Here is a 47,717-nt window from a genome sequence, read left to right as displayed (position 1 = left end):
CCGCTGGCCGACCGGCATCCGCGCCGGCGCCGAGTTCGTCATGCCGAATATGAGCTGAAGGTCGACCCCCGGCCGCACCACGATGAGCGCGCGCCGTGCGAGGTCTCGCACGGCGCGCGCTCGGGGCGGCAAATCCTGCCGCCTTTTTCTCTCAACGCCCGGGCCGCTTTAAGCCGAGTGCGCCGCGCGATCAAATTACGGTCATCATACCTTTAACAAGCCCGGGATCGTCGCCATATCGCGACGACACCGGTGTCGTCGTTCTGGAGGTTCCTGTGATCAAGATTTCAGCTCTCGCCGTGGCCGTAGCCCTCGCTGTTGCGGGGCCGGTGACGGCATCGGCAACCGACGCCGGGTCTTCGCATCCGCAGTCGGCCCAAGCCGCATCGGCCACGGGCCGGCAGGCGGCTGACGACGCCGTCAAGCGCGCCTGGTTTGCCCATGCCATCGACGACATCCTGTCAGGCCGCAGCGCCGACGACGACTCCAAGCCGCACCGTTAAGTCTGGGCTCGCCTTCGCCGCCCGCGAAAGGAAGGCGCTTTTCGTGTCCGCGCGGCAAGGGGCGTACCCCGCATCCGCCCGGTACTAAAATTTGGGCAGACCGAAAAGCCGGCTGCGATCGCGATATCGGCGAGCCTCTCGCCACGTCTTGCGCGTCGACAACAGCGCGAGTGGCGATACTTCCATCACGCTCGACGTGATCAATCTTGATGCAAATCGTCCAAAGTTCGATCCAAAAACTGAAAAACAGTATTTCGATTTCGCGTCTTTTGATCCGGGCCGGACGTGAATAGATGTTGCATCGGGAGCTGAGAGGCGTCCGCGGGCCTCTCGGCGAGGTTTGGGGACGGTTGCGGTTCTTGCATAGCGGTACCGCGGCCGGAAGCACGATGCAAAGGCCGAGGCTTCATACAGCGACGACAGGTCGATTGTCGGCGCGATCAGCGTTGATTACAAAAGCGTAAACGTGAATTCTCTCACTTTTGGTAGGCATCCATGTTCATAAAGACACTCAGCACAGCGGCCGTTGTCCTTCCCCTTCTGGTCGCCCAGGGCGCTTACGCCCAGACCAAGCCTTGCGTCGGCGCGCAGGCGGCACAGTCCTTCGACCGCGGAACCGATCCGCGCGCTGGCGGCGAGAAGCCTGCCTTCGGCGCGCAGGCGGCGCAGTCCTTCGATCGCGGGACCGATCCGCGCGCTGGCGGCGAGAAGCCTGCCTTCGGCGCGCAGACGGCGCAGTCCTTCGACCGCGGGACCGATCCCCGCGCGGAAGGCTGCAAGTAATCTTTGGCCCAAGTCATCTCTCGCCAATCAGAGCTTGAAGACGACGGGCGGTGGGTGTTTCCTCCGCTCGTGACGTGAAGGGGAGCGCCGGCATGCATGCGATGCGGATGATCGTTGTTATCCTGCTTCTGCAAGTGACCGGCGCTTCGTGCGCCAGCGCCGGATTCCAGCGGGGGGACGCACCGGACCTCCCCGAGATCGTCGCGCCGCTGTTGAATTCGGTGGTCAACATCTCGGTGCTGAAGAAGGCCGGCAGCGACCCCGAGGACGCGCCGGATCAGGTGGTGCCGGACCGGGCGCTGGGGTCGGGATTTGTCATCACGTCCGATGGCTACATCGTCACCAACAACCATGTGGTGGAAGGCGGCTACGACGTCACCGTGGCCTTCGTCGATGGCTCGACCTTCCCCGCCAAGATCGTCGCCACCAACCAGCGGCCGGATCTCGCGCTGCTCAAGATCGACGCCGGCAAGCCGCTCGCCAGCGTCAAATTCGGCGACAGCGACGCGCTGCGCATCGGCGAGACGGTCATGGCGATCGGCAATCCGCTCGGCCTCAGCAGTTCGCTCAGCGTCGGCGTCGTCAGCGCGCTCAATCGCGACATCAACTCGACGATGATCGACGACTTCGTCCAGACCGATGCCGCGATCAACCACGGCAACTCCGGCGGGCCGCTGTTCAACCTCAAGGGTGAAGTCATCGGCGTCAACTGGGCGCTATACGCGCCTGGCCAGCAGAGCGGCTCGGCCGGCCTCGGCCTCGCGATCCCCGCGAACGACGCCACCTGGGTGGTCGACGAGATGCGGAAATACGGCCGCATGCGCGCCGGCTTCATCGGCTTGCGGCTGCAGCAGGTCACGCCGGAGATCCAGCTCGCGCTGGGCCTGCCGTCGCGGTCCGGCGGCATCGTCACCGGCGTCATCAACGACGGTCCGGCGCTCACCAAGGGAATCCAGGAAGGCGACGTCGTTCTCGCCCTCAACGGCAAGGAGCCGCGCGACGTCCGGGCGCTGCTGCGCAGTCTCGGTGCCAGCGCGCCGGGCAGCGTCGTGGCGCTGAAAATCTGGCGCAACGGCGCCGCGCAAAGCATCGACGTTCCCGTCGCGAACTGGCCCAACAACATCTACGACCCCGCCGGACCGCAGCCGCCGCAGACACAGGCGGTGCGCAAGATCACGCCGGATCTCGGCCTCAAGCTGGCGGTCGCGGATGCGCAGTCTGCCGGCACGCCGCAGTTCCAGGACGGCAAGCCCGCCGTCGCGATCATCGGGGTTTCGGCCAACAGTCCGGCCGCGGACCTGCGCCTCGCCCGCGGCAACATCATTCTCCGCGTCGCCCAGGATCGGGTGACCTCGCCCGACGAGGTGACGAAGCGTCTCGAGCAGACCCGCGCGGCCGGCCGTCACGAGGTGATGATGCTGGTCCAGGCGCCGAGCGGTCCGCACTGGGTGGTGATGCCCTTGGACGGCAAGTAGCTATTGCAGCCGTGCACCGACGCCGGCGCCTGGATCAGGCCTCCAGGACACGGCTCGCTAAGACGCCCCGCGCCGCCACGAGAGTGACCGCCAGTGCGATCGCGGCGACGCCGGCGCCAAGCCAGGGCAGCGATCCGTAGCCGACGCCGGCGCTGAGCGCGACGCCTCCGGCCCAGGCGCCCGTCGCATTGCCGAAGTTGAAGGCGCCCTGGTTCAGTGTCGCGGCCAAGTTCGGCGCATCGCTCGCCGCTTCGACGACCCAGCTCTGCAGCGGCGACACCAGCGCGAAGGCGAGCGCCCCCCAGAGCGTCAGCGTCACCACGGCCGGCACCGCCGCATGGCTCGTCACCGTGAAGATCAGCAGCACGACGATGATCGCGGCGAAGCTGCCGATGACGGTCGTCAGCAGGCGCCAGTCCGCGAGGCGGCCGCCGATGAGGTTGCCGACCGTCAGGCCGACGCCGAACAGGAGCAGCGCGATGGTGACCCCGTGCGGAGTCAGGCCGCTGACGTGTTCCAGCAGCGGGGTAATATACGTCACCACGCTGAACAGGCTGACGGAGGACAGCGTGCTGATCGCCATCGGCAGCAGGACGCGGGGATGCCGTAGCGTCAGGAACTCCGCGGCAAGGCCCGTGGTCGATCCCGGCATCGCCGGGATGGTGCGGGCGATCGCGGCGCAGGCGACGATGCCGATGCCGGTCACGACCCAGAACGGCATGCGCCAGCCAAAAGCCTGGCCGAGCGCCGTGCCGAAGGGGACGCCCAGGATGTTGGAGAGGGTGAGCCCGGCGAACATCATCGCCACCGCCTGGGTCCGCCGGTTGGCCGGCACGAGATCGCGGGCGACCACGCTGCCGATCCCGAAAAAGGCGCCGTGGGCGAACGAGGTCACCACCCGCGCCAGCATGAGCAGGGCATAGGTCGGCGCCAGCGCGCAGCCGATGTTGCCGAGGATGAAGACCCCCATCAAGGCGACCAGCGCGGTCCGGCGCGGCCATCGCGCCGTGGCGATCGCGACGAAGGGGGAGCCGAAGGCCACGCCGAACGCGTAGCCGGAGACCAGCAGGCCGGCCTGCGGAACGCTGACGCCGAGGCTGCTCGACACGTCCGGCAGCAGGCCCATGATGATGAATTCGGTCGTGCCGATGCCGAAGGAGGCGATGGTCAGCGCGAGCAGGGGTAGCGACAGCATGGAAACTCCGACGGCGTGTGCGATGCAACATAAGCCGATTTGACGAGGAGCGGTAAAACCTGGCCGGGATGCAGCTCCGCCCTCCGGTCCGCGATTTTGTTGTGCCCCGCTAAGAGTCGCTTAAGCTTGCGGGCGTGGAATACCCGCCGAAGGTCGGATGATGCCCTGCGGCGTGGTCCGAAGAGACCATCATGAGCCAGTTGAAGAGGATCTCGATCGGAGCGGCGGCGGCCGCTATCGTCGTTGAGACGGGCGCCAAAAACCTGGTGCTGTGGACCCTTGTCACGATCGGCACGCCCGCCACGACCGCTGGCTTCGTCTACGAAGTCGTCCAGATGCGGCAAAGCCGCCTGCAGCAGGAGGCGACCGATCGCGCCCATGTGCAATCGAAACGCGACGGGTCGAGCTCCGACGTTGCCGATCAGGACGGCCGGGCACCGCGCACGACGGCGGCCGACACCGATGCCGGGCCCGACACGGACCTCCGCCATCGCCTGACCTCGATGCTGATCGCCCGAGCACATTTCGTCGACATCTACGGCAACAATCCAGAGAGCGTCACGCCGCTCTATAGGAAGATCGCGCTGGACATGATGGCCGACGACGAGCGCATGTTCGCCAAGCTCGAAGCGGAGAAGCTGAAGGACCTTGACGGCTATCTCTTCGATCTGCAGCAGGATGAGGCGCATCTGCGCGTCCTGCATGCCCAGGTCACGACGCTCGTCCAGCCGCCCGGAACGCCGCTTCCGGCTACACCCTCTGTCAGAAAATAGGGGCGGATCAGCCGCTCAGTTCAAGTTGCGCGTTCGGCCTGCGACTTCGGCGGTGGTGCGCGGCGCGCTCGACGGGCCGATGGAGACCCAGACGTTGGGGTCGCTCTGCGACTGTCGCTTGACAAACCGGTAGCCGGTCGCGTCCCAGGCGCGGATCTCCTCGACCATGTTGTCGAGGATGAAATCGCCCTTGTCGGTCTTGACGGTGAGAATGGTGTGGCCGTTGCCGTCGAGATCGCGGACGATGGTCATCAGCAGCGCCTGGCGGGGAAAGCCCTGATCGAGGAGCAGCTTGCGCTTCTCCAGCGCGTAGATCTTGCAATCGCCCTTGCCGTCTGTGGGGTAGTCCCAATGGTCGAGCATCGTGCCCCAGTGGTCCATGTTGCTGACCGGCTCGATCGCCGCGTTGACCGCGCTGTTGATGTGACGCATCACCCGCATCACCTTGGCGGTGAGCGCGACGTCGGCCGGCATCAGCGCTTCGACGCGGCATTCTTCCGGGCGGCGTCCGCAGAAATCGGCCCAGCCGTAGGGCATCGCGGTGACGTCGCCGACGGTCGCGAAGCTCGCGTGCATCTCGGCGGCCTGCGCCGCTCCCGCGCCGCCGACATATGTCAGCAAAGCCAGCAAAGCGAACGTCCGGGCAACAGCGACCAACATAGACCCGCCTCCAACCTGATGGCGGTATTTGGGCGCAGCGATGGTGCCGCGTCAATCGATTGGTTAATTATTAGTTAACCGCCAGACGGCCGGCTCACGCGGCCAGCTGTTCGATCATCTCTTCCGGCACACGCCCGATCGCGCGGATCAGTTTTGGCTCGGCGAAGATGTCCTGCTCGGGGTCGCACTGTTCCTCGAGGACGACGATGCCGGCATATTGGCCGGCCATCCGCTCCGCCGCGGCGATCGCCTTGCCGCAATCCTTCGCCTTTTGTGCCGTGCCTGGCTTCAGCTTGCCCCGCTTGTCGAGGAGAAACGGCAGGATGATGTAGTTGGTGATGGCAGCCATGGTCTTGGTCCCGCGCTTAAGCTAAGGAACATAGACGGAACATCATCGCGAGGCAACTGGGCTGCGTCAGTGATCATCCCTCGCTCCGAGATCTCGGCAGGATCACCATCCTCTCGATCCTCGAAACGCCCTCGCATCATCTGCACTTCGCGCGCGAATTGAGATTGCCATCAAGATTATGTCGTCGCTCCCACCTCGGAAAATGTCCACGACAGGCGGTTGGATGCGCCGTTACCGAAATGGTGACTGTCGTGTCGACACAAAAACCTTCTTCGACGAAATCGCAATTTGGGTTCCGCTGTTAAAAACCATGGTGCGCCGACCGGAAAACACGGGTGGGAATATCAACCCATTACCCTGATAAAACTCACCTTTCACAACCATGATTATTAACATTTGTGGTATCGTATGCATAGTTGGATCGCGTTAACGCGGCTCGTCGAGGCCGCAAAATGCCGATTAGCAATGCTCCGATTATTGTAAAATTCTTCATTGTACTTCTGATGTTCGGCGTCGTTGCTTTTGCTTCGGCGGCTTTCTCTACGTCACAGATGCGGGATTTGAGCGCGGCCTATAGCGCCGTCATCGATCAGCAAGGGACGGCCGCCGTACTGTTGGCCCGAGCCGATCTTGCCCTCAATGAAGCGCGCGTTGCGATTAGTTATCTCGACGTTGTCACGACCGATCAGGGCAACAAACAGGCCCTGACCGACCTGTTGGCGGCGCGCGCTTCCTTTATCGACTTGATGAGCCGGGCGAAGACGGCCGACCCAGAGCAAGCGGCGGCCTTCGAAGCCGCGCTTCGTCAGGGATTGGCGATCATCGACGCCACTTGCGCAGCGGCGGTCGCCGAAGGATCGCATGGCAACGATTCCGCGTCGGCGCTCGCCGCGCAGGCCGAGTTTCTCGAGACCTGCCGCCCGGCGTTCGTCGCCTTCGTGAAGATGCTGGCTGCGGAAACCAATCGTGTGCTGGCGTCCGCCGACGCCGGCAAGCTTCGTTTGATCGCCGCCAGCGATCGAACCGTCGCCATCACCTACGTCATGAATCTCGGACTTCTGGGGCTCGCCCTCGTCGGCGGCTACGCGACGATCAGTCTCTGGGTGCTTCGCCCGTTGAAGGCGCTGTCGCACAGCATGATGCGGCTTGGCCGCGACGATTATTCGACGATGATCGGCGATACCGGTCGCCGCGACGAGATCGGGCAGATGGCGGCGGCCGTCCAGATCTTCAAGGAGAACGGCTTGCGGCTGAAACAGTCCGAGGTGGTCCGCGCGGCGGTGCTGAATCAGCAGAAGATCGTGGTGGCAGCCCTCGCGGTGGGCCTGGATCGCCTGTCGCAAGGCGATCTGACCGGACGTCTGGATCGCGCCTTCAGCGACGACTACGAGAAGCTCCGCGGGGATTTCAATGTGACTGCCTCCAGCCTGGAGGAGGCGCTGGCGACGATCATCAGGGCGATCGGCATCATCGGGTCCGGCTCCGACGACATCGCCGAAGCGTCGGACGACCTGTCCAAACGCGCGGTGCAGCAGGCGGCAAGCCTGGAGCAGACGGCGGCAGCGTTGAACCTGATCACCGCGACGGTGACGCGGATGGCCGTCGGCGCCGGCGAAGTTGCTGCCGTGGTCGCCGCCACGCGTGGCGCCGCCGAGACGTCCGGTGTCGTCGTCCAGAACGCCGTCGAAGCCATGGGGCAGATCAAGGCGTCGTCGCGGCAGATCCGCCGGATCGCCGGCGTCATCAACGACATCGCGTATCAGACCAATCTGTTGTCTCTCAATGCCGAGATCGAGGCCGCTCGCGCCGGAGACGCCGGCCGCGGCTTTTCCGTGGTGGCGGCGGAGGTGCGCAATCTGGCGCAGCGTTCCGGCGAAGCCGCGAAGGAGATCGAGAACCTGATGGCCGTGTCGAACGCCCAGGTCGAGAACGGCGTCGCGCTGGTCGGCGCGACGGGCGTCGCCTTGCGCGGCATCATCGACAAGGTGGCCGACATGGCCGAGCTGCTGCGCGCGATCTCCGCGTCGTCGCACGAGCAGGCGACGGGTCTCGCCGAGATCAATATCGCGGTCACCGAAATGGACCACGGGATTCAGCGCAGCGCCGCCATGGTCGAGGAGGCCTCGACCGCCGCGCATGCCCTGCAGCATGAGACGCAGGCCTTGACCAGCATCGTCGGGCGCTTCCGCATCAATCGGGCCGCGGCGCTGGTGGCGGTCGGGACTTAGAGCGCTTTCCGCTTTGGTGGAATCACTAAAGCGATCAGAAATCGCTCTCTCCTCGAAAAGTTAGAGCATTTTATCGATCACAAAAGTCTGCGACCTTTGTGGAAAATGCTCTGGAGGTCGGAGACGCCCGACTCGTTTGGCCCCGGCCACAATCTCGTGTCGGGTCGGATCGGGTAGGTCGCATCCCAATCCGCGAGCTTTTCGGCGTACAGCGCGCGATAGGCCTCGTCGCTCAGAAGCTCGACGCTCTCGATATCGAGGCTCGTGCCGATGGCGTGATACGTGTCGAGATTGGCGAGCTCGGGCGACGGCAGGGCGCCTCGTTCGAAAGCGCTCCACATCTGCCGATACAGATCCTCCAGATGCGCCACCAGGCGCGGCGTGTCGAACAGCAGGCAGGAATCGCGCTGGGCGGCGAGCCGTGCCTTCAAAGTCTGAATTGCGTCGGGCGTGCGCCCGAGCGCGATGGCGCGGGCCATGTAAATGTCGGGGTTGGGGCAGATCAGATCGCCGAGACCGGCCGCGCTGACGAGGCTCGAACAGACGCGCGAGGCAAAGCTGCGGCCGGCGACCGTGAGGACCGGTAGTCCCATCCACAGCGCGTCCGCGGCCGTGGTGTGGGCACCGTAGGGCAGGTTGTCGAGAAACAGGTCGGCCAGCGCGTAGCGCGCGAGATGGTCGGGATTGGCGATCTTCCCGGCGAAGACGAGGCGCTCCGGCGCGATCCCGGCGCCAGCCGCCAACCCGCGCAGACGCTCCTGGGTGTCCGGCGTGCCGCCGAGCAGCCACAGCACGCTGTCGGGCACCGCGGCAAGGATGATCATCCAGCGGCCGAACGTGATTTCGGTGAGTTTCTGCAGGCCGTTCAGGCAGCAGAAGACGAACCCGGTTTCCGGCAGCCCCTCTTCCGCGCGGGTTGGCTTGCGGGACGACACCACTCTGTTGCGGTCGTTGGGCTGGTAGCACGGCAGGCGCACAACCGTTTCCGAGTAGAAGCGCTCCGCATCGGGCGGCACGACCTGGGCATCCGCGATGATGTAATGGTGATAGGGGCTTCCCATCGTGCAGGGGTAGCCAAACCAATTCACTGCGATCGGCGCCGGCCGCAAGGCGAATACCCGCGTTCGCGCGCCCTTGGTGTAGCCGTTGAGATCGATCAGAATATCGATCGCGTCAGCCTCGATCTGCAGGCAGACCTGTTCGTCGCTGAGAGCGTCGATATCAAACCATTGATCGACAGAGGCCTTAATCCGCAGCTTGGTCGAGTCGTCGTTCTCGATGCCGCAGTAATAGGCGTAGATCTCGAACCTGTCGCGATCGTGCAGCGCGAGAACGTCGGCCATGGAGAAGCCGACGGCATGTTCCCGCAGGTCGGACGAGACATAGCCGATCCGCAACTTTCGATCCGGTGACGACATGCCCGGCACAGCCCAGCGTCGCGCGCCCTTTTGCGCGCCGATCAGCGCCTTGTTGTAGCGATAGGCCGTGGCGAGCTGAAACATCGGATCGTCGGCGAAGGCGGCAAGCGACAGCGGCGATATGCCGGACAGCAGGCTGCGCCGCTTCATCCGATCGGTTTCCGTCAACACCGGCCATTTGCACTGGCGCATCCGGAGCGCGATCCAATGCTGAATGACCTTGTCGTCCGTGCCGAGCTCGAGACGCTGCCGTAGGGCATCTTCCGCCGGGCCGTCGCGATCGAGGGACTCGAGAACGCGGCCGATCTGCTCAAGCGCATAAATCCGGTGCGCCACCGTCTCGCCGTTGACGAGGGCGAGCGCGCTCGCCACCCCCAGCCATTCCGTAATGGCTTCGCCCTTGCGGCCGATCTGCTCCAACGTCAGCCCAAGGCTGAGATGGGCCTGGTAGAAGTCCGGTTTCAGCCGCGCCGAATCGCGGAACGCGTTGATCGCGCCGAAACGATCCTTCAGATCGTTGAGGGTCGTCCCGTAATTGAAATAGGCGGCATAGAGGAACGGGTCGTCCGGATGGTATGCGATCCAGCTTTTGTAGAGTTCGACCGATGCCGCTTTGTGGCCGGCCGCCTTGTACTGCTCCGCGAGGGCGAAGAGCTGGCCGATTGCAATGTGTTCCACGGGAATGCCGGCCATTATCGGTCCACTTAACATTGATCACTTTGCAGGGCGCGCGGGCCGGAGCTATGACCCAGATCCTCCGCGGATGGAACGTGGAAGGCGCGCTCCGCGATTCCGCAACGTAAAAAACCTGTGAGTTCGAGGCATTCCCGACCCGAACCTGTTAGCCTCATGTTAACGAATCGGTATCGACGCCTTGCGACTCGATGAATGATTGAGCCTGTCTGGGCGACTGATTGGTTGCCCGGGGGCGGCACCGGATCGATATCGGCGGGACTGCTTCATGACTTCGATTTCGTCCTACTCGGCTGCGCAGATCTCGCGCCTGTCGGCGACCACGCTTCAGCAGCTGACGCCGACCGACATGGAGAGCTTCGACACGACGCAGATCGCCGCGTTGACGTCGACGGAACTCAATATCCTCAGCACGACGGATCTGCAGGCGCTGTCGACGACGCAGATCGCGGCTCTGGCGCCCCTTGCCCTGAGCGGTATGACGCTGCCAAACTTCGAAGCGATCGCCAACGACGGCGCTGACTCTTTCACGACCAACCAGATCGCAGCACTCACCCCGGCCCAGATCAACGATCTCACTGCGACGGGGATCCAGGGGTTCAGCACCAGCCAGCTCAATGCGATGACCGCCACCCAGATCAGTGGCCTGACCAGCACGATGCTGCAGAACCTCTCGACGACCCAGCTCGGCAGCCTGACGACCATCCAGGTGCGCGCCCTGTCGCCCAACCAGCTCAACGCGCTGTCGTTCGACCAGTTGATCGCCGTGACCGTCCGCGATCTCTCCACCAGCCAGGTGGCATCGCTCAACACAACCGAGATCGGGGAGCTCTCCTCGACGCAGGTGCAGTCCCTGGCGCCAAGCCAGATCGCGGCCCTGTCCGTCTCGGCGTTGAACGCCCTGCCGGCGACGGAACTCCAGGCGCTGTCTGCGACCCAGGCCCTCGCCCTTACGCCGACGCAGCTCGCCGGCCTGACCCCGACGACGGTGGACAATCTGACGACATCGCAGCTTGCGGCCCTGACCACGCTTCAGGTTCGCGGCCTGAGCGCGGCGCAGCTGACCGCGATGTCGGCGACCGAAATCCAGGCGCTGACGGTCACGGCTCTGTCGACCACGCAGGTCGCCGGCCTCAGCAGCACGGCGCTCGGCAACCTGTCCTCCGACCAGCTTCTGGCCATGACCCCGGTGCAGGTCGCGGCGCTGTCCATCACGGCGCTCAACAGCCTCCCGGCGACCGAGCTTCAGGCCCTGATGCCGGCGCAGGCCCTTGCCTTGACGACGACGCAGATCGCCGGTCTCACCGCGACGACGGTGGACAACCTGACGACCGACCAGCTCGCAGCCCTGACGACGGTCCAGGTTCGCAGCCTGCGCGCGGCGCAGCTGACCGCGATGTCGGTCACCGAGATCCAGGCGCTGAACGTCGCCGCCCTGTCGACGACGCAGATCGCCGGCCTCAGTACGACGGCCTTCGGCAACCTGTCGGCGGACCAGATCGCGGCGATGGTGTCGACGCAGATCGCGGCGCTGTCCACGGTGGCGCTGAACAGCCTCCCGGCGACCGAACTTCAGGCGCTCGCGCCGACCCAGGCGCTTGCTTTGACGTCGACGCAGATCGCCGGCCTCACCGCGACGACGGTGGACAACCTGACGACCGACCAGCTCACGGCGCTGTCGTCGAACCAGGTGCGCGGCCTCCGTGCGGCGCAGCTGACCGCGATGTCGGCGACCGAAATCCAGGCGCTGACCGTCTCCGCCTTCTCGACGACGCAGGTCGCCGGTCTCAGCACGACGGCGCTCGGCAACCTGACCCCGGATCAGCTCGCAACCCTGGCGACGAGCCAGATCGCCGCGCTCTCCGTGGCGTCGCTCAACGCCCTTCCGGCGAGCGAGCTCCAGGCGCTGACAACGAGCCAGGCGCTCGCTTTGACGCCGACGCAGCTTGCCGGCCTCAGCACGACGACGCTCGGCAACCTCACGACGACCCAGCTTTCGGCCTTGAGCACGACCCAGATGCGCGGCCTGACTTCGGCGCAGCTGACGGCGATGACGGCGACCGAGATCCAGGCGCTGAACGCCGCGTCCTTCTCCGCCGCCCAGGTCGCGACCCTCAGCACGACGGCGTTCAACAATCTGTCGTCCGACCAGATTGCAGCGCTCACCGCGACCGAGAGCGCGGCGCTGTCGACGACGTCGCTGAACCTCCTGTCCGCGACGGAGCTTCAGGCCCTGACGCCGACGCAGGCGCTGGGCCTGACCGCGGCGCAGGTCGCCGGGCTCAACACGACGACGCTCGGTAATCTCACGACCACTCAGCTGTCGGCGTTGACCGCCACGCAGATGCGCGGTCTGACCGCGACGCAGCTGACCGCGATGACGGCGACCGAGATCCAGGCGCTGAACGCGGCGTCCTTCTCGGCGCTGCAGATTTCCACGCTCAGCACGACGGCGCTCGGCAATCTATCCGCCGATCAACTCGCGGCCTTCACCGCGACGCAGAGCGCATCGTTCTCCAGCACGTCGCTGAACCTTCTGTCCGCGACGGAGCTTCAAGCCCTGACACCGACGCAGGCGCTGGGCTTGAGCGCAGCACAGGTCGCCGGGCTCAGCACGACGACGCTGGGCAACCTGACGACAACCCAGCTGTCGGCGCTGACCAGCACGCAGGTGCGCGGCCTGACTTCGACGCAGCTGACCGCGATGACGGCGACCGAGATCCAGGCGCTGAACGCGTCGTCCCTCACGGCGCTGCAGATTTCCACGCTCAGCACGACGGCGCTCGGCAATCTATCCTCCGATCAGCTCGCGGCCCTGACCGCGACGCAGAGCGCGTCGTTCTCGAGCACGTCGCTGAACAACCTCCCCGCGACCGAGCTTCAGGCCCTGACGCCGACCCAGGCACTCGGCCTGACCGCCATCCAGGTGGCCGGCCTCACCACGACGACGCTGGGCAATCTGACGACCACCCAGCTTTCGGCGCTGACCAGCACGCAGGTGCGCGGCCTGACGTCGACGCAGCTGACGACGATGACGGCGACCGAGATCCAGGCGCTGAACGCCGCCGCCTTCTCGGCGGGACAGGTGACCAGTTTCAGCACGACGGCGTTCGGCAATCTTTCCTCCGATCAGCTTGCCGTGCTCACCGCCACGGAGAGTGCGGCGCTCTCCACCACCTCGCTGAACAGCCTCTCCGCGACGCAGATCCAGGCCCTCAACACGACGCAGAACCTGGCTTTGACGTCGGTGCAGCTCGCTGGCCTGTCGATGACGACGTTGAACAATCTGACGACCACCCAGCTTTCGGCGCTGACCACCACGCAGATCCGCGGCCTGACTTCGACGCAGCTGACCGCGATGACGGCGACCCAGATTCAGCTTCTGGACGCGTCCGCCTTCTCGGGGACGCAGGTGGCGAACTTCAGCACGACGACGTTCGCCAACCTGTCTTCGGACCAGCTGGCCGCCCTGACCGCCACCGAGGCTGCGGCGCTCTCCACCACCTCGCTCAACAGTCTTTCCGCAACGCAGATTCAAGCGCTGACGACAACGCAAGCCCTGGCTCTGACCGCGTTGCAGATCGCGGGCCTCACGCAATCGGCGATCGATGGCCTGTCGCCGGCTCAACTCGCCGCCCTCACGACGACGCAGACCCGCGGCTTCACCTCGACCCAGCTCACAGCGATGTCTGCGACCGAGATTCAGACGCTGTCGGCCCCCTCATTCTCGGCCGCGCAGATCGCCAGCCTCAGCACCACCGCGTTCGCCAATCTTTCCGCCGATCAGCTCGCGTCGCTGGCTTCCACCGAGATTGCGGCGCTCTCCACCACCTCGCTCAATAGCCTGACGCCAACGCAGCTCCAGAGCCTGGCCGGGACGCAAGCGGCAGCTTTGACCGCGGCGCAGGTCGCCGGGCTGACGCAGACCACGGTCGATGGCTTGACGACGACGCAGATCGCATCGCTGACATCGACGCAGGTGCGCGGCCTGACCTCCACGCAGCTTACCAATATGACGGCCACCGAAATTCAGGCGTTGACGGCCGCCTCGCTCTCGGCCGCGCAGATCACCAACCTCAGCACCACCGCGTTCGGAAATCTGACGCAGACCCAGATCGCATCATTGGCCGCGACCCAGATCGCGGCGCTGTCCACGACGTCGCTGAACACGCTGTCGCCGACGGAGCTTCAGGCCCTGGCGGTCTCCCAGGCGTCGAGTTTGACGGCGACGCAGATCGGCGGTCTGTCGCAGACGACGATCGACGGCCTGTCGACGACGCAGATCACGTCCCTGACGACAACGCAGACGCGGGGCCTGACCGCGACGCAGCTGACCGCGATGTCGGCGACCGAGATCCAGGCCTTGACCGCCACCGAGTTCTCGACGACGCAGGTCGCCAATCTCAGCGCGACGGCGTTCGGCAATCTATCCGCTACCCAGCTCTCGCAGTTCACGTCGACCGAAATCGGCGCGATGAGTACGACGCAGATTGTGGCCCTCAGCCCGGCCCAGGTCGCCGCTCTCAACACGACGCAGATCGGCGGCATGACCGCAGTCGAAGTCGCCGCCCTGACCACCACGCAGATCGCCGCCCTGGCAATGACTCAGCTGGCGGCCCTTACCGTCGCGGGCACCGCCGGCGTCCGTGATACGCAGGCCGCCGCCTTGACGACCACGCAGCTCGAGGCTCTGGCCGCGACCCAGATCGCGGCGCTGACGTCTCTCGCCCTGTCCGGCCTGACGGCCAGCGAAATGGCGGCCTTGACCACGAACCAGATCGCGGCGCTGACCGCTTCGCAGGTCGGCACCTTGACGGGAACGCAGCTCGCAGGATTGAGCACGACGCAGATCGCCGCCCTTTCCGTGACGGCGATGACCGGCCTCGTCGCAAGCCAGATCGCCACCCTGAGCGCGCCGCAGCTCAACAGTCTGTCGCGAAACCAGATCCAGGCGCTGTCCAAGACCAGTATCGGCGGCTTGACCACATCTGAGATCGCGGCCTTGAACACCACCCAGGTCTCGCTTCTGACCGCGACGCAGATCGGCGGGTTGAGCGACACGCAGATGGTCAGCATGACGGCCACGCAGCTCGGCGTGCTGTCGACGCAGCAGATTTCCGGCCTGTCGACGACCGGGATCAGCGGCCTGTCGGCCGCTCAGATCGCCGTCCTCAGCACGACGCAGATCGCGGCCCTGACCGGCACCGAAGTCGCCGGGTTGGCGGCGACGCAGATTGCCGCGCTGTCGACGACACAGATCGGGGCGATCACGAGCACGGGCATCGGCGGCCTGACCGGCACGCAGGTCGCCGGGCTGAGCGCGACCCAGCTCGCGACGCTGGCCGGCACGCAGATCGTGCCGCTCTCCGCGACCGGCATCCGCGGTTTGACGACAACCGAACTGACGGCCTTGAGCGCGACGCAGGTCGCGGCGTTGACGACGAGCCAGATGGCGGTGCTGACGGACACGCAGATGACTGCTCTGAGCACGGCGCAGATCGGGCTCCTCGCAGCGACCCAGATCGCCAGCTTGTCCACGACCGCGATCAGCGGCCTCGCAACCGGCCAGGTCGCCGTCCTGTCGGCGACGCAGGTCGCCGCGCTGACCAGCGTCGAACTCGGCGCCTTCGCCCAGACGCAGATCGCATCCTTGGCGCCGACGCAGATCGCGTCGCTGACGACTACCAGCATCGCCGGCCTCATCACGACGCAGATCGGCACGCTCAGCAGCGACCAGCTCGCCGCGCTCGCCGCGACGCAGATCGCGGCCTTGTCTTCATCGGGGGTGGCCGGCTTCACCACCGGCGAGATCGCGGCGCTGACCGCGGTGCAACTGGCGGCGCTGAAAACGACGCAGATGACCGCGCTGGTCGATACCCAGGTCGCGGCTCTGAGCACGGCACAGATCGGCGGCCTCACACCCCAGCAGATCGCGGCGCTTTCGACGACCGGCATCAGCGGCCTGACTACGGCCGAAATCACGGCCCTGAGTACCACGCAGGCCGCCGCGTTGACGATGACCCAGATCGCCGGCCTCGCGAACACCCAGGTGGCCGCGCTCACCGCGGACCAGATCGCCAACCTCTCGTCGAGCCAGGTTGCGGGCCTCGATCCGGACTCCATCGGCGGCCTCACCACGACGGACCTCTCGTCGCTGACCACGACGCAGATCCGGGGCCTGACGTCGACGCTGCTCGGCGCCCTCAGCACGACGGCTATTTCGTCGCTGACGCCAGCGCAGATCGCGGCGATGAACACGGGCGAGTTGTCTGGGCTGACCGACACCCAGGCGGCCGTGCTCTCGACGACGCAGCTCCAGGCTCTGGTCGGAACGCAGATCGCTGCGCTGTCCACGACCGGCATCAGCGGCCTGACGACCGGGTCGATCGCCGCGATGAATGCTACCCAGATCCAGGCCCTGACCGCCACGCAGATGTCCGCGCTCGCGGATACGCAGATGCAGGCCCTCAGCGCCGATCAGCTCGGCGACCTTTCCTCGACCCAACTCTCTGGCCTTTCGGCGAGCGCCATCACCGCCCTGACGACCACCGAGGTCGGCGCCCTGAGCGCGCTGCAATTGCGCGGCTTCACCCCGACCCAGGTCGCGTTGCTGACAACCGCCGAGATCGGCGCCCTCGGCACGACCCAGGTGGCGGCGCTGACGACGACGGAAATCGTCGGTTTGACGCCGACCCAGTTGGCGGTGCTGACGTCCACACAGTTCAACGCGCTTGCCGCCACGCAGATCGCGGCTTTGTCGGCGACGAGCATCGGCGGCCTGACCGAAACGCAGATCGCGACGCTCAGCACGACGCAGTTCGGCGCCTTGACGGCGGCTCAGATCGGCGGCCTGTCAGACTTTCAGATCGACGCTCTGACGACCGCGCAGATCGGGATGATCAACACCACGCAGGTGGCGGGCCTGACTATGACCGCCGTCGCCGAGTTGAGCGCGGTGCAGATCGGGGCGCTGACCACGACGGCGCTGCGATCGCTGCCTACCACGGCCATCGGCGGCCTGACGGCGACGCAGATCGCCACTCTGACGTCGACCCAGCTCGCCAGCATCAGGCCGACGCAGATCGCGGCCCTGTCCACCACAGCCATTTCCGGTTTGGGACCAGACGAAATCGCCGCCCTGACCACGACCCAGTTCAGCAGCTTCTCGGCGACGGGCATCGCCGCCTTGTCGGCAACCCAGTTCGCCAGCCTGACGACCACGCAGGTCGGCTTGCTGTCGACGCCGGAACTCGCCGCGATGACGGCGACGCAGGTCGCCGGTCTTTCCGACACTCAAATCGCCACGCTGAGTTCGACGCAGTTCCAGGCTCTCTCGACGACGGGTATCGGCGGCCTGACAGCGACGCAGCTCGGCGACATGACCACGCTGCAGTTCGGCACGTTGACCGCCACGCAGATCGGCGGCCTTTCCACGACGGCGATCGCCGGGATGACGACCACGCAACTCGCCTCGATCAGCGCGACGCAGCTGACGAGCTTCACGTCCACGGCCATCGGCGCGCTGACGGCGACGCAGTTCGGCACGCTGAACACCACCCAGTTCGGCCAGCTGACGCCCGCGGAGATCGGCGGGCTGACCGTCACCGACGTCGCCTCCTTGAGCACGCTGCAGCTGGGTGTCCTGAGTGCGGCGCAGATCGCCGCCTTGTCGACGACCGGCGTCGGCGGCTTGAGCCCGACGCAGATCGCCGCGATGACGTCGACGCAGATCGGCGCCTTGGCGGCGACGCAGATCGCCGCCCTGTCGACCACCGCGATCGCGAGCCTCACCACGACGGAGATCGCCGGCCTGACCGCGACGCAGTTCGGCAGCCTGTCCGCCAGCGGCATCGCCGCCCTAACGCCCGCGCAGTTCTCGAGCCTCAACACCACGCAGATCGGCTTGCTGTCGAGCACGGAAATCGGCGGTCTCACTGCGACCCAGGTCGCCGGCCTGACCTCGACGCAGTTCTCGGCGTTTACGGCGACGCAGATCGGCGCCATCTCCAGCCTTGGCGTCGTCGGTCTGACTGCGACGCAGATCGGCGCTCTGACCGGAACGCAGTTTGCCGGCTTGGCTTCGACGCAGATCGCCGTGTTGAGCGCGACCGAAATCGGCGCGATGAGCACGACGCAGATCGCGGCTCTCACGGCCGACCAGGTCGCCGGCCTGCTGCGTGTTCAGATCCGCGCGCTCGCGACGACGCAATTGAACGCGCTGACGACGACGCAGATCGGCGCCTTGGCGGCAACCCAGGTCGTCAACCTGACGACGACCGAGTTCGGGGCGTTCACGAGCACGCAATTCAGCGCCTTGACCGCCACGCAGATCGCCGGCGTCGGCATCCCGACGCTCAACGATCTCGATGCCGGCGTCTTCAACGCTTTCAACGCCAATCAGTTGAGCGGCCTGACCACCACGCAGATCGCGGGCCTGTCGGCGACCGCGATCAGCGGCCTGGCGACGACGACATTGGAAGAGCTGAACGGGGTCCAGATCAGCGCCTTCACCTCGACACAGATCGCCGGCATGACGGCGGCGCAAATGGCGGCTTTGAACGACGCAGCGTCCTGAGGCGAGCCGGCATCATTTTGAGGATCGCATCATGCTCGGAACGGGCAAGGCGAAATCGCAGCAGAGCCTCGAGCGCGCGATCGCCAAGTATCAGACGAAGCTCGCCAAGGCCGTCAGCCCTTCGCAACGCCAATATGCCGCGAGCATGTTGCGCATGGCGGAGCAGGCGCTCGCCAAAAGCCGGGACGGCCAGCCGGTGCGCGAGCGCGACGGCGACGACACCGTCAACCTGAGCAAGGACGAATACGAGATTTTGTAGGGCTTCGATATCGCGTCTTGCCTCCTGCGGCTCGGCGGCTATCGCGTGTCAGCGTCCGATCATCCGACCTTGCTTTCGGTTTCACGGATCTCGACAAGCGCGTTGTCGCTGTTGACGCAGAACCGCCGAAAAAAATGATGCAGCAGGTCGAGCTCGCTGCGGGTCACCTCGGCGAAGAGTTGATCGTTCACCGCACGGACGAAAGGCGCCACCGTCTTGACCGTCTGCTCGCCGAGCGAGGTCATCTTGACGAGAACGCTGCGGCGATCGTCGGGCGAGGGATGCTTTTCGAGATAGCCGAGCTGATGAAGCCGTCCGACCTCGGTCGTGACGTGGGTCGCCGCCAATTGCACATAGGCCGCAAGGTCCCGGATGCTGATTCCGGCCGAGCCCTGTTTGTAAGCTGTTCCCATAAGCACGGCGAATTGCGGGCTTGAGAGACGGATCGCGCGGGCAAAGGCTTCACGGCAGTCTTGCAGGCGCCCGAGCGACGAAACCATCAGATACAGCACTTCCCGGAACGCATCGTCACGCCCGCCGTCCAGCAATTGACGGTCCGAAATGGTGATCGGCGGGACGAACGGCGCTCGGCCGCCTTCGGCCTGCATGCTAGGCGCCTGCACGGCTTGAACACGCTTCTTGCTGGGCTTTGTCACGGCACCCTCGGGCAGACTTCGCATACGGTGCCGGAGGCATAGACCGGTCCCGCCCAACGACCAACCCCCATAGCCGATGTCGACATCCCGAGACACGGTCATGCCGCACCATAAGAACGGCCGCCTCCTGACGGCGTAGCAAACCCTTGGGGGCGGCTATCCCCGTAGCATCGCCCCCCATTTGGCTTCGGTTGCCTTCGCCTCTTCCAACGACAGCGAAGTCGTGCGCGGGTAGGTCGCAAGCTGATCGAAGGGCTTGCACGCATCGATGATCATTTTGGAATGCGACGTCAGGCCTCGCTGCTTGGCTTCGGGCGAAATACGCGGGTCGAGTCCCGAGCTCCAGGCGTTGCGGACGATATCGACGGATTCGGAAGGCTCGCAGCGCGTTGTGACGGCCCACATGACGTCGGCCAGGTTCGACGGATCGATGTCTTCGTCCACGACCACCACGATACGGCCCATGTAGCTGTTCGCCGCGGCGATCAAGGCCGCGCGTTTGGCATGCCCGGCATAGCGCTGCTTCAGGGCGACGACCGTCATCAGCTGCGACACGTGCTGCCAGACGCCGGTGACATCCGTGACGCCGAGTTGCTCAAGCCCGCTCCAGAGCGTTGCCGCCCGGAAAGGCAGACCGAAATGGAAGCGCGGCGGCTTCATCGGCGGCGACCCGAAGAGGATCGGATCGTTCCGGTGATAGGTGGCCTGCACCGCCATGACCGGCGCGGGCTTCGTATCGGCGGCGTAATAGCCGGTGAACTCGCCGAAGGGACCCTCGGCAAGACTCGTTTCCTGCAACGGCAGAAGCTCGCCCTCGAAGACGATTTCGGCGCCAGCCGGGATCGGAAGTCCGGTCAATGGCCCGCGCAGGACGTCGATGGGAAAGCCTTTGATGGCGCCGGCGAAGTCATATTCGGAATAGCCGGACGGAAGATATTCGAAGCCCGCGATGAACAGAGCGGGATCTTGTCCATGCACGATGGCGATCGGGCAAGGGATGCCGCGATCCCAATACTTGCGCGCGATCATCGAGCCGTGGCGACCGGTATGATCGAACTGCACCGTCACGCGGTTATTGCCATGGACCTGGACACGATAGATCGACGCGTTCACCCAGCCTTCGTCGGGATCGCGTGTGATCACCAGACTGCCCGAACCGATGTACGGGCCGCCGTCGAGCTTGTGCCAGTGCGGCGCCGGGTAGATGCCGATATCCACGTCGTCGCCCGTCGCCGTATTCTCGAGGAAGGGCGCCTCGTCGACGAACGTCGGTGGTGTTGGCTTCAGCGTATCGCGGCGTGTCTTCCATGCTTGCAACGCTTCGAGGGGACTGACTTGGGCGTCGAAGCCAAGCGCGAGGGCGGCCCGTTGCACGCTTGTCGTGGCATTGCTGAAGACGCGAAAGCCCTTGGCATAACCGGGGATATCGTCGAACAGAAGCGCGGGACCCTCCGCCATGCCCGCGGCAACTTCGGTGATCGCGCCGATCTCATGAACCGCCTGTGCCCCCGCGATCCGCCTGAGAGCTCCGGCTTCGTCAACGAGGTCAATGAAACCGCGTAGATCCTGGTAGGCGACCTTATGCATCGACACTCTCTATTTCAATTTCACTCGAAACGACGAACCGGTGATCCGGCTATGTTGCGGCGCTCGAACGCCGAAGCGCTGGGCGGCCTCTGATCAAGTCCGATGCCTTCTCGGCGATCATCAAGACCGGGGCGTTGATGTTACCGCCGATCATGTCTGGCATAACGGACGCGTCGATGACTCGCAGAGCCTTCGTGCCGAAGACCCGCAGGTCCTGATCGACAACCGCCATGGGATCGCCCGTGAGCCCCATACGGCATGTGCCGAGCGGATGGTGAACCGTGACAGCCGTTTCGCGAATATAGGCCTCGATGGCGGCATCACTTTGGACGGCCGAGCCTGGCAGGATTTCTTCACGCAAGTAAGGCGAAAGAGCCGGCTGGCTCGCCACGGCGCGGGCGATTTTTATCGCGTCGACCAGCGTCCTCACGTCGCGCTCATGCGCAAAGAAGTTCTGGCGGATGCGCGGTGCTTGTGTCGGGTCCATGGACGCGAGTGCGACGCGGCCGCGACTGTCCGGACGCAGGGCGACGACGCGCGCCGCAAACCCGTCGGCATAAGGCTTTATGAAAGGGGCGAAGTATGGACGCGCAGCAAGCGGAGCCGCGTTGAAGAGAATCTGCGCATCTGGCATCGCCTGGTCCGCATGGGTTCGCACGAAGGCCATGGCCCCACCGGGCAAGTCGCTGGCGATACCTGTCCCGCGCCAATAGGCTTTCGCGAGAGCAAAGGCGATGCGATCGAGCCGCATCGCTTTCGAAAGGGGTCCAGGCGTCCTGCGGCGATAGAACAGGCCGACGGACATCTGATCCTGCAGGTTTTGCCCAACGCCGGGGAGATCGACGATCGGCTTGATGCCGATCGTGCGAAGCTCGTCGGCGGCGCCGATTCCGGACAACATCAGCAGCTTCGGCGAATTGATGACGCCACCGGCGAGGATGACCTCGCGCCGCGCAGACGCAGTTCTCGCTCGACGCCCCTGCGTATACGCCACCCCGACGGCTCGGACGCCGTCCATGACGACCCTTTCGGCCAGGGCACCCACCACGACACGCAAGTTCGGACGTTTGAGCGCCGGCCGCAGATAGGCGACCGCGGCACTGCATCGACGGCCGTTGCGAATTGTCATCTGCCAGCGTGCGAACCCGTCCTGTTGTGCACCGTTATAATCGTCGTTGCTCGGATACCCCGCCTCTGCGCCGGCGCTGAGATAGGCGTCGACGAGAGGATCGGCGTAGCGGCTGTTCTGGGTGGTCATCGGGCCTTGATCGCCACGAAATGAGTCCGGTCCACCCTCCCAGGATTCCGACTTCTGGAAATAAGGCAGGACATCGTCGTAAGACCACTCGGAGAGGCCATTCGCGGCCCACCGCCGATAGTCTTCGGCATGGCCGCGCACGTAGGCCATGGCGTTGACGGAGGACGAGCCGCCGATGACGCGACCGCGCGCGCATTCCACCGCACGGCCGTTCACGCCTTCCTCCGGCTCCGCGAAATAATTCCAGTCATGGAGACGGTTGAGCAGGATGCGACCCCAGCCGAGCGGAATATGGATCCAGGGATCGCGATCCCACCCGCCGGCTTCGAGGAGCAGCACGGTCGTTGTTCCATCTTCAGTGAGCCGGTTCGCCAGGACGCATCCTGCCGAACCGCCGCCGACGATGACGTAGTCGTACTGGCTTGGGGTTTTACTCTGCCGCGAACCCGCCTGGTCGGGGCGTGCGTTCAATGCCGCCTCAGAAGTGGGATCATCGTCAAGGAAAGGGCCACGCAGGCGATGACGATGACCATCAGACCGCCGGCGTAATTGCCGGCGCTCCCTATGACGATGCCGATGACCAACGGCGCCGCGGCGCCGACGATGTTGGCGGCGCCGGCATAGAGGCCGAAGCCCATCGCGGTGACTTCCTTCGGGACGATCTCGGTCCCCATGGCGAACAACGTAGGGACCGTCATGCCCCAGGCCCCCGCGCTGAGCGCGAGCAAGAGCGCCGCCTGCGTCGCATCCTCGACCATCGTGGCGGCAAGGATCAGGAAACCCGCCGCCATAAGACCGCACAGGCAAATCAGTGCCTTGGCGCGAAATCGATCGCCAAGCCAACCACCGAGGAAGTAGCCGCCGATCATGATCAGGAACGGCAAGGATGAGAACAAACCGGAATGTTTAATGTCGAAATGTCTGGCGACCTGGAGGTAGGTCGGAAGCCAGCTGTTGAAGCCCCACAGATAGATCATCGCGCCGCAGTCGTAGACCGCGAGAAGCCAAAACCGGGCATTGCCGAGAAGCAGAGGAATTGCCTCTTTGATAGGCATGGTTTTAGCTGCTGGCGCGGATTGCGGCGCGGCGTTGTGGTTGCGAAGCATGAACCACACGATCGGCAGAACGATCAGGCCGTTCAGACCTGCCAGCAGGTAGAAGGAGGCGCGCCAGCCGAAGGATGCGACAAGAGCGATGATCAAGGGAAAGCCGATCATCGAGCCGAGCGGTGCGCCGATACCCCACAGAGCCGTCGCAAGTCCGCGCTGGTTGGGCGGAAACCACTGCTTGACGGCGACGTTCGCGGCGCCGAACTGCGGGCCTTCGATGAGGCCGAGAAGGACGCGCCCGCCGAACATCGTCGCATAGGACATCGCCCCGCCCATGAACGCCATGACGACGGCAAGGGCGAGTGCGATAAACGACAACGTGCGGCGCGGACCGAACAGATCCGAAATGATGCTGAGAGCGAAAGCTGAAAGACCGTAGGCGAAGACGAACCCTGTCATGAGCAGCCCAAGGAGGGCCGGATTGTTACCGACGCCGATCGCCTGTTTGAAATCAGCGTTGGCAAAGAGGACGGCGACATTGATGCGGTCGAAGAAAGCGGTCGTCACCGCGATCAGCAGGATGGTGACGACGAGCCAGCGATAGGGGGCGTAACGAACCTCACGCATCTCGATCGCCTCCCTTTCCGTCGCGGTCGTGATCGTTGCGTCAACCATTTGAAACCCCTTTTGCAGGCCTGGAAGCCCGGCAGCCTTAGCAGCGCTTGGTGGATTGTCATACAATATCTGGGCCAGCCGCCAACGGTTATCCTGCGGAATAGGCCTCTGACGGACGCGAGCGTCCGCTATGCTAAGCGATGAAACCCGGCGACTGGTGATCCGAAGGTCCACGTATTTCTTTGGGCGCTTAAAGGGGGTGGCAATCATGACCCGATTGGATTGCTGACCAAAGCGACACCGGCTAGATAATGGCGACAAAGCGGCTGCTAGCCCGTTTTGACGCGCGAACGCTCTCGGGAAATTGCTCTTGAAAGTTTTTTGCGCGGGTCTACGCCACTCGGAGCTATGATGGACCTCAAGATCGTTGCTCAAACCGTGCAAGGCCAGACGGTCCGCAAACTGCGCGATGCGATCATTTCCGGCATCTTTCAGCCCGGCGACCGCTTGATCGAAGCCGATCTCTGCAACCGCCTCGGCGTCAGCCGCCCGTCGGTGCGCGAGGCTCTCCGCAGCCTCGAGGCCGAGAGGCTGATCATGATTGTCCCCAACAAGGGACCGATCGTCCCGATCTTGACGCTGGTGGAATCCCGCGAGATTTACGATGTGCGGTCACTGCTCGAAGGCGAGGCTGCGGCGCTGTTTGCGGCACGGGCGAGCAAAGAGGCCATCGCCACGATGCGGCGGGCCCTCGACGCGTTCGATGCCGCGGTCAAAACGGACGACAAAAGCGGGCAGCTCGAAACGACCCGTCAGTTCTACGAAGAGATTCTGTCCGGGTGCGGCAACCGCATTATTTACGAGGTTCTGGCAGTGCTTTTGGCACGAATCACCTTCCTCCGTGCCAAATCGATGTCGCAAGAGGGCCGTGCGCAGAAGAGCGGCAAAGAAATGCGCGCGATTTTTCGTGCCATCGCGGCCCACGATTCAGAAGCGGCGCGGACGGCTGCGATGAGTCACGTCCGCTATGCCAGCGAGGCTGCCGCCAAGGCCTATGCAATCGAGCAGAAAAAGCCCACCGCAGCGTAGCGGGCCCGTCAGTCCTCACCGAGGTTTTGTGCCGGCATGCCGGACCAGCGTGCAGCCGACGGAAGATGGATGCCGAACTGATCGATAATTCTCAGCACGACCTGGTCGACGATATCCTCGATCGTTTTGGGGAGCATATAGAACGCTGGAACCGGGGGGCAGATCACCGCGCCCATGCGGGAAAGCTTCAGCATGTTTTCTAGGTGGATGTCGCTGAGCGGCATTTCACGCACCGCCAGAACCAGCTTGCGGCGCTCTTTCAGCACCACGTCGGCCGCCCGCTGGATCAAGCCATTGCCGTGCCCGTGGGCAATGGAGCCGAGGCTTTTGGTGGAGCAGGGCACCACGACCATCCCCATCGTCGGAAACGAGCCGCTGGAGATCGCTGCGCCGAGGTCGCTGTCGGCATAGTGCTTGTCGGCGAGCCGTCGCACAGCCGCGGCCGACAGGCCGGTTTCATATTTGAGCGTTTGGACGCCCCATTTGCTCATCACGAGGTGCGTACGCACCTCCGTATTCCTGAGAACCTCGAGAAGACGGACGCACAGGATCGAGCCGCTTGCCCCGGTCAGGGCGACGATGAGATCCGATGTCTTCTGTGTCTGGGTCATCGGCTACCGCAAGCGGCCGATCTGACGCGGACCATGTTTCTCGAAAACGCTGTATGTGCCGGCAAACCAAGGCAGGGCCGCAAGCCGTTTCCGCCAGGGGGTCGCCCGCGCTGCGGCACGCTCGGGCGCTTCCAGCGCCGAGCGGTCGGCCAGGTAGTGCAGGGCCAGTCGATTGGCCTTTGTCGGTTCGCCATCGAGAATATGAAAACGCCGCACCATCAGCCAGTCCTTGCATCCAAGCAGGAGTGGAACATGATCGAGATCATACCAAGCGTCAAAATCGGGCAACGCGCTTTCCGGGACCTCGAACCACACCGCGTAGAGCACCGCTGCGTCGAGCGCCTGCGCGCCGCTCAGGCCCGGTTGCCTTCGCGTCCCCATCTCGGCGCCGATGTACCGGGTGAACCCGGAAACCGTGCTCAGCATTTCGCGCGTCGTGTCGCTCGGCTGGGTTTTCACGACCTGATAGGCCGACGACGCCATCACCGCCGGATCCGTCATCTCATAGACTGCGAGGTAACCACGGGCGTCATCGGCAAGATCGCGATAACGCTGCGCCGATAGGAAGCCCGGAACATCCATGCGCAATGGGATGTGCTCTTCGTTGTACCAGTCATGGAAACGGGACTCCTGGCCGACAGGAGGAGTCATTTCGGAGAACAGGATTGACGTACCTTGCATGGAATCTCCCGTGGTAGGCGGCTTCCGCCGTTCGATCACGTGCGCGATGATGTTCGCGCACATCCGGCGGGAAGCTCTGGCTCCCGCTTCAATGGGCGGCGCCGGAAAAGTCCATCGGCAGGCGGCAGGATGCCACCCGAATCGTCTTGCAGGGCGCCGGCGTGTTGCGACTGCGGCCGACGAAGCGAGGAACACCCGCCGTGATGACGGCGCCGACAGCCGGGACATCGCCGTTGCGCAGTGCGGCGAACGCATCCTGCTGCGATCCCCCGGCACAGGCGTCGATGAGCACGAGGTCGGCGTCGCGCCCGGTTTGCAGGAAGCCGGAATTCAGCCTGTAGGTCCGCGCGTTATTGCCGGTCGCGGCGGCAATCGCCCATTCGACGGGGAGATCCGACAGGCTCGCCAGATGCGAGATCGTGTAGAGCATGCCGAGCGGCATGATCCCGCTTCCGGTCGGCGTGTCGGTCGCTATGAGCAGACGGTCGAAGGCATCCGCCTGACGCGCCAGCGCCGCGACGAGAAGGGTCGTTCGCAGATTACCGGCCGTACAGACCTGAAGCGCGATGTCGCTTTCCGCGACGAGCCGCGGGAAGTCGGCGTCCGGCATCGCAACCGGGCCGCCGTTGACGTGGAAGGAGACGTGCGGGCGAGCGGCGAGCAGGTGGTCGGCCCAGATGCCGGACGAGCCGGGGATCGACGACCCGCCGGTATGCATCGTCGTGATCATGCCGGCGGCGCGCGCCCAACCCACCTGCTCGGCATACTCGAACGGCGTCGCGAAGCCGCCGAAGCCGGCCTTGGCGAGCCAGACGCCATGGGCGACGAGCTCGGCGAAATCGGCTTCGACCAGTCCGGGCTCGAGGATCACCGATCCGGCGTGCACCCGCATGCCGCCAGGGCGGTAATGCTGGAAGCATCGCGATGCGGCGACCGCCAGCGCCTTGACGCCAACGGGATCGCTGGGACGGCCCGGCACATGAACTTCGGACGCCGAAATGGCGGTGGTCACGCCGCCGTGGAGATAGCTTTCGAGATAGCCGACCGTTTTCTGACGCGGCGTGTAATCGCCGAAGGTGATGTGGACATGGCTGTCGATCAGGCCGGGGATTGCGGTCGCGCCGCCCGCGTCGATGACGACGTCGGCGGCTTCGACGGCCGACGCAGACAGCGTTCCCACGTCCGTGATGACGCCATTCTCGCAGAGAATGGCGTCGCCGGTCGCCAGCGGATCGCGCCAGTCACCAGAGACGATACGCCCGATATTGACGATCGCGGTCTTCATGCTGCGTCCTGCCTTGTCGTTCAAAGAAGACCGTCTTTGCCCTCGATCTTGTCGGCGTGAAGACCGCCGACGCGAGCATCGATGCGGCCGCGATTGGCCAAGCAGATGATCACCGCGATCTCGTCGGCCTGCGGACCATCGGGAATGCTGATCGTCATCCCGTCGTAGTGCGAGCGAACGTATAGCGCATCCTTGTGGGCCAGGGGAATGTCGATCGAAACGCCCGGCGCGCCGCGCTTGGTGAAGGAGGAAATCCAGGCGGCGGCGCCGCCGATCGCCTGACGCAAGGGCGTCGCGAAGGTCGAGGTAACGAGCGCGTTGATGTGCTCCTGCTGGCCGGCGAGGCCGACGATGCCGCCCTTGCCGTAGCTGCAGGCCTGGTAGGGCGCCATGGCCGCGGCAGCGATGTCCGCCAGAGTCTTGCCGAGCTCGGTGCTGGCCTCGATCATCGCCGACAGGTCGGCACCAAATTGGCCGGCCATCGGATTGCGGACGATCCCGACCACTGCGACCTTGCGCAGCGGGTCGCCACCGTCGGCTCCAGGCTGCGTTTCATCGACGATGGTCAAGCTGCGAAGAAGTGTGAGTTGCATTGAGGCTTCCGTTTCTGTCGGCCTCTTGTACGATTGTATGACAATGGATTTCAAGGCATCCGCCGGGCCTTTTCCATTTTATCGCAAATGGAAGGGCCATGCGAAGCGCGGACGACGACCCCGGGAGCCGGGTCCTTTTACGTCAATCTTCTGCGCGACCACGTATTTTCGACCGCGTGCAGCCGCGGTCCGCATTTGCCCGTCAACACGCGTCGAGAAAAGTCTGGCTTGCGCTTCGGATGACCTCCAAATCCGTACAATCGATAAGGCCCAGATACTGGATGCAATACGCATCCAGGTTCTCGAACACGAGTGTGAGTTGCGGTCGGTCGATATGTTCGAGGGAAACGGACGCCGCGAGCATCAGCTGCTGCAGGCGTTCCGCCTCGATCTCGGCTTCCCCAATCCGTGTGCGCAGTTGCGCGGCCGCGGCAGGGTTATGCCGTCGGCCCGCCATCTTCAGCGTGCGACGCGCGGTGCGAAGCGGTATAATGACACCGTCCCGCCAAGACCGGCATGCGTCGTCCGCAGCGGTGATCTGGTCGGCTCGAAACGCACATCCGGTCATGCCAGACCAGACTGCAAAAAGCAGCAGGTTGACGTCCACGCCGCCCTTGTCTTGAAGCGCGACGCACGCCGCTGCGACGCCCGGCAAGGCGTAAAAGTGCATCGAAAAGGTCCAGAAGTCCTGGTCGCTCGCCAAGCTCTTCATGCGGCTCCCGAAGGCTGCTGGATGGTATCACCCGATGGGTAGAAACGCAGCGTCGACCCGTCCACGGCTGGATCGATGTTCACGGCGTCTGATACCGGGATACCGACCAAGATCGGAATCCCGGCGAGGAGTAAGCGAGTCGATGTCGCGGCGGCCTTGCTCAGATCTTGAAGGTGATGTTGATGTTCTTGATCTGGGTGCATTCGAAGAGTTCTTCGATCGACTCCTCGCGCCCCAGCCCCGACTGTTTGTAGCCGCCGAACGGCGCACCCAGATAATGCGTGCCGGCATTGTTGACCCAGATGTAGCCTGCCTCGATGCGGCGTGCGGCGGTGTGGGCCGTCGTCAAGTCGTTTGTCCAAATGGAAGCGGTCAGGCCATACTCACTGTCGTTCACGGTATCCAACATCTGGTCCTCATCGTCCCAGCGAAGGATCGACATGATCGGCCCGAATATTTCCTCGCGCGCGATGGCCATGGTCGGCTGCACATTTGTGAACACCGTCGGCATGAAAAAGAATCCATTGGCGTAGGGAGCATCAGTCATCGGTCTGCCGCCGGCAGCGAGCGACGCGCCCTCGTCGAGCCCGGACTGAACATAGCGCGCGGTCTTGTCCAACTGGGCTTTGTTGACGAGGCAACCCATTTCCGACGCCGGATCGGTCGGCAGTCCGAACGAAATTTTGCCGATGGCCTCCACGATGAGATCCACGACCTGGTCGTGAATCGAACTATGGAGAAAAACCCGTGATGTCGAGCCGCAGGATTGCCCGCACCACGTAAAGTTCATGCCCTGCACGGCGCCCTTTGCAACCGCGGCCGGGTCGGCGTCAGGATAGGCCACAAGCGCGTTCTTGCCTCCAAGCTCGAGGCCAACTTTCTTGAGACTGCTGGCAGCGGCGCGGGCGATCGCCTTGCCCGTCGGAACCGAACCAATGAGAGAGACCTTCGCGATGAGAGGATGCGTCGTCAAGCGCTCGCCGCAAGGCAGGCCGCCCGGCAGGACGCTGATGACGCCGGCGGGAAAGAGCGGGCCGATCAGTTCGGCGAGCCTGAGTGTCGAGAGCGGCGCCTGGTCCGGTGGTTTGATGACGACCGCATTTCCGGCGGCGAGCGGCGCGGCCGCCCGCGTCGCCGCGAAGAGGAACGGATGATTGAAGGCGTTGATGCGGGCGACGACGCCGAGAGGCTCGTGCTCCGTATAGTTCAGGCACCCGTCGCCGAACGGGATGGTACTGCCCTTCAGTTCGGTGGTGAGCCCGGCGAAGAATTCGAAGGCCGCGGCTCCCCCCTCCGCGTCCCGGATCATCCGCCGATACGGTCCGCCGGAATCGGCGGCATCGATCAGCGCAATCTCCTCGGCGTGGGCGCGGATGACGTGCGCGGCTTGCCGAAGGATGGCGGCACGGTCGGCAGGCTTCACCTTTCGCCAGACCTTGAACCCCTCGTGAGCTGCGGCGACCGCCGCATCAACGTCCTCGGCTTCAGCGGCGGCAACATCGCCAAGGCTCTCACCGGTTGCCGGATTGGTCAAGGCCATCCGCGTCCCCGATTTAGAAACATGCCAACCGCCGCCATAATAGAGGTCGCGGCTTCTCGGCAGAGCGTCACGATAGGTTTGCATCAATCCAGTCCTCAAACGGTTGTCGTTGCCGTGGAGCGGCCTTACGCTTTTGTCGACGCCCCGTCGATGTTGGTGGTGTAGAGCAGGATGCATTGCTTATCAGGATGTGTCTGCGCCCGCATGGCAGAGGTCGTTGGGACCATCGAGAACGGCGACGCAGCCGGGCCGCACCTCGACCGCCGCCGCCCCGTCGAGGCGTCAAGTCGCGACACGAAGCGTCACCAGCCGTGAATCCAGTTCGTTTCGTCAAACGGGGTCGGAATTGGAAGGTCACTCTCGAGCCGACGATACTTGCCTCCGAAAAAGACAAGCGGCTTCATCGGCATCTGCGCGGCACGGCGGAAGCATTGGACTTCGCCAAGGATGATGGCGTGATCGCCGGCGGCGTGCACCGCATAGGTGATGCACTCGAACCAGGCGAGCGCTTCGGGCAAAAGGGGTGCGTCGATCACCGCGCCGGCCGCCGGTTCCAGACCTTCCCATTTGTCGCTCAGCGCCCGCGCAAAACGCGTCGACACGTCGCTTTGTTCTTGGGACAGAACATTGACAGCGAACGTGCCGACGGAGGCCCACGCGTCGAAGGCGTTTGAACTCCTCGCCATGTTGAACGAGACAAGCGGCGGGTCCAAGGACACCGACGCGAACGAGCCGACGGTCGCACCCAGTTTGACGCCCGTGTCCGTTACGGCGGTTATGACCGCAACGCCTGTCGGGAACAGACCCAACTGGGTCCGCAGGTCGCGGCTCGTGAACGGGCGGTCGGTCTCGTTCATCGTGCCCTCAATCTTTCCGTCTCAGTTTGCCCACGAACCGTCAAACGCCCAGGGCGAGCGCCTCGTTGACCATCGCGGTGGACCGTTTGAAGTCAAAGCTCCGATACATGTTCTGCTTCACCAGAAACGAAGCGCCGCCATAGAACTTCTCGTATTGCTGGTGGCGGTTGCCGAACTCGGACCCAATAAAGTCCCAGGCCATCCGCAGGAGCGCGGCCCGCTCGCGCGCGGTCGCCGTACCGCTTCTCATGAAGCGTTCGATGTCGGGTGCGGTCACCTCGCTCTCGAAGTCCTTGATGGAGGACGGCATCGTAATCATCGCCGCTCCCGTCAGCTCGCGGATGATTTCGATCATGCGCGGATTGAGCTCCGATTGAAGCGACATGACGGCATACAGGGCCTCCTTGCAGGGCCACACCACGCCGTTCGCATCGATCGTCGCCTTCAGCTCCTGCGCCTCGAGCATTGTCTCGACGATCGAGACGAGGGCCGCGATTTCGCCCATCTGAATCATCACGGGCGGCAAGCCGTCGTTGCCTGTGATCTCATTCATCATCTTGGCCAAGCCGATCATGAAGCGGAGCTTGGTTGCATAGCGCGCCTGGGCCTGAAGGTTGCCATAGGCATGGCCCGGCGTCTTCCACCACTGGTTCCGGCACACCTCGATGTTGCGGTAGATGAACACCTTCTCCCAAGGAACGAACACTTCGTCGAGAACCACGAAACAATCCGATTCGTCGAAGCGCGACGAGAGAGGATGGTCGAACGTGTTGCTGGCCATGCTTGCGAAGGGGCGCCGCGGGTAGAGCCGCAGGCCCTCGGCATTCATCGGAATGCCGACACCGATGGCGTAATTTTCGTCGCCGGCCTGCAGCGGATGAATGCAGCTGAGGTAGAGGTAGTCCGAATAGATGCCTGCCGTGGCGAGCTGCTGCGCACCGGAGATCACGATGCCAGCGTCGGTCTCGCGAACGACGCCGGCATAGAGCGTCGGGTCGCTTTGCTGGTGGGCCGGCTTCGACCGATCGATCTGCGGAGGGACGATCGCATAGGTCGCCCAGAGATGATTGTCGCGCAGCTCCTCGTAGAATGAAACGACGTTGTCGGCGAAATGCTGACCGCCAGCCGCAAAGACTTCGGGAACGGCAGCATAGCCGGCGAAGAAGCCGGCGACGTGGTCGGGCGTTCGCCCGATGAGACCATAGGTCGATGCGGACCAGGTTTCCGAGGCGAGACGCTTGGCGCGCAGGTCCGCGTGCGATCGGGGGATCTGGTAAGCGCGCAGCGTCTGTTCGCCCGAGGCCGAGGTCACGGTCATCCGCTCCGCCATCGCGGGATCGGCGGCGATGTCGAAAAGGCGCGCGCACGATTGGGCAGCGCCGGCAAAGGCTGGATGCGTCGCGACATTCTTGACGCGTTCGCCGTCGACGAACACGGCACGGCCATCGTCGAGTGACCGCAGATACTCCGCTCCGGTGCGGAGCGGTGCAGCGCTGCCAATCGGATGTCCTGAGCCGGCTGTCATGTGCGGAACTACCATGGTCATCGGATCATCCAATTCGAAGCTAAGGCCACTCAACTTAACTACATTATGTACATAAATACCGGATGTCAAGATGGTTGGGGCAGCCTTGGCTCGCCCGCCGATGAATGAAGCCGCACCGGGGCCCGGTTCGAGCTTCGAGCGCCGCCATGACGCGCCCGCGCGGATCGTGATGACAAACCGGAGATGATCGTGAGGCTCTGTGTGCAAAAGCGAGAGTCGCTCCGACAGCCGTCAGAGTGTTGCCAGCATGCCGGCCGAGCGGATCATGGCTGCACGCTTTGAGGGCAAACGGCGCAGCGTCGGCATGTCGGCAGGCTTCGAGGCGGTGGGGGCTCGAAGCGGCAGACAACACAGTTAGTACGCAGCAGGGCCGCCGGCCCGTCCCTGGAGCCGATCCGCAACCGCGCGGGCCAGAATTCCTCGACGACGCACGGCAGCGGGGACCAGGGGGCAACGTCCAAGCCGCCCATCGCATCCGCCGTTACGCCCTGATGAACGTCGAGAGTCCTTCGATCGAACGCGCGACTTGGCAGGGTGCTCCAACAATCAAGAAGCATCGTTCCGATCACGAAACATCGGCCACCTCGTGCAAACCCTTCCAAGGGCGAGAACCGCGAGCGGCGTCCTGGCCGAGACCGGAGGCCAGGACGATGCGGCTCTATTTCGTCGCGATCAGCTGCTTCGCGGCAGCGGGCATGAAACCGGTAACGGGAATCGTGACGCGTGCCCAGACATGCGTGTCGTATTTTCCGTAGTTCGTATTGCCACCCGTTACGAGCGCGTGTGTGGCCTCTACATTTAATGTCGCCCCGCCGAAGTCGTAGCCGATCAGACCGCCGACCGCGACTGTATGGCCCGGTCCCAGAGTGGCGTTCGCCGGGGTCTTCTCGATATCCCAGGCGCCATAGCCAACGAAGCCAAGCTTCCATCTGCCGAACGCGTGCGCGGCCGTCCAGTCGATGTTGAAGTAGTTTGGTTGCTTCAGGCCAGCCGCGTCCGAGGTCGTGACGCCGGAAATCGTATTCGCCGAGAGGATCCACCCATCGCGAAGATAACTCAGTGCCGCGCGTTCCTCGAAAGCCGTGCCGCTCGTTCTGCCGGGAGTCGATAGCGACGTCTGCGTTGCGACACCGGGATAAACACCCTGGCTGAACGAGACAAAGACGCCTTGTCCGAGATTCCACGACAACGAAAGCGGGATCAGAAGCGGCGCGAACACATCGCGTTTGTAGGTGCTCGGCTTGATCCAGACCTCGAGACCTTCCGCAATGATCGACGCCTGGTAGGACGCGCCGAAAAGCTGCCAGCCCGGCGACCAGGTGAGACTCGGAATATCCGCGGTGACGGTCTTGCTTGGACTGGTTCCGTAGTGCGTGAGGTTGGAAACATAAAGCCCGGGTTCAAAGGCAGAACCAAGCGGTAGCCCCATGGTTACGCCAGGCGGCGTCCATGACGCAGCAGATGCCGTGCCAGCGGAGCCCGATAGAACTGCGAGAAGGGCCGAAAATAAGATGCCCTTGTGATTATTGCCGGCCATTGGGTTCGACTTCCTTCGTAGAGCTTGCATGTGTTTTTTAGACGGCCGGAGCTATGTAATGGGCGCGTTAGCGACCACCTGCGGCATCGCTTATGCCGCTATGCGATGAGACGGAGTGCGGCGGTCGTTAACTTTTGGATCACAGTCGTCGCCGAGCCGCATAAACAAGTCATACGATATATTCGATCCGTCTATATGTAATCAGCATTGTTTTCTAAATATTGTTCCAATAAAGCATAAGACTGTTACTTTCGAGCGTGTTTGATAACCCTTATGTTCTCAAAGGGTGCGTCCTTCACTCTAGGGGTGGAAATTTGCCTGAGCCCTGAAGTAATCGATCGCCGCCTGCGCGACGATCTGATCCTGTTCCGCGCTTCCCGAACTCACGCCGATCGCGCCGACGATCGCGCCTGCGACGGTGACGGGCAGGCCACCGCCGATGATCGAGAAGTGACCGCCATTGGTGACGTGGATACCGAAAGTCGGCTTTCCCGGGACGCAAAGCTGGTTGTAGACGTGGGTCCCGTTGCGGGCCGCGGCAGCGGTGAAAGCCTTGTCGATCGCGATGCTGATGCTGCTGATCTTCCCGCCGTCCATGCGGCGGAAGTCGATCAGGTTTCCTGACTCGTCCGCCACCGCGATGCACATGGGCACGCCGATCGCGAAGGAAGAGGCGATGGCGCCCTCGAGAAGGAGGCTGGCCTCTTCGAGCGAAAGCCGTTTGACGTCAAGCATGAGTCTTTTCCTTGAGATGCTGCGAGAATGCAGTGAGGTAAACGCGGAGATCGTCGTGCGATTTGCCGACGACCGCGCCGTAGGGTGGATAGGGGTCTCCCAGGTCGGCGCCGAGGATTGCGGACGCCGCCTTCATGACGGCGGCTAGACCGAATTGCATCCACCGCGAGGGGAACGTGGCGAAGAGCTTCTGGCCCTCGATCGCCGACGCGAGATCGCCGCGACTGTACGCTTCCATGATGAGCCGCGCGAGGTGGGCGGCAGGCGCCGGAAGCGTGACACCGGAGCCACCAAGCTGAAGACTGATCAGCAGCATCTGCATCGTCGTGTAGTAGCGGGCATGGCCCGCGTGATCGATCTCCGCGATGAGGCGGGAGACACGCGAAAGATCCCGTGAACTTTCCTTGATGTATTGGATGGCCTCGATCTGTGCCAATTCGATCGTCAAAGGGATCGAGACGTCCTCCCCGGGGCCGGCATTGAGATAGAGCACGATCGGAAGCGACGTCTCCCGCGCCACGAGTTCGAAGTAGCGGATCAGTTCAGCATGTGTATGAGCGCCGCCCGTCGGCTTTCGCGGAGCGAGAAGCTGAACCGCCGAGGCTCCATGGCGCTCCGCGACGTGAGCGAGCTCGACGGCGATCTTGAAGGACGGATGAGAAATGCCGGCGGCGACCGGCCGCCTCCCCGCCACGGCATCGATCGTCGCGCGAACGAGGTCGCACCGCTCGATGTGGGGCAGGAACTGGTACTCTTGCGCTTCGACGCCGGCGGCGATGACCAGCGATGCGCCGCAGACGTCGACGACATAGTCGACGGACGTCTTGAGCTTCGCGTAGTCGACATGAAGATCCGCGTCGAACGGCGTCAAAGGCGGAACCATGGTGCCGGGCGCTAAGAGCAGCCCCGCCGTGGGGCCATCTTTGATCTTATGGTTTTTCATCATACGTTCTTCTGGATGCCGCTGTTGCCGTTTTCCTAATAGCGACCAGAGCACATGTTTGTAAAAGGATGCATATTCCAAAGATAAGCAGATCTTTGGAATATCGAGTTCTAGCAATGCGCGATCTCTACCGATAACGTTTGGTTTCTTTACGAACCAAACCTTCCTCGAGATCCATTATGATGCCGACCACGGAACACATCGACGTCGCGGAATACATCGAGATCAAAGAAGACAGGACTAGCGGATTCGTCGGCGCGTACCTCGGCTGGGCTTTCGACGGTTACGAAACGTTCGCAACGGTTCTTGTCGCGCCCGCGATCGTCAATGACCTTGTCGGCCCCGGTATCGCAAGGTCGAGCCCGCTTTATGTCGGCGGCATCCTGGCGGCGACGCTGGTTGCCTGGGGCTTCGGCGGGCTGGCCGGGGGAATCCTTGCGGACTATGTTGGCCGGCGCCGCGTTCTCATCCTCTCGATTCTCTGGTACTCCATCTTCGCCGCTGTTACGGCGTTCTCGAACAATTACGTCATCTTCCTGGCCCTGCGCTTCCTGACCGGGATCGGGATGGGGGCCGAGTGGGCCGCGGGCAGCTCCCTTGTTTCCGAGCTATGGCCCCCAAAGTGGCGCGGTCGCGCGATCGCGGTCCTGCAGAGCGGCTTCGGGTTCGGTTTCATCGCGGCGACTGTCGCATGGCACTACGTCAACACGGGGTCGAGTGGATCGTGGCGCTGGATGTATCTGATCGGTGCAGCCCCGGCCGTTGTGGCGCTGTTGATCCGTCGGAAGGTTCGCGACCCGAAGCTTTGGGTCGAGGCGAATGCGAAGCGTCGTGCCATCAAAGAGGATCTCGGAAGTGGCGTCGCGGTTAGCGCGCGGAGCCGCGAATTTGCGAAGCTGACCGTTTCGCAGATCTTCGAGTCGCCCCTCTTGCGGAAGCGGGTCGGCCTTCTCCTTCTCGCGGCGCTGAGCACGACACTGGGCTGGTGGGCCGTGTCCGCCTGGATTCCGCAGTTCGTGGCGCAGCAAGTCGCCGGAAAAGTCGCGGACGTTCCGCAGGCCGTCACCTACGTCGTGATCGCCTACAACGTTGTCGGAATCATTGGCTATCTCGTCATGGGCTGGCTGGCCGATACGATCGGGCGCAAGCCGACCATGATGATCTACTTCGCCGGTTCGCTCATCGCCGTCCCGCTCCTCTTCCTCGTTCCCGCGGGTCCTGTCGCGCTGATCGGGCTGGCTGGAATCAACGGTTTCTTTACGCTCGGCCAATGGACCTGGATCGCCCTATACCCGACGGAACTGTTCCCGACCCATGTGCGGTCGACCGCAATCACGCTGGTTTTCAATACGACCCGCTTCGTTGTGGCCGTTGGTACCCTCCTCAGCGCCGAAGCGGTCCATTTGCTTGGCAGCATCAGCACGGCGGCAACGGTCATTGGCAGCGCCTATGTCGTTGGTCTCCTCGTGACACCTTGGCTTGGCCCGGAGACCAAAGGATTGCCGCTTCCCGACTTCGACGACTTAAAATACGATGACGTCGTCAACAGCTCCAATCTGAAGTTTGGAATGCAACATGGTTGAGGTGTTATTCAAGCAACGCGACGATCGCGCGGCGGAATCCCAGGAAAGCCCGCTGGCCCGCGTCTCCCGCCAACCGATGATGCTCGGCCTCTTCCTGCCGACACAGACGGGCGGCTTCTCGCAGTCGACCTATCCGAGGGGAACGCGGTGGGACTTCGACTACAACAAAGCACTGACCCTCAAGGCCGAAGACGCCGGATTCGACTTCGTGTTCGGCCTCCAGCAGTGGGTGCCGAAAGGCGGCTTCGGCGGCGAGATCCATTACCGCGAGAATTTCCTCGATCCTTTCATCTCCACGGTTGCCCTCGGCGCCGTGACAACCCGCATCCTTACGATTTCGACTGTCCACGTGCTCTACGGGAACTGGCATCCGCTGCACCTGGCCCGGTTCGCCGCGACAGCCGATCATATCTCCGGTGGCCGCTTCGGGCTCAACATCGTTACCGGCTACGATGCGCGCGAACCGCTGATGTTCGGCATGGAGCGGATTGAGCACGACAAGCGTTACGAACAGGCCGACGAGTTCGCCACCGTCATGGAGAAGCTTTGGGACGGCGAAGACAACCTAACCCATGACGGTCCGTTCTACCGTCTGCAGGATGCCTACGTCTCGCCACGCCCGGTCTACGGACGGCCGATTCGTGTCTCCGCTTCGGCGTCCAAGGCGGGCTTCGGCTTCGCCGCGAAACATTCCGACATCGTGTTTACGTCGAGCCCGGCCGGTGCCGTCTTCGACAAGGCGATCGAGGCGTTGCCTGCCCACGCGGCAGAGATTCATGCCGCCTATGCGAGCGAAGGGCGTGAGGGCAAGGCGATCATCTTCCCGATGATCATTTGCAAGCCGACCCGATCGGAAGCGGAAGCGTACCACGACCAGATCGTCAAGCACGCGGATCTCGCGTCCATCGCGGCTTACAGCAACCGGCATGCAAAGGGGGACGCCCACGGATGGCTGCAGCACGTGCCCGCAGACCGCGTGCTCGGTGGCCACATCCAGATCGTCGGCGATCCCGATGACGTCGCAAAGGCGATCGGCCGGCTGCATGACGCCGGGCTGAATGGCGTCCAGATCGGGTTCTACGACTACGCCCCCGACCTGGCCTTCTTCACGTCCGCCGTGCTCCCCCGGCTGAAGGCGATGGGACTTCGCCTGGCCGCCGCATGAACGGCGACCTCATCCTGAACGTCACGGTGATGGGTCTCGGGATGCATCTCGGCGCTTGGCGTCATCGGCCTCACCCCGCGACGGACTATCTCGACCTCGACTATTATCGGGCGATCGGTCGCATCGCTGAGCGAGGCTGTCTCCACGCGGTTTTCCTCGCCGACACGCTTGCCGTCAGCGAGGAGAACTTCGAGCGCCCCAACCTTGGTGCCATGGATCCGATCACCGTGCTTGCGGCGTCGACGCGCGACATCGGGCTCGTTGCGACGGCGTCGACGAGCTACAACGAGCCGTTCAACCTCGCACGTCGGTTGGCAACGCTCGACCACATCAGTCGCGGCCGTGCGGCGTGGAACGTCGTCACCACTTTCGTGCCCGATGTCGCTGGCAACTTAGGCGACGAGCTGCTGCCGCCCCATGCCGCGCGCTACGCCAGGGCGGAGGAGTTCGTCGACGTCGTGATCGGCCTCTGGGAAAGCTGGGACCAGGATGCGCTCGTCGGCGATCGGTCCTCCGGGCTGTTTGCGGATTCCTCGAAGGTGAAGGCGATCGACCATCGCGGACCCTTGTTTTCCGTTCGCGGTCCGAGCACCTTGCCGCGCTCCGCACAAGGACGGCCGGTCCTGTTCCAGGCCGGCGCCTCTGCGGAAGGCCGCGCCTTGGCGGCCCGCGTGGCCGACGTCGCGTTTACCGCCCAGAACACGATGGAGGGCGCGAAAGCCTTCCGCACCGACCTTCATGGCCGCGCCACGGCCTTGGGAAGGGCGCCGAGCGCCGTAAAAGTCTTGCCTGGCCTGCTGCCGATCCTGGGCGGGACAGAGGCCGAGGCGAGCCAGCGCAAGGACGAGCTGGACGCGCTCGCGGGTGACGCCGAGTTGCGGAAGCTCGCGCTGCGGGTCGGCGTCCCAATCTCGGACCTCGCCCTCGACCGGCCATTGCCTCTGTCGCAGATCCAAGCGAACCAGGGTTTTCGCGGCTCGCAAGGGTTCCAGGCCGCCGCGGTCGGGCTGGCCACGGCCGAGAACCTGACCGTCAGGGAGATCCTCTACCGCAACGGCGGCGGTCATCTGCAGATCGTGGGGACTCCCGAGCAGGTCGCGGACACCATCGACCTCTGGCATCGCGACGGCGCCGCGGACGGCTTCAACCTCATGATCGACGAACTGCCGTCGGGTCTCGAGGACTTCGTCGATCAGGTGATTCCCCTTCTGCAACGACGCGGCATTTTCCGAAACCACTACACCGGCGGATCGCTAAGATCGAACCTCGGACTTGGAGCCTGACTTGATACGTTATGACCTTCGCGACTCCGTCGCGCACATCGTCCTCGATACCCCCGGTACCTCGAACCGTTTCACGTACAGCTTGATGAACAACTTCATCGCTGCGCTCGCGTCGGCATCGGCGAGTGGTGCGGCCGTGTTGGCGATCAGCGCCGAAGGCGCGGACTTCACGCTTGGTCGCGACCAGAAGGAACCGCAACCCGATGTCGGGCGCCGCGCGAACCTTCGCCTGATCCTGCGCGCCAACGAACTGTTGCAGGGCTTTCCGGGCGTCAGCGTCGCTCTGATCCACGGGCGCTCCATGGGGTTCGGAACAGGCATCGCGCTTCACAGCGATATTTCCGTCGCGGCGCGGAGCGCGGTGTTTGGCTTCGACGAGATCGTGCATGGCCTGGCGCCCCTGGTCGTGCTGGACTATCTGCCGCGCTATGTCGGACCCAAGGTCGCCAAGGAACTCGTCGTCACCGGGCGCGACGTGCCGGCCCAGGAGGCTCTCGCCCTTGGCTTGATCAATCGCGTCGTCGACGACGAGGATCTCGTGGAGACCGGCAAGGCCCTCATAGCGAGGCTCTCCGGATTTTCGCCAGGCGCCCTTCGCCTGATCCAGAGCTTTGCGGTTGAACTCGAGCACGTCAAGGGACCGGATGCCGGCGCGTTGGCGGTAGATCGATTGGCCGACTGGCTCGAGGCCGGTCGTCCCTCATAAGCTAATAGACTCGCGAGGCGTGAAGCCGCGCCACACACACGTTCACTCCCGCCTCGCCTTGTTGACGTCGTAAAAGCGAACGACATCGGCAATGAAGATCCCGTCAAATTCCGCGTTCGAGCGTCTGGGCAAGGTCCGTCCCATAGGACAGAGCCTTGTATCGCCAGGCTGGTCGCGCGGATGAGCCCATAAGCCCGACAATTGATGGCCGACGCAGTTCATATCGAACGCGTCGAGTCCGATCTGCCGACCCATCGTGCTCTCTCTATCGGGCCGCCGGCCAGGCCTGCAGCCGTAAGTCTGCAAACCATATGTAAGACGCCACAGCACATTTGGCGTCTTGCCGAAACTTCCCATCCGACGACGTCGATCGTCAATGGATCAGAGTTCTGAAAATATTGAAAGTTGTAGAACAAACATCATCGAAAGTGTCGGCCCGAAAGCATTCTAGATGCGAGGAGGTAGCCGGTTCGATATTGGCAAGAGGGTAGCGAACGGTCACTTCGCGCTTCGCCCCGCGAAGCCGTCGGGTCGCCGTCAGCAGGCGCCTGCGGCTTATCCGATGCCGTTGGAGTCAGTAACGACAAGGTTATGGCAGAACGTTGTGCTGTGGCCCGCGGCTTCGACGAAAGGGGCGAACGGCAAAGAGCGCTTTGTGGAGGCACAAAGTTCTGAATTGAAAAAATCGCTTTCGCGATTGTGAATCTGCAAACACACTATGGCCGCTTGCTGGAGCGTCCTGATGTTTCCAACGTTTATTAAAGAGCGGCCTTCAACGGGTACCCTCGCGAGAGCGAGCGATGCGTCCCGCGATACGGCTATGGCACTGGTCGTCGGATCGGCGGCCTTCGCGTTCTGCTTGTACCCGTTGCCGGGACGGCTCGATGCGCTTCGCCTTTCTTCGACTGCACCAATTGCCGCATCGCCTAACGATGAAAAGCCCGTCGACGACGTAACGACCATCGCACTCGGCCCGCGCGGAGAAGACGTTCGGTTGAGTGGCGCAATCGCCGAAGGCGCCGCCGAACGGCTCGACATCCTCTTGAATGCGCATCCTCGGGTTACGCGGATCCACCTGACGAGCGAAGGCGGTCTGACCGACGAAGGCCAGAGGCTCGGTGACGTCATCGCCCAGCATCATCTGGTAACCTACGTTCCGGACTATTGCGTTTCAGCCTGCACGTTGTTGTTCATACGAGGGGTGGAGCGGCTTATGCTCCGCGGGGCCCGCCTGGGCTTTCATGCGCCTTACGACGTCGGCGCGTCCGGGGAGGATATCGTCGTCGACAGTTCCGACGAGCGTGAGGCGTATATTGCGGCCGGCGTCGAGTCCGCGTTCGTCGACGCCGCCCTGAAAGTCTCGCCATCGGACATCTGGTTCCCGGAGCCGGAAACCCTGGTCCGCGCTCGAGTCGCGACCGGCTCCGTTGGCGCGGACCGCTTTCCCGACTCCAACCTTGACGGGATGGACGATGCGAAGGGTGCGAGGGAGACGATCGTCCGCAGCTTCCCATCCTTGCAGGCCGCGGATGCCGGAGACGTGGCGATTCTCGACCAAGCCGTTGCCTGGTATCTTTCTGCCTATGCGGATGGCAAATCCGAAGCGACGGTTCGGCGCAAACTGCAGCGTTACGCTGCGTTGGCCGAAATGCAACGGGGAGCTACAACGACCGGCGTGGCGCACACTGTTATTGCATCCGAAGGTTCAACGCGGATTCAAGGTGTGGCGTTCAGGAGTGCTTCGACGCCGTGAAACGAGTCAGGCGATCTATATCGCCGAACCCCGGAGGCCATCGCCGGCGGAATACGCCCATGGCCGATCATGTCGGAGCGACGTGACGCTAATCCCGTCTTTGGGATTCTCGTAATTAGACGACGTAATAGAGCTGTTTACGCGCACTTGTGTCACGCACCACAAATCGCGCGCGGATCGCGGCGATCGCGGAAAGGGTGGCCGAATAATCGTGGGTCCCGTGCGGAAAAAGGCGCTGCTCCGGCAACCAATCGAAAAACGCGAGGCGACGGAAGGCGGCGAGAAGGTCGGGCCGCAGTCCCGCCAGCCAGACCTCGATGCCAGCGTTCTGGCTCGTCTTGATGAAATGTTCAATCAGCTCGAGGCTGACCACATCGGGATTGCGGACGCGTTTGAGGCGTAGAAGCACGACCTTGATTTGGTTGGCATCAGCCTGACGTCTGATGCTGTGAAACGCGTTCTCGAGTTCGGGCGCGGCGCCGAAGAACAATTCGCCTTCCAAGTCGTAGATCAGCATGTCGTTTGACCGCGAATCGGACGGTTGCTTGGCGCGGACGATCGCCTCGTCGTCGACGATGAGTTCAGTAACGTTCAGCTTCGCCGCGCGCGGCACGAAGAGGATGATGGACATGGCGACCCCGATCAGGATCGAGATGTCGAGGCCGAACGCGATCGCGGAAAGGCCCGTCGCGATGACGACTCCGGCGTCCATGCGCGACGCGCGTAGTGTGTAGGATAGACGTTTGAAATCGACGAGGCGGGCGGCCGTAAGCAGCAGCAGCGCGGCGAGCGCCGGCTTGGGCACGAAGCGCGCGAGCGGCGCCAGCGCGAGCACCGCGACGGCCACGAGGAGCGCCGTCAGAATGCCGGAAAACCGGGTCATCGCCCCGGCCTGAAAATTGATCGCGGACCGCGACAAAGAGCCGGACCCGGGCAAGCACTGAAAGAAGCCGCCGGCGAGGTTGGCGAGGCCTTCCGCAAGGATTTGCCTGTTATAGTCGAGAGGTTGCCGCGTTTGATTTGCGATGGCTTTGGCGATCGCGAGCGCTTCCAGAAGGCCGAGGAAGGCGATGGCGAAAGCATCGGTCGTCAGATCCCAGGCCCACTTGAGCTGGACCGTCGGAATGTGCGGCGTCGGCAGGGAGCTTGGCACCGTGCCGGCAACGCCGATGGCTGTCTTGCCGTCAAGGCCGGGGACCGTCCAACCGGCTGCGTAGGCGCCGAGGGCAACGGCAATGAGCACAGTGAGCATGTCGAACTGAGGCAGGCTGTAACGCCGAACGATTTTGCGCAGCAGGACGGCGAGAACGAGGGCCGTAACGCTCGCGACGATCGCTTTTGGGTTCGCGGCGTCGCCTGACGTCACGGTCAGCCACAAACGATACAAGACGTGCTGCGTTCCGGTTCCCTTGTCCTTCAGGCCGATCGCATTGCTAATCTGTCCGATCGCCAGCAGCGCGGCAGCGGCCGCCATGAACCCCAGGATGACGGATTCGGAAATGTAGCGCGTGAGATCGCCAAGCCGAAACACCGCGATGAAGATCTGAATCGCCCCCACCATCGCGCCGAGCATGAACATGGCTTCCGCCGCCTCGACGCGCTGATCGGGATCGAACATCGCCAAGGCGCTGAAGACGACGAGCGATATGGCACTGGTCGGCCCATTGATCAGGTGTGACGACGAACCAAAGATCGATGCGACAAGGGTCACGAGGATCGCGGAATAGAGACCGTAACGCGGATCGACACCGGCAAGAAGCGCGTAGGCCATGCCTTGCGGCAGCGAAATCGCGGCGACGGTAAGCGCGGCAACCAGGTCGCGCCGAAAGATGGCGATCGTATAGGGACGACTGACCGCCGAGGGCGCTTTCATTTCTTGCGGCTCCCAAGGATTGTTTCGATGACGCCGTTCTCGCTGAAGAACTTCTGATTGGCGGCGGTCCAGTCGTGGGCGACGGCTGTAATCGGCACGAGTTTCATATCAGGAAAAGTGACGCCGGCTCGCCGGGCGGCTCCGACTTGAAAGGGTCGGTAACCCAGGCGCGCGATCGTCTCTTGAGAGTGGTCATCGTAGAGAAATCGGAGATAGGCTTGGGCGGCTTGCAGCCGGGGCTTGTCGGACAGCGCGCTGTCGACCCAGGCCACATAAGGTTCGGCAAGGATGCTGATCGGCGGATAGACCACCTGCAGCTTGCCTTTGGAGTCCGCGACCTCGCGAAGAGCCTCGTTCTCCCACGTGAGGTGGACATTGCCGGTGCCCTGCAAGGCGAACGTGGTCGCGGCGCCGCGAGCGCCCTCGTCCAGCACAGGTGTGTGCTGAAACAGGGCCTGAAGAAAGCCCAACGCATCGGCGTCCGAGCCGCCCCGCGACGTCACGGCCGCCCATGCGGCGAGGGCGACCAGCTTGCCGTTGCTCGAGGTGCGTGGGTCGGGCGTGACGACCTCGAGCCCTGGTGCGATCAGGTCTGGCCAATCCTTGATCGCGCGGGGATTGCCTTGCCGCACCACGAAGACGATGGTGGAGGTATAGGGGCGCGAATGGTTGGGGAGCCGATCTTCCCAGCCGGACGCGATCAAGCCGCGCTTTTGCAGAGCTTCGACATCTGAATACAGGCCGAGCGTGACGACATCGGCGGACTGTTCCCCGCTGATGACCTTTCGCGCCTGGCGCGACGAGCCGCCATGAGATTGCACGATGGTGAGGTGGCGCCCCGTGTCCTTCTCATAGCCTGCCGCGAAAAGAGGGTTTAAGGCCGCATAGAGTTCTCGCGTCGGATCATAAGATACGTTGATCAACTGTCGTCCCGGGTCGGCGGGAAGATTCTTCAGAAATATAAGCGAAAGTCCGACAACGGCCGCGCTAACGCCGAGGCCGTTCAACCACGGATTTGCTTTGCGCATCGTCACCGCCCACGAAGTGCGCTCAAATGATCGTTGAGTGCCAGCTATCATCAGCCATGCTGATCTTTTACACCATCGCGCCTTTAATATAGAGCGGCAATACCAGTCGAAAACATTTCCACGCGGTATCTAAATTATGGTCGCAAATCCTATTTCTGTACAAAATCTTGGTGCATTTAATCTGAGAAGCATTCTGATGGGCGTCGACACTGACCGCCATGTCCCGCAGGCGGGCTTAAGGTCGAGGTGCGCTCCAACCATAATGTCATCGCGCCGGAATCGTTTTCGTTCAGCTCCTCCGTCCAAAATCAAGCCAGGACGGTCGCGGAGGCGACACGCCGATCTTCCTCGATCACGGTCCGCGCCCCGCACGAGATGAGAAGCCAGCCCAAGCGCAAATCAGAGCTGATAAACAGAGGCAAGATGCCGAAATCACTTGCTTTAATGCTCAAGCCTTCGAGGCAACTGGTGGGCCGGGCAGGATGGCATGCCCGCGCCTTTTTAGCGTTCAAGAACAACGGCTTGCATTCTGACCTTAGTGACCTGTTATGCACGTTGTGATGCATATGCGCAAGCGTCGCGCTCGTGCCGACCTAGGTTTTTGGGAAGATCTTGGCACCAGGAGGATAGCTCTACCGATAGGCAGCTTTGGCCGTGGAACGAACCCGCTTCGCGGGAGGGCGCGCGTGTTGAGGGAGAAGTAAAGTCCCAACGATTGCACTTCGGTTGAGCGATCTCTGGTGTGGGCAGACCATCGCGGCTCCCTAACTTGAGGAGCTTACGATGAACGAGGTCACTCTTGCCGCCCCGATCAGCCCGCTGCGCCAGCGACTGATCGACGATATGGCCATGCGCCGGTTCTCGTACGAGACCCGACGCAACTACATCCGCGATGTGGGACGCTTCGCGACGTTCCTGTGGCGCTCGCCGACACGGCCACGGCGGAGGATCTGCGCCGCTTCCAAGTCGAGCAGCGCGAGGCCGGCGTCCCGGTGCCGACGATGAACGGCATCGTCGCGGCGCTGCGGTTCTTCTTCACGCACACGCTCGACCGTCCCGATCTATCCCGCAGGCTGGTTCCGGTAATCCAGCCACGCAAGCTGCCGATCGTGCTGAGCCCCGACGAGATCGGCCGCTTGCTCAGCGCAACAACCTGCCTCAAGCACCAGGCCGCGCTGTCGGTCGCTTATGGCGCGGGTCTGCGCGTTGCCGAGGTCTCGAGCCTGAAGGTCAGCGACATCGACAGCGAGCGTATGCTCCGGATCGAGCGCGGCAAAGGCGGGCAGTATCGCAACGCCATGCTCTCGGCGGACATGCTTGCCTTGCTGCGCGAGTGGTGGAAGGCCGGCCGGCAACAAGGCGTGATGCACCCCAAGGGTTGTCTGTTTCCAGGCCAGCACGCAGGCAACCCATCAGCACCCGGCAGCTCCATCGGATCGTCGTCGAGGCGGCGCATGCAGCCGACATCGCTAAGCGGGTCGGACCCCATACGCTGCGTCACAGCTTTGCGACGCACCTGTTGGAAGACGGCGTCGACATTCGCGTCATCCAGGCGCTGCTTGGCCATGCCAAGCTCGACAACACGGCGTTCTATACGCGTGTCGTGACGCGGATGGTGCGGACCGTGCAAGCCCGCTCGACAAGATAGCCATGCTGATCGGAGGAACGCCTGGCGCCTGACGCGTGGTGGCGCCATCGATGGAGGTTGCTGACATCCTGCGATCGAGACCATCCCCTACGCCATCCACACCGTACTCACCGACAACGGGATTCAATTTACGTTTCCGCCTCGGTATGCGGATGGGCCGACAGCAACTTACATGACCCACATGTTCGGCGCCTTGGCGTCAAAACCGGAATTGTCGATCTGGGCCGCCCTGGGCTTGCCCGAACTCCCGACCATGGGATTGCCGACGTCAGCAGCTGCATCTTGATGCAAACATGCGCGGCAAGGTCCAGCAGAGCGACCTTTTGCATGACCGGATCACGAATCCGGGAACATCCAAATGCATTTCCAATACTTCCCGATTTTTTGGATAGAATTTCCTGACCGTAGCTAGATTTTTATCCCGCGACATCGCGCCTGCCTCTTGCGTTAATTAATAACGCGCTACCGGATAT

Annotated in this window: 35 protein-coding genes and 3 pseudogenes; 16 read left to right on the top strand and 22 right to left on the bottom strand. The window is 63.5% G+C overall.

The window, feature by feature from the left end:
- From GSQ79_RS28920 to GSQ79_RS07180, 4 genes are all read left to right on the top strand, one after another.
- A partial coding sequence (locus GSQ79_RS28920) for a hypothetical protein (RefSeq protein WP_210253030.1) occupies positions 1-216 on the top strand: 216 nt, incomplete at its 5' end.
- A gap of 59 nt (positions 217-275) precedes the next feature.
- Positions 276-503: a hypothetical protein gene (locus GSQ79_RS07190; protein ID WP_158808045.1), complete on the top strand. Its 228-nt coding sequence runs from the start codon at positions 276-278 to the stop codon at positions 501-503.
- A gap of 495 nt (positions 504-998) precedes the next feature.
- Positions 999-1,286, top strand: a complete 288-nt coding sequence (locus GSQ79_RS07185; RefSeq protein ID WP_158808044.1) for a hypothetical protein — start codon at positions 999-1,001, stop codon at positions 1,284-1,286.
- Between the two features lie 107 nt (positions 1,287-1,393).
- Positions 1,394-2,761 (top strand): trypsin-like peptidase domain-containing protein, encoded by a 1,368-nt coding sequence (locus tag GSQ79_RS07180; protein WP_210253029.1) that lies wholly within the window; start codon positions 1,394-1,396, stop codon positions 2,759-2,761.
- A gap of 34 nt (positions 2,762-2,795) precedes the next feature.
- On the opposite strand, the gene GSQ79_RS07175 is transcribed toward GSQ79_RS07180, so the two are convergent.
- On the bottom strand, positions 2,796-3,956 hold the full coding sequence (locus GSQ79_RS07175) for an MFS transporter (RefSeq protein ID WP_158808042.1): 1,161 nt from the start codon (positions 3,954-3,956) through the stop codon (positions 2,796-2,798).
- A 191-nt stretch (positions 3,957-4,147) separates the two neighbouring features.
- On the opposite strand from GSQ79_RS07175, the gene GSQ79_RS07170 reads away from it, so the two are divergent.
- Positions 4,148-4,729, top strand: a complete 582-nt coding sequence (locus tag GSQ79_RS07170) for a hypothetical protein (protein ID WP_158808041.1) — start codon at positions 4,148-4,150, stop codon at positions 4,727-4,729.
- A gap of 15 nt (positions 4,730-4,744) precedes the next feature.
- On the opposite strand, the gene GSQ79_RS07165 is transcribed toward GSQ79_RS07170, so the two are convergent.
- On the bottom strand, positions 4,745-5,389 hold the full coding sequence (locus GSQ79_RS07165; protein ID WP_158808040.1) for a transglutaminase-like cysteine peptidase: 645 nt from the start codon (positions 5,387-5,389) through the stop codon (positions 4,745-4,747).
- Between the two features lie 94 nt (positions 5,390-5,483).
- Positions 5,484-5,738: a hypothetical protein gene (locus GSQ79_RS07160; protein WP_158808039.1), complete on the bottom strand. Its 255-nt coding sequence runs from the start codon at positions 5,736-5,738 to the stop codon at positions 5,484-5,486.
- Between the two features lie 560 nt (positions 5,739-6,298).
- Here GSQ79_RS07160 and GSQ79_RS07155 point away from each other — a divergent pair.
- The gene (locus GSQ79_RS07155) at positions 6,299-7,966 is read left to right on the top strand and encodes a HAMP domain-containing methyl-accepting chemotaxis protein (RefSeq protein ID WP_158808038.1); all 1,668 of its coding nucleotides are present in this window, start codon (positions 6,299-6,301) and stop codon (positions 7,964-7,966) included.
- Between the two features lie 77 nt (positions 7,967-8,043).
- Here the strand turns inward: GSQ79_RS07155 and GSQ79_RS07150 are convergent, their stop codons facing one another.
- Entirely contained in the window at positions 8,044-10,062 is a 2,019-nt protein-coding gene (locus GSQ79_RS07150; RefSeq protein ID WP_246725151.1) for a glycosyl transferase, read from the bottom strand.
- Positions 10,063-10,345: 283 nt separating this feature from the next.
- On the opposite strand from GSQ79_RS07150, the gene GSQ79_RS07145 reads away from it, so the two are divergent.
- On the top strand, positions 10,346-18,652 hold the full coding sequence (locus GSQ79_RS07145) for a hypothetical protein (RefSeq protein WP_158808036.1): 8,307 nt from the start codon (positions 10,346-10,348) through the stop codon (positions 18,650-18,652).
- 31 nt (positions 18,653-18,683) lie between these two features.
- Positions 18,684-18,911 (top strand): hypothetical protein, encoded by a 228-nt coding sequence (locus GSQ79_RS07140; protein ID WP_158808035.1) that lies wholly within the window; start codon positions 18,684-18,686, stop codon positions 18,909-18,911.
- 59 nt (positions 18,912-18,970) lie between these two features.
- Here GSQ79_RS07140 and GSQ79_RS07135 read toward each other — a convergent pair whose 3' ends face one another.
- From GSQ79_RS07135 to GSQ79_RS07120, 4 genes are all read right to left on the bottom strand, one after another.
- On the bottom strand, positions 18,971-19,567 hold the full coding sequence (locus GSQ79_RS07135; protein ID WP_158808034.1) for a MarR family winged helix-turn-helix transcriptional regulator: 597 nt from the start codon (positions 19,565-19,567) through the stop codon (positions 18,971-18,973).
- 156 nt (positions 19,568-19,723) lie between these two features.
- The gene (locus GSQ79_RS07130; RefSeq protein WP_158808033.1) at positions 19,724-21,154 is read right to left on the bottom strand and encodes a UbiD family decarboxylase; all 1,431 of its coding nucleotides are present in this window, start codon (positions 21,152-21,154) and stop codon (positions 19,724-19,726) included.
- Between the two features lie 49 nt (positions 21,155-21,203).
- Entirely contained in the window at positions 21,204-22,883 is a 1,680-nt protein-coding gene (locus GSQ79_RS07125) for a GMC family oxidoreductase (protein WP_158808032.1), read from the bottom strand.
- Positions 22,880-24,136 carry an MFS transporter gene (locus GSQ79_RS07120; protein WP_158808031.1) on the bottom strand — a complete coding sequence of 419 codons (1,257 nt, stop codon included), beginning with the start codon at positions 24,134-24,136 and terminating at the stop codon, positions 22,880-22,882. The genes GSQ79_RS07125 and GSQ79_RS07120 overlap by 4 nt, the downstream gene beginning before the upstream one ends.
- Before the next feature lie 351 nt (positions 24,137-24,487).
- Here GSQ79_RS07120 and GSQ79_RS07115 point away from each other — a divergent pair, with 351 nt between their 5' ends.
- Positions 24,488-25,165 (top strand): GntR family transcriptional regulator, encoded by a 678-nt coding sequence (locus tag GSQ79_RS07115; RefSeq protein WP_246725150.1) that lies wholly within the window; start codon positions 24,488-24,490, stop codon positions 25,163-25,165.
- A gap of 8 nt (positions 25,166-25,173) precedes the next feature.
- Here the strand turns inward: GSQ79_RS07115 and GSQ79_RS07110 are convergent, their stop codons facing one another.
- The 11 genes from GSQ79_RS07110 to GSQ79_RS07060 form a co-directional block, all read right to left on the bottom strand.
- The gene (locus tag GSQ79_RS07110) at positions 25,174-25,776 is read right to left on the bottom strand and encodes a UbiX family flavin prenyltransferase (RefSeq protein ID WP_158808029.1); all 603 of its coding nucleotides are present in this window, start codon (positions 25,774-25,776) and stop codon (positions 25,174-25,176) included.
- 3 nt (positions 25,777-25,779) lie between these two features.
- Positions 25,780-26,457, bottom strand: a complete 678-nt coding sequence (locus GSQ79_RS07105; protein WP_158808028.1) for a DUF4286 family protein — start codon at positions 26,455-26,457, stop codon at positions 25,780-25,782.
- A gap of 88 nt (positions 26,458-26,545) precedes the next feature.
- Positions 26,546-27,742: an amidohydrolase family protein gene (locus GSQ79_RS07100; RefSeq protein ID WP_158808027.1), complete on the bottom strand. Its 1,197-nt coding sequence runs from the start codon at positions 27,740-27,742 to the stop codon at positions 26,546-26,548.
- A 20-nt stretch (positions 27,743-27,762) separates the two neighbouring features.
- A complete protein-coding gene (locus tag GSQ79_RS07095) occupies positions 27,763-28,335 on the bottom strand; it encodes an amino acid synthesis family protein (protein ID WP_158808026.1) in 573 nt (190 codons plus the stop codon).
- 202 nt (positions 28,336-28,537) lie between these two features.
- Positions 28,538-29,047, bottom strand: a complete 510-nt coding sequence (locus GSQ79_RS07090; protein WP_256378992.1) for a TIGR02444 family protein — start codon at positions 29,045-29,047, stop codon at positions 28,538-28,540.
- Between the two features lie 160 nt (positions 29,048-29,207).
- On the bottom strand, positions 29,208-30,671 hold the full coding sequence (locus GSQ79_RS07085) for an aldehyde dehydrogenase family protein (protein WP_158808024.1): 1,464 nt from the start codon (positions 30,669-30,671) through the stop codon (positions 29,208-29,210).
- Between the two features lie 218 nt (positions 30,672-30,889).
- The gene (locus GSQ79_RS07080; RefSeq protein WP_158808023.1) at positions 30,890-31,444 is read right to left on the bottom strand and encodes a flavin reductase family protein; all 555 of its coding nucleotides are present in this window, start codon (positions 31,442-31,444) and stop codon (positions 30,890-30,892) included.
- Positions 31,445-31,484: 40 nt separating this feature from the next.
- Entirely contained in the window at positions 31,485-32,990 is a 1,506-nt protein-coding gene (locus GSQ79_RS07075; protein ID WP_158808022.1) for a 4-hydroxyphenylacetate 3-hydroxylase family protein, read from the bottom strand.
- Between the two features lie 658 nt (positions 32,991-33,648).
- Positions 33,649-34,527: a transporter gene (locus GSQ79_RS07070; protein ID WP_158808021.1), complete on the bottom strand. Its 879-nt coding sequence runs from the start codon at positions 34,525-34,527 to the stop codon at positions 33,649-33,651.
- A gap of 300 nt (positions 34,528-34,827) precedes the next feature.
- A complete protein-coding gene (locus GSQ79_RS07065) occupies positions 34,828-35,262 on the bottom strand; it encodes a heme-binding protein (RefSeq protein ID WP_158808020.1) in 435 nt (144 codons plus the stop codon).
- Complete coding sequence (locus GSQ79_RS07060) at positions 35,255-36,205, bottom strand: dihydrodipicolinate synthase family protein (protein WP_158808019.1); 951 nt, start codon at positions 36,203-36,205, stop codon at positions 35,255-35,257. The genes GSQ79_RS07065 and GSQ79_RS07060 overlap by 8 nt, the downstream gene beginning before the upstream one ends.
- A gap of 179 nt (positions 36,206-36,384) precedes the next feature.
- Between GSQ79_RS07060 and GSQ79_RS07055 the strand changes: the two genes are divergently transcribed.
- From GSQ79_RS07055 to GSQ79_RS07040, 4 genes are read left to right on the top strand one after another with little or no spacing between them, the layout of a single operon-like run.
- A complete protein-coding gene (locus GSQ79_RS07055; RefSeq protein ID WP_246725149.1) occupies positions 36,385-37,788 on the top strand; it encodes an MFS transporter in 1,404 nt (467 codons plus the stop codon).
- Complete coding sequence (locus tag GSQ79_RS07050) at positions 37,781-38,953, top strand: LLM class flavin-dependent oxidoreductase (RefSeq protein WP_158808018.1); 1,173 nt, start codon at positions 37,781-37,783, stop codon at positions 38,951-38,953. Before GSQ79_RS07055 ends, GSQ79_RS07050 begins: the two co-directional genes overlap by 8 nt.
- Entirely contained in the window at positions 38,950-40,236 is a 1,287-nt protein-coding gene (locus GSQ79_RS07045) for an LLM class flavin-dependent oxidoreductase (protein ID WP_158808017.1), read from the top strand. The genes GSQ79_RS07050 and GSQ79_RS07045 overlap by 4 nt, the downstream gene beginning before the upstream one ends.
- Position 40,237: 1 nt before the next feature.
- Entirely contained in the window at positions 40,238-40,942 is a 705-nt protein-coding gene (locus tag GSQ79_RS07040) for an enoyl-CoA hydratase/isomerase family protein (RefSeq protein WP_158808016.1), read from the top strand.
- Positions 40,943-40,999: 57 nt separating this feature from the next.
- On the opposite strand, the pseudogene GSQ79_RS29360 reads toward GSQ79_RS07040, so the two are convergent.
- Positions 41,000-41,197 (bottom strand): annotated as a pseudogene (locus GSQ79_RS29360) (5,10-methylene tetrahydromethanopterin reductase); the annotation flags it as partial.
- A 487-nt stretch (positions 41,198-41,684) separates the two neighbouring features.
- Here GSQ79_RS29360 and GSQ79_RS07035 point away from each other — a divergent pair.
- On the top strand, positions 41,685-42,695 hold the full coding sequence (locus tag GSQ79_RS07035) for a hypothetical protein (protein ID WP_210253028.1): 1,011 nt from the start codon (positions 41,685-41,687) through the stop codon (positions 42,693-42,695).
- A 115-nt stretch (positions 42,696-42,810) separates the two neighbouring features.
- Here GSQ79_RS07035 and GSQ79_RS07030 read toward each other — a convergent pair whose 3' ends face one another.
- A complete protein-coding gene (locus GSQ79_RS07030; RefSeq protein ID WP_158808014.1) occupies positions 42,811-44,568 on the bottom strand; it encodes a SulP family inorganic anion transporter in 1,758 nt (585 codons plus the stop codon).
- Positions 44,565-45,596 (bottom strand): sulfate ABC transporter substrate-binding protein, encoded by a 1,032-nt coding sequence (locus GSQ79_RS07025; RefSeq protein WP_158808013.1) that lies wholly within the window; start codon positions 45,594-45,596, stop codon positions 44,565-44,567. The genes GSQ79_RS07030 and GSQ79_RS07025 overlap by 4 nt, the downstream gene beginning before the upstream one ends.
- Positions 45,597-46,379: 783 nt before the next feature.
- Here GSQ79_RS07025 and GSQ79_RS30170 point away from each other — a divergent pair.
- Together GSQ79_RS30170 and GSQ79_RS29345 are read left to right on the top strand one after the other, a co-directional pair.
- Positions 46,380-47,276: pseudogene (locus GSQ79_RS30170) on the top strand (tyrosine-type recombinase/integrase).
- A gap of 41 nt (positions 47,277-47,317) precedes the next feature.
- Positions 47,318-47,431 (top strand): annotated as a pseudogene (locus GSQ79_RS29345) (IS481 family transposase); the annotation flags it as partial.
- Positions 47,432-47,717 lie beyond the last annotated feature (286 nt).

The sequence above is a fragment of the Beijerinckia sp. L45 genome, assembly GCF_009765775.1.
GTDB lineage: Bacteria > Pseudomonadota > Alphaproteobacteria > Rhizobiales > Beijerinckiaceae > RH-AL1.
This window is presented reverse-complemented; position numbering and strand designations above follow the sequence as displayed.

Bases quoted from the DNA above. Each gene is read 5' to 3' on its own strand.
- GSQ79_RS07050 (WP_158808018.1), top strand. From the start codon at position 37,781: ATGGTTGAGGTGTTATTCAAGCAACGCGACGATCGCGCGGCGGAATCC.
- GSQ79_RS07080 (WP_158808023.1), bottom strand. From the start codon at position 31,444: ATGAACGAGACCGACCGCCCGTTCACGAGCCGCGACCTGCGGACCCAG.
- GSQ79_RS07185 (WP_158808044.1), top strand. From the start codon at position 999: ATGTTCATAAAGACACTCAGCACAGCGGCCGTTGTCCTTCCCCTTCTG.
- GSQ79_RS07095 (WP_158808026.1), bottom strand. From the start codon at position 28,335: ATGCAACTCACACTTCTTCGCAGCTTGACCATCGTCGATGAAACGCAG.
- GSQ79_RS07100 (WP_158808027.1), bottom strand. From the start codon at position 27,742: ATGAAGACCGCGATCGTCAATATCGGGCGTATCGTCTCTGGTGACTGG.
- GSQ79_RS07045 (WP_158808017.1), top strand. From the start codon at position 38,950: ATGAACGGCGACCTCATCCTGAACGTCACGGTGATGGGTCTCGGGATG.
- GSQ79_RS07035 (WP_210253028.1), top strand. From the start codon at position 41,685: ATGTTTCCAACGTTTATTAAAGAGCGGCCTTCAACGGGTACCCTCGCG.
- GSQ79_RS07075 (WP_158808022.1), bottom strand. From the start codon at position 32,990: ATGACCATGGTAGTTCCGCACATGACAGCCGGCTCAGGACATCCGATT.
- GSQ79_RS07030 (WP_158808014.1), bottom strand. From the start codon at position 44,568: ATGAAAGCGCCCTCGGCGGTCAGTCGTCCCTATACGATCGCCATCTTT.
- GSQ79_RS07105 (WP_158808028.1), bottom strand. From the start codon at position 26,457: ATGCAAGGTACGTCAATCCTGTTCTCCGAAATGACTCCTCCTGTCGGC.
- GSQ79_RS07055 (WP_246725149.1), top strand. From the start codon at position 36,385: ATGATGCCGACCACGGAACACATCGACGTCGCGGAATACATCGAGATC.
- GSQ79_RS07170 (WP_158808041.1), top strand. From the start codon at position 4,148: ATGAGCCAGTTGAAGAGGATCTCGATCGGAGCGGCGGCGGCCGCTATC.
- GSQ79_RS07145 (WP_158808036.1), top strand. From the start codon at position 10,346: ATGACTTCGATTTCGTCCTACTCGGCTGCGCAGATCTCGCGCCTGTCG.
- GSQ79_RS07130 (WP_158808033.1), bottom strand. From the start codon at position 21,154: ATGCATAAGGTCGCCTACCAGGATCTACGCGGTTTCATTGACCTCGTT.
- GSQ79_RS07175 (WP_158808042.1), bottom strand. From the start codon at position 3,956: ATGCTGTCGCTACCCCTGCTCGCGCTGACCATCGCCTCCTTCGGCATC.
- GSQ79_RS07025 (WP_158808013.1), bottom strand. From the start codon at position 45,596: ATGCGCAAAGCAAATCCGTGGTTGAACGGCCTCGGCGTTAGCGCGGCC.
- GSQ79_RS07165 (WP_158808040.1), bottom strand. From the start codon at position 5,389: ATGTTGGTCGCTGTTGCCCGGACGTTCGCTTTGCTGGCTTTGCTGACA.
- GSQ79_RS07110 (WP_158808029.1), bottom strand. From the start codon at position 25,776: ATGACCCAGACACAGAAGACATCGGATCTCATCGTCGCCCTGACCGGG.
- GSQ79_RS07115 (WP_246725150.1), top strand. From the start codon at position 24,488: ATGGACCTCAAGATCGTTGCTCAAACCGTGCAAGGCCAGACGGTCCGC.
- GSQ79_RS07140 (WP_158808035.1), top strand. From the start codon at position 18,684: ATGCTCGGAACGGGCAAGGCGAAATCGCAGCAGAGCCTCGAGCGCGCG.
- GSQ79_RS07120 (WP_158808031.1), bottom strand. From the start codon at position 24,136: ATGGTTGACGCAACGATCACGACCGCGACGGAAAGGGAGGCGATCGAG.
- GSQ79_RS07090 (WP_256378992.1), bottom strand. From the start codon at position 29,047: ATGAAGAGCTTGGCGAGCGACCAGGACTTCTGGACCTTTTCGATGCAC.
- GSQ79_RS07065 (WP_158808020.1), bottom strand. From the start codon at position 35,262: ATGCTTGACGTCAAACGGCTTTCGCTCGAAGAGGCCAGCCTCCTTCTC.
- GSQ79_RS07180 (WP_210253029.1), top strand. From the start codon at position 1,394: ATGATCGTTGTTATCCTGCTTCTGCAAGTGACCGGCGCTTCGTGCGCC.
- GSQ79_RS07060 (WP_158808019.1), bottom strand. From the start codon at position 36,205: ATGAAAAACCATAAGATCAAAGATGGCCCCACGGCGGGGCTGCTCTTA.
- GSQ79_RS07160 (WP_158808039.1), bottom strand. From the start codon at position 5,738: ATGGCTGCCATCACCAACTACATCATCCTGCCGTTTCTCCTCGACAAG.
- GSQ79_RS07085 (WP_158808024.1), bottom strand. From the start codon at position 30,671: ATGCAAACCTATCGTGACGCTCTGCCGAGAAGCCGCGACCTCTATTAT.
- GSQ79_RS07070 (WP_158808021.1), bottom strand. From the start codon at position 34,527: ATGGCCGGCAATAATCACAAGGGCATCTTATTTTCGGCCCTTCTCGCA.